Raw genomic sequence first — 55052 nt, 5'->3', positions numbered from 1 at the left:
CAGCGAGGCGACGGAGGCCGCGGCGGCTTCGACGCAGACCAGCGGCAATGTCCAGGCGGTCGCCGCCGGGGCCGAGGAACTCGCGGCATCGGTGAGCGAGATCAGCCGGCAGGTCACCCATTCCCGGGAGATCTCGATGCAGGCGGTGGAGCAGGCAGCGAAGACGAACGATATCGTCGCCGGCCTCTCGGTCGCCGCCCAGCGTATCGGCGACGTGGTGCAGCTCATCAACAACATCGCCGCCCAGACCAATCTCCTGGCGCTCAACGCCACCATCGAGGCGGCGCGGGCGGGCGAGGCCGGCAAGGGTTTCGCGGTGGTCGCTTCCGAAGTGAAGAGCCTCGCAAACCAGACCTCGAAGGCAACCGAGGAGATCAGCGCGCAGATCACATCGGTGCAGTCGTCGACCGAGGGCGCGGTCAACGCCATCGGCGACATATCCTCGACGATCTCCACAATCAGCGAGATCGCCACGGCCATCGCCACGGCTGTCGAGGAGCAGAGCGCGGTGACCGCCGAGATGTCGTCCAACATGCGTGTCGCGGCCGAAGGCGTCACCGCCATCTCGCAGTCGATGAGCGCGATTGCCCGATCGACCAGCGACATCGACGTCGCCGCGCAGAAGGTGCGCGAGGCGTCGCGGTCGATCGCCTAACGGGGGGCTGACCCGCACCATGGACGAATTGCCTGCCGACAATGTCGCCCCGTTCCCCTGGCGGGAACGGAGCGACCTCCAGGCCTCCTCCCATGATCCTGTTCTCCGCGCATTCGACAGGACGATCGGGCAGATCAATGCGCTGTCCGTGATGATCCTCGAGGCCGGGCTGGCAGGCGATGACAGGAACCAGGCCATGGCCTATCTCTCCACCGCCGCGACGCGGATGCTGCAGGCCAATCTCCTCTATGTCGAAAAGTGCATTCTGCCGGAATCCGCCGGCGCCGTCATCGTTGCGGCGAGGTCGACGTCTCCGGAGGTCGAGGAATTCAAACCGCCAGACGCCTGATCAACTGGTTTGTCGCCAGTAATCCCGTTCGCATGAATTGCGATTCTGCTGAATTTGACGCTGACTATGATCTGTGAACCAATCACACTAGGTGATTCCCCCGATCATTGATATCATGTCGCAAATTCTCGTCCGATCCCTCAATCAGGATACGCTCGGGCCGCTGGAGCGGACCGTTTCGGCGGCATGGTCCGGACTGGTGGTCCAGTCGAGCCGCCGCGCGTCCGACTACAGCATCAGCTACAAGAGCCGTGCGACGCAGCACTATCTCGCGCTCCATCACTTCCAGCGCCGCGAGGGCGAGACGCATATCGAGGGGATTGCGCCCTCCACGCTGACGGACCTGCGTGGCAAGCTCACCCAGATTCCCGCCGGATATTCGGCCGAGGCCTGGACGGTGGAACCTTCGAACAGCGGCCATGTGACCATGCTGTTCTTCGAGCCGGAGAAGCTGTCCGAGGATCTCGGCAAGCTCTACACGGCGACGGCGCCGCGACCGCGCCTCTTTTTCGAGGATGGGGACCTCGCCGACGCGCTGGCGAAGCTCGACCGTCTGCTGACCAGCGATGGTGACCTGAACGACCTCTATGCGGAATCGCTCGGGCTCTTCATCAGCGCCCGCATGCTGGAGCTGTCGCGCGCCGACATGGCGCGTGCGCGCCCGGCCCTCAGCTCGCGTTCACGGATGGCGGTGCTTGAGGACTACCTGCGGTCCAATATCGGCAAGCCGGTGTCCATCGAGGAACTGGCCCGCCTCGCCGGCCTCTCCCGGTTCCACCTGATCCGGTCCTTCCGCGACGTCTTCGGCCTGACACCCTATCAGTATTTCCTGCGGCTGCGGATGGACGAGGCGCGACGCCTGCTGCAATCGACGAACCTGCAGGTCTCCGAGATCGGGGCGCGTGTCGGCTTCTCCAGCAGCACCCAGTTCGTCAAGATGTTCCGCGCCATCGAAGGCGTCACTCCGGGGAGCCTGCGCCAGCGCTGAGCGGCGGCCGGCAGGCGCTTCCGCATCAGCCCGCAGGCGGTTCGGTGTCCTTCGTCCCGGGCTTCGGGAACATGCCCGATCCCGGTGTCTTCTCCTCATCGATGAGGCCGGGTCGCGCGTGCGGACCCTCGGGCGGAACGCCCCTCGGCGCCGCCTTCGGCTGGCTCTTGGGAGGGATCTGTGGCGTCGGTCCGGTCTTGGTCATGACCGAACAACGCGTGAGCGGGCCCGTGGTTCCCGCATCAGCCCGCCGCCTTGGCCGACTGTCCGCCGTCACCGAGCGCGCGCAGCGCGTTGAGGATCACGGCGACGTCGATGACCTCCTGCAGCAGCGCGCCCTGGACAGGGGAGATCAGTCCGAAGGCGGCAGCGATCATGCCGGCCACCGACAGCCCGATGCCCACCGCCACGCTCTGGACAGCGATGTCGCGCGACCGCACGGCGATGGCCAGCGCCTCCTGCACGCGCCCGAGATGATCGACGAGCAGCACCACATCCGCCGTCTCCGAGGCGGCGGAGGAGCCCGTGGCGCCCATGGCGACGCCGACATCGGCGGCGGCGAGGGCCGGGGCGTCGTTGACGCCGTCGCCGACCATCATCACCGGGCCCCTCTCGCGCTCGGCCAGAACCACGGCGACCTTGTCCTGCGGGGCGAGTTCGGAGTGGATCGCGTCGACGGGCAGGTCGGCCGCCATGGCTTCGGCGACGCCGCGCCGGTCGCCGGTCGCCAGCACGATGCGCTCGATCCCCTGCGCGCGCAGGCCCGCGAGAATCTGCGGCGCGCCCTTGCGCAGTTCATCAACCATGAGCAGGCCACCGGCCAGCCGGCCGTCGATGGCCACCGCCACGACGACGCCGCTTCCGGTCTTGAGGCTGCGCAGCCTCGCGGCGTCCTCGTCCGACGACAGGGCGGTGACGTAGCCGACGCCGCCCACCGAGACGGTGCGGCCGTCGAGGCGGCCGGTCACGCCCTCGCCGGGAACCTCCTTGGCATCCTGCGGAACGGTGAGGACGAGGCCCCGCTCGGCGGCCTCTGCGACGAGCGTGCGGGCGAGGACGTGCTTGGAGACCTGGTCGACGGATGCGGCGAGGCGCAGGAGTTCGTTCGGCGTCATGCCGTCGAACACCACTTCCGAGACGATGCGCGCCTGTCCATGGGTCAGGGTCCCGGTCTTGTCGAGGATCAGCACCCTGACGCGCGCCAGCGCCTCCAGCGCCTTGCCGCCCTTGATGAGGATGCCGCGCGCGGCCGCGCGCGACAGCCCCGCCACGATCGCCACCGGAACGGCGAGGATGAGCGGGCAGGGGGTCGCCACCACCAGCACGGCGACGGCGCGCACCGGATCGCCGCTGGCGAGCCAGGCCGCTGCGGCGATCACCACGGCGACGACGAGAAAGACGATGGCGTAGCGGTCGGCAAGGCGTGACATCGGCGCCTTCGACCGCTGCGCCTGTTCGACCATGCGGATGATGCCGGCGAAGGTGCTCTCCTTCGCGACACGCTCGGCACGCATGTCGAAGGGACCGCCGACGTTGAGCGATCCGGAGATGAGGGGCTCGCCGGCCTGCCGCTGGACCGGCAAGGATTCGCCGGTGATGGCGGATTCATCGATGACGGCGACCGTGCCGCTGACAGAGCCGTCGACCGGGACGACATCGCCCTGCCGGACGAGCAGCCGGTCGCCGACAGCCACGGCGTCGAGCGGAACCTCCTGCAGGCCGCCGGCGAGGTAGCGCATGGCCGTGCGCGGCGCGCGCGCGAGCAGGGCCGACATTTCCCTCTGCGCCCGCCGTTCGGCGAAGGATTCGAGGTTCTGCCCGCCCGCATACATGAGCGCGACCACCGCGGCCGCCAGCGTCTCGCCGACCGCGAGCGCTGCCGTCATCGACAGCAGCGCGACGATGTCGAGGCCGACCTCGCCGCGGCGCAGGCTGGTGACGATCTCGGCCGCGAGGGCGAGGATGACCACCGCGGTCGCCGCGGTCCAGACCGGATCGGCCCATTCGGGCTGCCCGAGCCAGCGGGCGAGGAGACCCGCCACGAGGCCCGTCGCCGGAATGACGACGAGATAGGATTTCAGCCGGGTCAGCAGCATGGCACGGTCCATCGCGCCGGGGCTTCGGGGAACATCGGCATCTCCTGCAACGGCCGACCGTCAGCCCACCGCTACAGGACCCTGTAGCAGAGTAGAATGATTCAAAACAAATCGTCGTGCGGCAGGGCGAAGCCGTCCGGGCCCGGTTCTCAGGCCCCGGCGCGGGCCGCCGCCAGATAGCCGTCGCGCAGGTGGCGCTTCACCAGCTTGCCGGTCGGGGTGCGCGGCAATTCCGCCAGGAAGTCGATGGTCCGCGGGCATTTGAGGGCGGAGAGCCGCGACCGGCAGAAGGCGATGAGTTCGGCGGCGAGATCCGGTCCTGCCAGCGCCATGTCGCGCGGCTGGACGACGGCCTTCACCTCCTCGCCCATCTCGGCATTGGGAATGCCGAAGACCGCGACGTCGGCGACGGCCGGGTGCAGGATCAGGGCGTCCTCGGTCTCCTGCGGGTAGATGTTCACCCCGCCGGAGATGATCATGTAGGCCTTGCGGTCGGTGAGGTAGAGGTAGCCGTCGGCATCGAGGTAGCCGATATCGCCGAGCGTCGACCAACCGCGGTCGTTGTAGGCTCCTGCCGTCTTCGCCGGGTCGTTGTGGTAGGCGAAGGCCGGGCCATCGGCGAAATAGACGGCGCCGATCTCGCCCACGGGCAGTTCCTCGCCATCCTCGCCGAGGATTTTCACCTTGCCGACCAGCGGACGCCCGACCGTGCCGCGATGGGTGAGCCAGTCGGCGGAATTCACCACCGTCACCCCGTTGGCCTCGGTGCCGGCGTAGTATTCCATCAGGATTGGGCCCCACCAGTCGATCATCGCCGCCTTGACCTCGACTGGGCAGGGGGCAGCGGCATGGACGGCCGCGTTCAGCGACGACAGGTCGTAGGCGTGGCGGACCGCATCGGGCAGCTTCAGCATGCGCACGAACATGGTCGGCACAAGCTGCGAATGGGTTACGCGATGCCGCTCGACGAGGCGCAGGAACGCCTCCGCGTCGAACTTCTCCATGATGACGGAGGTGCCGCCGAGGGAGGCGACCATCATGTTGTAGCGCAGCGGAGCCGCGTGATAGAGCGGCGCCGGCGAGAGGTAGATGCTTCCCTCGCCCATGCCGCACATGTCCTGGCAGAGCAGTCTGAGCAGCGGCGAGAGCTGGCCGACGGGCTGGTGTTCGAACGGCTTCTTGACCCCCTTGGGCCGCCCTGTCGTTCCCGACGAATAGAGCATGTCGAAACCCCCGGTCTCGTCGGCAATAGGGGACTCCGGCATGGCGTCGCGCTCGTCGTTCCATGAACGGAAGCCGTCCCGCCGGCCGCCTGCGATGAACAGGGCGAGGCCCGGGTCGCCGCGCACGGCGTCGACCTGACCCGCCGTCTGCGGCGTCACGACGAGCACCTTCGCCCCGCAATCCCTGACGATGTAGGCGATCTCCTCGGCGGTCAGGTAGCGGCTGATGGCCGTGTAGTAGATGCCCGAGCGCTGGCACGCCCAGCACAGCTCCATGAAGGCGAGCGAGTTCTCCATGATGAAGGCGATGTGGTCGCCTGCCCTGAGGCCGAGCCGGCGCAGGAGATGCGCGCCCTGGTTCGAGCGGCGGTCGAGTTCGCCGTAGGTCAGCGCCTCGCCGGAACCGGCCATCAGATAGGCGATCCTGTCGGGCGCCACGGCCGCGTGGCCGGACGGATGGGTGGCGGTCGCGGTCATGGTGTTCTCCTCCCGGGACGACGGCTTCGGGCCGCTCTTGCTCGGTATCCAGAAACGACGAAGCCGCCCGTGGGCGGCTTCGTGAAGGTCAGGCTCAGAGCGCCTCGACGATGGTGACGTTGGCGATGCCGCCGCCCTCGCACATGGTCTGCAGGCCGTAGCGCTTGCCGCGGGCCCTGAGCGCGTGGACGAGGGTCGCCATCAGCTTGGTGCCCGAGGCTCCCAGTGGATGGCCGAGCGCGATGGCGCCGCCATTGACGTTGAGCTTTGCGGGATCGGCGCCGGTGTGCCTCAGCCAGGCGAGCGGCACCGGTGCGAAGGCTTCGTTGACCTCGTAGAGATCGATGTCGCCGATGGTCATGCCGGCCCGCTTCAGCGCTCGGTCGGTCGCTGGCAGCGGCTCCTCCAGCATGATGACCGGGTCGCCGGCCGTCACCGTGAGATTATGGATGCGGGCGATCGGCTTCAGGCCATGCGCCTTCACCGCCCTCTCGTTGGCGACGATGACGCCGGAGGCGCCGTCGCAGATCTGGCTGGCATTGGCGGCGGTGATGACGCCGCCCTCGACCAGGGTCTTCACCGAGCCGATGCTCTCCATTGTGGCGTCGTAACGGATGCCCTCGTCACGCAGATGCATTTCGCCGTCGACATCCACGCCGACGATTTCTAGTCTGAAGGCGCCCGCCTCCGTGGCGGCGGCGGCCCGGCGGTGGCTCTCCAGCGCGAAGGCGTCGAGTTCATCGCGGCTGAAGCCGTATTTCTTCGCGATCATCTCGGCGCCGGTGAACTGGCTGAAGCCCTGGACGCCGAAGCGCTTCTGGATGCGCTGGGAGAAAGGCCCTTCGCCCACACCGGCCTTGGCGTAGAGCGCGACGTTCGAGCCCATCGGCACCCGCGTCATGCTCTCGACGCCCGCCGCGATCACGATGTCCTGCGTGCCGGACATCACCGCCTGCGCCGCGAACTGCATCGCCTGCTGCGAGGAGCCGCACTGGCGGTCGATGGTCACCGCCGGAACGCTCTCGGGTAGCTTCGAGGCCAGCACGATGTTGCGGCCGACGTGGAAAGCCTGCTCGCCGCCCTGCGTGACGCAGCCGACGATGACGTCCTCCACGGCGGCGGGGTCGATGCCCGAGCGGTCGACCAGCGCGTTCAGCACCTCGGCGCCGAGATCGGCCGGATGCCAGCCGGCGAGCTTGCCGGCCCTGCGGCCACCGGCCGTGCGCACTGCTTCGACGATATAGGCCTCGGCCATGGCTGCTTCTCCCTTGTCCGGGCGGCCCTTGGTCAGGCGCCCCGTTTCATTCGTTCACAGCGCGTGGTCGTGCTTCCAGTCGCGCTTGATCTTCTTGGCCAGCGACCATTTGTGCACCTCGGTCGGGCCGTCATAGATGCGGAAGGCACGGACCTCGCGGAACACCTGCTCGACGATCGTGTCGCCGGAGACGCCCATGCCGCCCATGACCTGGACGCAGCGGTCGGCGATGCGCATCAGCGCTTCCGACACGGCGACCTTCGCCATGGAACTCTCGGTGGTGCCGAGCGAGCCTGAATCGAGCACGCCGGCGCACCAGTCGATCATCAGCTCGGCCTGCTTCAGGTCGATGAGGTTCTCGGCCAGCATGAAGCCGACGCCCTCGTGGTCGACCAGCAGCTTGCCGAAGGCCTCGCGGCGGCAGGCATAGTCGGTGGCGATCTCGTGCGCGCGCCGGCACGCGCCGAGCCAGCGCATGCAGTGCGACAGGCGCGCGGGCGAGAGCCGCACCTGGGCATATTTGAAGCCCTCGCCGCTCGCCCCCAGCATCTGGTCGGCGGGGACGCGCAGGTTGTCGATGGTGATGACGGCATGGCCGCCCGGCATGGAGCTGTCGATGGTGTCGAGGACGCGATCGATGCGGATGGCCGGATCGGGAAGGTCGACGAGGAACATGCAGGCGCCGTCGTCGGATTTCGCCATGACGATGCCGACCTTGGCGCCCTCGGCCCCGGTGATGAAGGTCTTGCGGCCGTTGATGACCCAGTGATTGCCGTCGAGGCGGCAGGTGGTCGTCATCATCGAGGGATCGGAGCCGGCGCCACCATCCGGCTCGGTCATGAAGAAGGCCGAGCGCGAGCGGCCTTCCACAAGCTGCTTCAGGAAGCGCTCCTTCTGAGGCTCGGAACCGACCTTGCCGAGGAGGTACATGTTGCCCTCGTCGGGGGCGGCGGTGTTGACCGCCACAGGCCCGAGCGGCGACAGGCCGCTGCGGATCAGCACGTAGGCCGTCTCGACCTGACTCAGATGGTCGCCCTCGCCGAGGATGTGCGGTGTGAGGACGCCTGCGGCGCGCGCCTTCTCCCGCAGTTCGAGGACGAGGTCCTCGGAGGGGCCGTGGGGACCGAGGCGCGGGTCGCGCTCGTAGGGCACGACGACCTCGCGCACGAAAGCCTCGACCTTGTCGGCGATGGCCTTGGCGCGCGGCGTCGCGCCCGCCGCTTCGGGCGCGGCGGCGGCGCTCATTTCGGCGACATACGGATGGCGCCGTCGAGGCGGATGGTCTCGCCGTTCAGCATGGGGTTGGCGACGATGGCCTCGACCATCATCGCGTACTCGTCGGGGTGGCCGAGGCGCGAGGGGAAGGGCACCTGGGCGCCGAGCGAGTCCTGCGCCTCCTTCGGCAGCGAGCCCATGAGGGGGGTGAGAAACAGGCCGGGGGCGATGGTGACGACGCGGATGCCGAAACGGGCGAGTTCGCGCGCGATGGGCAGCGTCATGCCGACGATGCCGCCCTTGGAGGCGGCATAGGCCGGCTGGCCGATCTGGCCGTCGAAGGCGGCGACCGAGGCCGTGTTGACGATGACGCCGCGCTCCTCGCCGATCGGGTCGGCGGTGTGCAGGCGGGCGGCGAACTTCGACAGCACGTTGAAGGTGCCGATGAGGTTGACCTGGATGATCTTGTTGAAGTCGGCGAGGGGCAGGGGCGAGCCGTCGCGGGCGATGACCTTGGCCGGCGGGCCGATGCCGGCGCAGTTGACGCAGATGCGGGCCTTGCCGTGCAGGCCTTCGGCCTCGGCGAGGGCCGCGTCGACGGCCGCCTCGTCCACCACGTTGACCTTGACGAAATGGCCGCCGATCTCGGCGGCGTGCTTGCGGCCGAGATCCTCGTTCAGGTCGAAGATCGTGACCTTCGCGCCGGCCTTCGCCAGCCGCGCGGCCGTGGCCCCGCCGAGCCCGGAGGCTCCGCCCGTGACGATTGCTGCCGTGCCCCGTGCATCCATGATCCGTCGCCTCCTGCGTCCGGCCATCGGTTTGCCCGACGGCTGCGCTGTTTCGCTGGGTTGATGGCCAGCACCTTTGTCGGGGGACGGCGGATGGTCAATCGGTCGAGCGGGGGATGGAAGGCGGCGTGGTGCTGTCTGCTGCTGTCATGATCGTGAGACGGGCAGGCGTAACATCCCGGTGATGCTTGGCGCTTCGTCTTGTTGCGCCTGACAAATGGCCATACATACCCACCCTGACATTTTTCATCACGATTGCCGCCTGCCGTTCCCCCGAGGGCGTTGTGCAGGATCGAGGACATCATGCGCACCGTTCGTCTTCTCGTCCTATCGGCGCTGCTCGCCGGCCTTGCCGCCTGCAATGACAGTGGCGGCGGGGCACCGCAGCAGGCGGCGGCTCCCCCGCCGGCTCCTGTCGGCATCGTCGAGGTGAAGGCCGAGCCGGTTCCCATCGTCAGCGAGCTGCCGGGACGCATCGCGCCGACGCGCATCGCGCAGGTGCGCCCGCGCGTGTCGGGCATCGTCATCGCCCGCGTCTTCCAGCAGGGCAGCCTGGTGAAGGAGGGCGACGTCCTCTACCGCATCGATCCGGAGCCGTTCCGGGTCGAGGTCGAGCGGTCGAAGGCCACGATGCAGCGCGCCCAGGCGACGCGCCTGCTCGCCCAGCAGCAGAGCGACCGCGTCGAGCAGTTGCGCGAACGCAATGTGGCGAGCCCGCAGCAGCTCGACAGCGCCGTGGCGACCCTCGCCCAGGCCGACGCCGACGTCGCCAGCGCGCGCGCCGGTCTCGCCGCCGCCGAGCTCAACCTGAAATATGCCGACATCACCGCGCCGATCAGCGGCCGCATCGGCCGTGCGCTGATCACCGAGGGAGCGCTGGTGGCCGCCAACGGCGCCGAGGCGCTGGCCACCATCCAGCAGCTCGACCCGATCTATGCCGACTTCACCCAGTCGGCGACGGACCTCATCCGCCTGCGCCGCGCCATGCAGGCCGGTGCGGTCACGCCCGACAAGACCGACGAGGCTGCCGTCAAGCTGCTGATGGACGACGGCAGCGCCTATCCGCATATGGGTCGCCTGCTTTTCTCCGAGGCGACCGTCGATGCCGGCACCGGCCAGGTGACGCTGCGCGGCGAATTCCCCAATCCGAGCGGCGATCTTCTGCCGGGCATGTATGTCCGCGTGCTCATCGAGCAGGGCATCCAGCCGGGCGCCATCACCGTGCCGCAGCAGGCGATCCAGCGCGACACGGCCGGCCGCGCCCAGCTCTACGTGGTCAAGGCCGACGACACGGTCGAGGTCAGGGTGGTTCGCACCTCGCGGGTCGTCGGCACCAATGCCGTGATCGATGAGGGCCTCGCCGCGGGCGACCGCGTGGTGGTGGACGGGTTCCAGCGCCTGCGCCCCGGCGCCAAGGTGGCGCCGCGCCCGTGGACCCCCGGTCCGCAGGCCGCCGCCGCGACGCCCGCCCGATAAGGACGCCAGCACCATGCCCCAGTTCTTCATCGGCAGGCCGATCTTCGCCTGGGTGATCGCCATTCTCATCATGCTGGCCGGGCTGATCGCCCTGCCGCAGCTGCCGATCGCCCAGTATCCGGAGGTCGCCCCTCCGCAGATCACCATCAACACCTTCTATCCCGGCGCCTCGCCGGAGGACGCCTATCAGGCGGTGACCCGGCCCATCGAGGAGGAGCTCAACGGCATCCAGGGGCTGCTCTATTTCGAGTCCGTGGCCGATACGACGGGTTCCATCACGATCACAGCCACGTTCCAGCCTGGGACCAGCGGCGCTTCCGCCGCCGTCGAGGTGCAGAACCGCGTCAGGCGCGTCGAGCCGCGGCTGCCGCGCGCCGTCACCCAGCAGGGCGTGCAGGTCGACCAGGCCCGCTCCAACTTCCTGCTCGTGGTGACGCTGACCTCGACCGACGGCATGCTCGACGCCATCGGCCTCGGCGACTACATGAGCCGCAACATCATCGGCGAGATCCGCCGCGTGCCGGGCGTCGGCCGCGCCCAGCTCTTCGCCTCCGAGCGCGCCATGCGCATCTGGCTCGACCCCGACAAGATGGTCGGTCTCAACCTGACTGCCAGCGACGTCACCGCCGCCGTCACGGCGCAGAACGCGCAGGTTGCCGCCGGCTCGATCGGCTCGCTGCCCAACCCGATCAACCAGCAGGTCACGGCAACCGTCATGGTCCGGGGCCAGCTCACCTCGCCCGACGAGTTCGGCTCCATCGTGCTGCGCGCCAACCGTGACGGGTCGCTGGTCCGGCTGCGCGACGTCGCCCGCATCGAGGTCGGGGCGCAGGCCTACTCCACCTCGGCCCGCCTCAACGGCAAGCCGGCCGCCGCCATTGCTGTGCAGCTCTCCCCCACCGGCAACGCCATGGCGACCGCGGATGCGGTCAGGAAGCGCATGACGGAGCTCTCGGCGTTCTTCCCGCCCGGCGTTGAGTACGCGATCCCCTACGACACCTCGCCCTTCGTGAAGGTCTCGATCGAGAAGGTCATCCACACGCTGCTCGAGGCGATGGTGCTGGTCTTCCTGGTGATGTTCCTGTTCCTGCAGAACCTGCGCTACACGCTGATCCCGGCCATCGTCGTGCCGGTGGCCCTGCTCGGCACCTGTGCGGTGATGTATGTCACCGGCTTCTCCATCAACGTGCTGACCATGTTCGCCATGGTGCTGGCCATCGGCATCCTCGTCGACGACGCGATCGTCGTCGTCGAGAACGTCGAGCGCATCATGTCGGAAGAGGGACTTCCGCCGAAGGAGGCCACCCGCAAGGCGATGGGGCAGATCACCGGCGCGGTCATCGGCATCACCACCGTACTCGTCTCGGTGTTCATTCCGCTCGCCTTCTTCCCCGGCGCCGTCGGCATCATCTACAAGCAGTTCAGCCTGACCATGGTGGTGTCGATCCTGTTCTCGGCCTTCCTGGCTCTCAGCCTGACGCCGGCGCTCGCCGCCACCTTCCTGAAGCCGGTCGCCGCCGGCCACCATCATGCCAAGCGCGGCTTCTTCGGCTGGTTCAACCGCGGCTTCGACCGCACCTCGCGCGGCTACAGCAACGTCGTGTCGCATCTGGTGCGGCGCGGCGGGCGCTATATGGTCATCTACCTCGCCCTGCTCGCCGGCCTCGGCTACCTCTACATGAGGCTCCCGACCTCGTTCCTGCCGAACGAGGACCAGGGCTATGTGATCGTCAACTTCCAGGCTCCGTCGGACGCCACCGTGAACCGCACGATGGTCGCCATCGAGGCGGCCGAGAAGCAGTTCGCCTCCGAGCCTGCGGTCGCCCGTATCGTCACGGTGCGCGGCTTCTCGTTCTTCGGCCAGGGCCAGAACGCGGCGCTTGCTTTCGTCACCCTCAAGGACTGGAGCGAGCGCGGCGCCAACGACGCGGCGGCCGCCATAGCCCTGCGTGGCACCATCGCCCTGTCCCAGCTTCGGGACGCCATCGTCTTCGGCCTGTCGCCGCCGCCGATCCAGGGTCTCGGCAACTCCAACGGCTTCTCGTTCCGCCTGCAGGCGCGCGGCGGCCAGACCCAGCAGCAGCTCGCCGCGGCGCGTGACCAGCTTCTGGGGGCGGCAATGCGCAGCCCGGTGCTGGGGCAGGTCTTCGTCGAGGGTCTGCCGGACGCCGCCCAGGTGTCGCTGATCATCGACCGCGAGAAGGCCAACACCTTCGGCGTCACCTTCGCCGACATCAACGCCACCATCTCCACCCAGCTCGGCTCGAGCTACGTCAACGACTTCCCCAATGCCGGGCGCCTGCAGCGCGTGCTGGTGCAGGGGGTCGAAGCGAGCCGCATGCAGACCTCTGATCTCGTCAACATCAACGTGCGCAACTCCAACGGCGGCATGGTGCCGCTCTCGGCCTTCGCGCGCATCGAGTGGCAGCGCGGCCCCTCGCAGATCATCGGCTACAACGGCTATCCCGCCATCCGAATCTCCGGCGCGACCAAACCCGGCTTCTCCTCCGGCGACGGCATTGCCGAGATGCAGCGCCTCGCCGCCGAACTGCCGCCCGGCTTCGGCTACGAATGGACGGGCCAGTCGCTGCAGGAGATCCAGTCGGGGTCGCAGGTGCCGCTGCTGCTGGCGCTGTCCTGCATCCTCATCTTCCTCTGCCTCGCGGCGCTCTATGAGAGCTGGTCGATCCCCATCGCCGTGATGCTGGTCGTGCCGCTCGGCATCATCGGCTCGGTGATGGCCGTAACGCTGCGCGGCATGCCCAACGACGTCTATTTCAAGGTCGGCCTCATCGCGATCATCGGCCTGTCGGCCAAGAACGCCATCCTCATCATCGAGTTCGCCAAGGACCTGAGGGCGGAGGGCAAGGGTCTGCTGGAGGCGACGATCGAGGCGGCGCATCTGCGCTTCCGGCCGATCCTCATGACCTCTCTCGCCTTCGCGCTCGGCGTGCTGCCGCTCGCCATCGCGTCGGGCGCCAGCGCCGCCAGCCAGCAGGCGATCGGCACCGGCGTTCTCGGCGGCATGATCTCGGCGACGGTGCTGGCGGTTTTCTTCGTGCCGGTCTTCTTCGTGGTGGTGAGCCGCGTCATGGGTTGGCGGGACAAGCCGGCGCCGGCAGCCGGGGTGGCCGTTCCACCGGGTGGAGCGGCGTCCACAGAGGTCCGGACAGACGAGCCGGCAAAGCATCCGTAGGAAATGGTCCTGGGACGGGGCAACCTCTCCCATTCCTCCAACGATCAGGGCGGCGTCACGATGACCATGACGCCGCCCTGTTCTTGTCGTCGATCAGCGTCTTGCGCCGCCGCGATCACGCGAGGTCGAAGCGATCCGCGTTCATCACCTTGGTCCAGGCGGCGACGAAGTCCTTCACGAACTTCTCCCTGTTGTCGTCCTGGGCATAGACCTCGGCATAGGCGCGCAGGATGGAGTTCGAGCCGAACACCAGGTCCAACCGCGTCGCCGTCCACTTCACCGCGCCGGTCTGGCGGTCGCGGATCTCGTAGTGGCCGCCGGCGTTTGACCACGTGTAGGCCATGTCGGTCAGGTTGACGAAGAAGTCGGTCGTCAGCGCACCCGGACGGTCGGTGAGCACACCGTGCTGCGTGCCGCCGTGGTTGGTGGCCATGGCGCGCATGCCGCCAACCAGCACCACCATTTCAGGCGCGGTCAGGCCCATCAACTGGGTGCGGTCGAGCAGCATCTCCTCGGGGCTGACGGCATAGTCCTTCTTCACCCAGTTGCGGTAGCCGTCGGCCAGCGGCTCGAGCGGCGCGAAGGAGTCCGCATCGGTCATCTCGGCGGTCGCGTCGCCGCGGCCGGGGCTGAAGGGCACCGTCACGTCGAAGCCGGCCGCCTTGGCCGCCTGCTCGACGCCGAGGTTGCCCGCCAGCACGATGACGTCCGCAAGGCTTGCGCCCGTCTGGGCGGCGATCGGCTCCAGCACCGACAGGACCCGCGCCAGACGGGCGGGCTCGTTGCCCTCCCAGTCCTTCTGCGGGGCGAGGCGGATGCGCGCGCCGTTGGCGCCGCCGCGATAGTCCGACTGGCGGAAGGTGCGGGCGCTGTCCCAGGCCGTCGCCACCATGTCTGCGACGGAGAGGCCCGAGGCGGCGATCTTCGCCTTGAGGGCGGAGACGTCGTAAGCGGTCGAGCCGGCGGGCACCGGATCCTGCCAGATCAGGTCCTCGGTCGGCGCATCCGGGCCGATGTAGCGCGCCTTCGGACCCATGTCGCGGTGGGTCAGCTTGAACCAGGCGCGGGCGAAGGTCTCCGAGAAATACGCGAAGTCGTTCATGAACTTCAGCGAGATCTCCCGATAGATCGGATCGACCTTCATCGCCATGTCGGCGTCGGTCATCATCGGGTTGTGGCGCTTCGTCGGGTCGCTGGCGTCGAGCGGCTTGTCCTCCTCGCGGATGGTCACCGGCTCCCACTGCCAGGCGCCGGCCGGGCTCTTGCGCAGTTCCCATTCGTGGCCAAACAGCATCTGGAAGAAGCCGTTGTCCCACTTCGTCGGGTGCGAGGTCCAGGCGCCCTCGAGGCCGGAGGTCACGGCATTGGCGGCCTTGCCGCCCATATTCGGGTTCGTCCAGCCCATGCCCTGCTCGGTGACGTCGGCCGACTCCGGCTCGGGGCCGAGAAGGGCGGCGTCGCCATTGCCGTGGGTCTTGCCGACGGTGTGGCCGCCGGCGGTCAGGGCCACGGTCTCCTCGTCGTTCATGGCCATGCGGGCGAAGGTCTCGCGCACCTGCGCCGCCGTCTTCAGCGGGTCCGGCTTGCCGTTGACGCCCTCGGGATTGACGTAGATGAGGCCCATCTGCACGGCGGCGAGCGGGTTCTCCATCGTGTCCGGCTTGCTGACGTCACCATAGCGCTCGTCGGACGGGGCCAGCCACTGCTTCTCCGAGCCCCAGTAGACGTCTTTCTCGGGATGCCAGATGTCCTCGCGGCCGAAGGCGAAGCCGTAGGTCTTCAGCCCCATGTTCTCATAGGCGATGGTGCCGGCGAGGATCATCAGGTCGGCCCAGGAGATGCTGTTGCCGTACTTCTTCTTGACCGGCCAGAGCAGGCGCCGGGCCTTGTCGAGGGAGACGTTGTCCGGCCAGGAGTTCAGCGGGGCGAATCGCTGGTTGCCGGTGCCGCCGCCGCCGCGACCGTCGGCGATGCGGTAGGAGCCGGCGGCGTGCCAGGCCATACGGATCATCAGGCCGCCGTAGTGACCCCAGTCGGCCGGCCACCAGCTCTGGCTCTCGGTCATCAGCGCATGGACGTCGCGCTTGATCGCGTCGAAGTCGAGCGACTTCACCGCCTCGCGGTAGCTGAAGCCGCCGCCCATCGGGTTGGTCTTGGTGTCGTGCTGATGCAGAATGTCGAGGTTCAGCGCATTGGGCCACCAGTCCATGACCGACCTGGTCATGGCGGTATTGCCTCCGTGCATCACCGGGCATTTGCCGGCCGCCGTCGTTCCGTCCATCTCTCTCTCCGATCGTGTCTCATCTCGCGAGGTCCGGTGGAACCTGGTTCCGACCGCATCCCACTGCAATTCCGGCTGGCGGCGGGGGAAGAGCCTCACCCGGTCGGACGGATTGCGCGGCCCTGCGCGCCACCACCGGCCCCGCCCTGCGGCGGCCGGCGGGCGTCGTAAAGCTCACGACGATCCCGCTCCGCCTCCCTTGTAGCGAAGGCTTGTGATTAGACTAAGTTGAATTTGCTGATTGCGACGATAAGTTCATCTGATGATCAACTTCACGTTCAAACAGCTCCGCTATTTCGACGCTCTGGCGCGCCATGGCCATTTCGGGCGCGCCGCCGACGCCTGCGCCATCTCGCAGCCGGCGCTTTCGATGCAGATCAAGGAGCTGGAGGAGTCGCTGGGAACGCCGCTTTTCGAGCGCAGCGCCCGGCAGGTGCGGCTGACCGCCTTCGGGGAGGCATTCTCGGTCCGGGCCCGCGACATCCTTCGAGCGGTGGACGAACTGGCCGATCTCGCCCGCGCCTCGGGCGAAGGGCTGGTCGGCCGGCTGCGCATCGGCATCATCCCGACGGTCGCCCCCTATCTCCTGCCGGCGATCATCGCCGACCTGACGCAGATCCACGCCGGGCTCGACATCCACGTGCGCGAGACGCAGACGCCGAAGCTGATCCAGGAGCTCAGCGAGGGACGGCTCGATACCGCCATCGTCGCCCTGCCTGTTTCGGAGCCGTCGATGACGGAGGTGGCGCTGTTCTCGGAGGATTTCGTCCTCGTCCGCCCCGGCGAGGACGAGGGCAAGGCGGTGCCGAGCGGCGACATGCTGCGCGAGATGCGGCTGCTGCTGCTGGAGGAGGGCCACTGCTTCCGCGACCAGGCGCTGTCCTTCTGCGGCATGACCTCGACCCGCCCGAAGGAACTGCTCGACGGCAGCTCGCTGTCGACCCTCGTCCAGATGGTTGGCGCCGGCATGGGCGTGACCCTCATCCCGGAGATGGCCGTGGCATTGGAAAGCCGTTCGGCGCCGGTGTCGATCGCCCGCTTCGACAGCCCGCGGCCGTCGCGCACGATCGGCATGATCTGGCGCAGGACGAGCCCGCTCTCCGCGCAGTTGTCGCAGATCGCCACCGTCGTGCGCCGTTCGGCCGAGGCGGTGCGCGGAACCGTGATGGCCTGAGGGCGCCGGCGACTCGTCCGGAACCGTCCGCGGGCGACAGCGTTGTTCCCCTGACAACGCAACCGAAGGAGACAGGTCATGGGTCTTGGACGTGGTGCTCTCTTGTGGATTCTCGGCATTCCCCTGCCGATCATCATCCTGCTCGCCATCTTCTGGAGCTGACCGGGCGGGCATAAATTCCGTATTGAAAGACATCAGGAGGCGGGACGCGGTTCCGCCTCCTTTTCGTTTGGGCGGAGGGACAGTCTCCGTCGACGTCCCGGCTCAGCGGACCAGTTGCTCGACCGGCGCCGACAGGGCGACGCGAAGCCCGTCCCCGGACCAGTCATAGCTCATGACGCCCTTGAGCTGGCGCTGGACGCTCATCTCGATGAGCTGGCTGCCGAAGCCGCGATGGGTCGGCGGATCGTCCGTGGTCGCGGCTGTTCTTTCGTGCCATTCCAGCGTGACGTCGGAGGGCGTGTACTCCCACGCGACCCGGAGTTCGCCGCTCTCGTCGGTGAGGGCACCGTACTTGGCGGCGTTGGTTGCCAGTTCGTGGAAGACGAGGGCGAGGCTGGTGGTGGCGTTGGGGCCGAGCATCAGGTCCGGACCGGAAATGACCAGCCGTTCGGGACGGTCGACATGCGGCGCCAGGATCCGCTTCAGCAGATCGGCAAGCTGGATCGTCTCCGCCATATCGGTCTCGCCGAGCACGGCCGATCGGATGAGATCATGGGCCGCCGACAGGGCGCTCAGGCGCCCACGAAGGGCATCCGCCATCTCGCGCGGCGTCGACGCGCCGCGCGCCGTCATGGAGATCAATCCGGAGACCACGGCGAAGATGTTCTTCACGCGGTGGTTCAGTTCGCGCAGCAGGATGGAGCGCGCCTCTTCCGATTCCTTCAGTTCGCTGATGTCGACGATGGCGCCGGGAAAACGCGCCGGCCGGCCCTCGTGGTCGTAGAGGCATTCGCCCCGCGCGATCACCCAGTGCCAGACGCCGTCATGACCAAGGAGGCGATACTCCTCCGAAGACTTGTCCTTGTCGGCAATCGCGCGGGCGAGAGAATCGCGCACCCGCTGGATGTCGTCCGGATGAACCGCCCCGAGGAAATCCTCGATGGGCATGCCCTGGTCCGCGCCGCGCGCCCGGCTGCCGAGCAGTTGCGCCAGACGCGCGTCGGGAAAGAAGAGGTCGGAGGCGATGTGCCAGTCGAAGGTGCCGATCATGCCGGCGGAGTTCAGCGCGAAGGCGAGCCGCTCGCGGCTGCGGATCAGCTCCTGCTCCGCGCGCACGCGCAGGGTGGTTTCGGTGACGATGCCGAGCACCGCGACCGGAAAGCCGTTGTCGTCCATGACCGGGCTGTAGTGCAGGTCGAACCAGACATCCTCCGGGCCGCCGTTGCGATAGAGCACGAAGGGCTGGTCCCGGTAAGACAGGGCCGCGCCGGCAAGGCACGAGCGCACCACATTGTCGTTGAAGTCGGCGGCCTCAGGCCAGGCCTCGCGCACGCCCTGGCCCAGAAGTCCAGGATGGCGCGATCCCGACATCCCGGCATAGGCGTCGTTGTAGATCAGAATGCCCGCCGGTCCGACGAGGAGGGCCTGGGGAACAGGGGAGCGGAGGATCGTCATGGTCACGGCCCGCAAGGCGATGGGCCATGTGCAGACGGGTCCAAGGGGGGTGGAGGCCCAGTCGAAGCTGGCGACGAGACGACCGCATTCGCCGCCATGGTTTGCGAGCAGGTCTTCCCAGTCGATCCTGGCGATCATTGCTTCTCTTGCCGTTGTCGATGTCATTGCCGCTTTCGGACAGCCACTGCAGGGTTTCCGGCTGAGGACAGCCATCGTGGAAGGCCGGGCGTCCCGCCGGGCGGCCTCTCATCGCCCGAAGGCGCTCCTTCACATGGTCAGGGAAATCCGGCACCTGTGAGGCGCCTTTCCGCGCGGACGCCAGTGTCGGCGCGCGGTAATGGTCGACTGCGCGAGGCCGTTACGCCAGCAACCCGCAGCGGCGGAAGCCGTGCGGGTTGCGGAGACGACCAGTCGGCAGGAAGAAGCCCTGCCGGCATCAGGCCCTGCGTATCAGGCCGGCGACGATCGAGACGACGAAGAGGACGATCGCCACCCAGAACAGCATCTGCGCGCCGCCCATGGCAGTCCCGGCGACGCCGCCGAAGCCGAGGAAGGCCGCGACGAGCGCGACGACGAGAAAAACGATGGCCCAGTGCAGAAGGGAACCCATGGCTTGCTCCTGATGTGGTTGTGACGGGACCCTTGCGATCCCGGCGACATGGAAATGTCTGCCGATCAACGTCGCATTCCGACCCGGGTTCCCTATGTCAGTCATGGAACTTCGCGCCGGCCGTGACGTTTGGCGTAACGCGGGCGCGTCCGGGACGGACGGTGTCCGGCGTGCATGGGGACGGAGAGACGCGACATCATGGTTGACCGCCCGCCCCTTGCCGACCTGCTTCTCCCCGCCACTGCCGACCGCATCATCCTGCGAGACCAGTCGATGCCGGGCAAGCTGATGCGTAGCCAGACGATTCATCACCATGAGTGACGGTCGCGCCGTGACGGAGGTGAGCGGGCAGGACCCGTCCCCGCAGATGCAGTTGCATGCTCCGGATGAAGGCGGCGAGCGCAGGCGCCTGCATGCATTGCGGGTGCGGCTGCTGCTTCTGGTCGCCGGCATCGCCATCCCGCTGCTGGCGCTGGCCCTCGGCGCCGTGTGGCAGGCCAACCGCAGCGAGCGGGCCCGGATGGAGACGCGCCTCGTCGAGCAGGCCCGGGCCATCGCCGCCAGCGTCGACGCCGATATAAAGCAGGCCGAGGTTTATCTGCGGGCGCTGGCCTCATCGCCCTCGCTCGCCAGCGGCGACTGGCTGTCCCTCTACCAGCAGGCGGCGAGGTCGACCCGGCGCGGCACCTACGTCGCCATTCTGGACGAGCAGGGACGACGGCTTCTCAACACCTATTTCCCCGTTGGCGCGGGCGGCATCAGCCTCACGCCGACCAGCGGCCTCGATATCGTGCGGCGGGCGATGGCGGGTGATCGCCTGGCGATCTCGGGAATTCTGACGGGCGACGCGATCGGCGAGCCGGCCGTCGTCGCGGCCGTGGGAGCCGCGACTCGGTCTGGCCAGCGAGTGGTGGTCGCTCTCATCATTCCTTCCGCGGTGCTGGCCGAAGCGCTGCAGGCCCAGAACCTTCCCGCCGACTGGATCTCGGCCATTCTCGATGCCGATGGCCGCGTGGCGGCACGGTCCCGCGACGGTGCGCGCTTTGTTGGGACACCGGCGGTGGCGGCGGTCCGCCAGGCCCTGGCTAACGAGGCGAGCGGGCTGATCCATGCCCGGACGGTGGAGAATCTGGCGGCGAGCCTGGCGGTTGCCCGTGCGCCGGAAAGCCGTTTCGCGGCGGTCATCGCGATCCCCGAAGCGGTGTTCGGACGCAGCTTCGCCTCGATGCTCGGACCGGTCGCGCTGATCGGCATCGGCCTCATCCTCGCGGCTATGGCCATCGCCGTGCTGGCCGCGAGCCGCATCCTCTCCGCCGTGCGCCGGGGTTATGCGGAAGAGCGCAGCCTGCGTGACGAGGTGACGGAGAACCTACGGGTGGTGGACGCCGAGCTGCAGCGCAGCGAGCGGCGTTTCCAGACGATTGCCGACGCCATGCCGCAGCTCGTCTGGTCGACGCTGCCCGACGGCTACCACGACTACTTCAACCAGCGCTGGTACGAGTTCACGGGCATGACGCCCGGATCGACTATGGGCGAAATCTGGAACGATCTCCTCCATCCCGACGACCGGGAGCGCGCCGCCAGGCGCTGGCAGCATTCGCTCGACACCGGCGAGCCCTACGAGATCGAGTACCGGTTCAAGTCGGGCGATGGCGCCTACCGCTGGTTCATCGGCCGCGCCGTGCCGATCCGCGACCGCGCGGGGCGGATCGAACGCTGGTTCGGGACCTGCACCGACATTCACGACAAGAAGCTGGTCGAAGAGGCGCTGGTCGCGGCGCAGGGCCAGCTCAAGGCGCGCGTGGCGGAGCTGGCACAGGAGAAGTCCCGTCTCGAGCGGCTGATGATCTCGGCGCCGAACCTCATCTTCATCAACGACCTGAAGCGCGGGCGGAACGCCTACATCAACCCGCAGGTTTTCGACACGCTGGGCTACGGGCCGGCCGAACTGACGGGTCGGCCGCTCAAGGCGCTCGGCGAACTGGTTCATCCAGAGGACCGACGGCGTGTCGCCGAATTCGCCGCGCAGATCCGCCGCGTGGCCGATGGCGAGGTGCGCGAGATCGAATACCGCTTGCGCCACGCCGACGGCTCCTATCGCTGGTTCCTGTTCCGCGAGACGCCGTTCCAGCGCGACGCGGTCGGGGCTGTGACGCAGGTCCTCGGCACGGCGCTCGACATCGGTGCGCGCAAGCAGGCCGACGAGCGCCAGCAGATGCTGATCCGCGAGCTGCATCACCGGGTGAAGAACATTCTCGCCACCGTGCAGGCGATCGCGTCGGCGACCGGGCGGTCGTCCCGCTCGTTCGAGGCGTTCCGCGAAGATTTCTCCGAAAGGCTCGTATCGCTGGGGCGCACCCATTCGCTGCTCACCCGCGAGGCCTGGGCCGGCGCCGGCCTGCGCGACATCCTGGAGAGCGAACTCGCCCCCTATCTCGATCCGGCGGACGGGCGGGTCGTCATCGACGGCCCGACCATGGTGATCCCGCGCGACATGACCGTGCCGGTCGGCATGGCGATCCACGAACTGACGACGAATGCGGTGAAGTACGGCGCGTTGTCGGTGCCGGAGGGCAGAGTCGACGTCATGATCGAGAGCGACGGGGCGGTGCCGGAGCCGCGCATGACGCTGGTCTGGCGCGAGAGCGGCGGGCCGCGGGTCGAGCCGCCGCAGCGCAAGGGCTTCGGCACGCTGCTGCTCAATCGGCTGCTCGCCTCGCAGCTCGGCGGCGAGGTCGCCATCGACTACCGTCCCGAGGGGGTCGTGGCGCGGATGGACGTGGTGCTCCGGAAGGACGACATGCGCTGAGGGCCGGCGCCTCCGAACCGCCGTGCGGCAGGTGGATCCGCCGCCTCTGCGAGCCCTGTCCAGGAAGCCGGCAGATCCCGGCATGAGGCCTTTGCGCCGGAACGATCGCTGCGGTCGCGCGTTGTTCCAGCACCACTCACCACGATGCAGGAGCACGTCATGCCCACTCCCTCAGGCCATACCCGCGCCATCGTCGCCTCGCGTGTCACCGGCACCAGCGTCTACAATTCGCAGGGCGAGAAGATCGGCCACGTCGAGGACATCGTGCTCGACAAGATGTCCGACAAGGTGATGTTCGCTGTCCTCGGCTTCGGCGGCTTCCTCGGCATCGGCGAGCGCTATCACGCCATGCCGTGGTCCATGCTCGACTACGACAAGGAGCGCGGCGGCTATGTCGTTTCCCTGTCGAAGGAGGTGCTGGAGAAGGCGCCGTCCTACGAGCTGAACGACCTCCTCAAGCAGGATGGCGCCGGCCAGAGCCCCTCCCTCGACTATTACGCGAAGTACAGCGTGCACTGACCCGCGGCGAGGGTGCGACGTCCCGTCCACCTTCGCCCTTCCGACATGGAGACGGCGGTCCGCAAGGCCGCCGTTTTCGTGCGTCTTGGCAGTTGGAGACATGCTCTCATGCAGGAATGGTCCAGGTCGCCTGGCGTTGATCCCGCGAGGATCGCGCGGCGCTCCCCTATTGCAAGGATTCATGGACGGTCTGTCGTTCCGTCTTTACCTGCCGGTTCTCGCGGCCCTTGCCGTCACCGCCCATGCCCTCCGCCCACGGTGACCGGCGAGTGGCGTCTTCGTGGGCGCAGGTGCATGATGGGCGTTGCATCATGGTCCGGATGAACGCCCGCCCCGCGATTCCCGCCACTCTGGCGCTTGTACTGGCTGTCTCCGGCGGGTTCGGCAGTGCTGCCCACGCCCAATCCTCGCCCTCACGCGCGCCATTGCCGCAGAGCCGGCCTCAGGCCGCCCCGCCTGCTGCCGCGGCGCCGCAGCCATCCCCGCCATCCGCTTCCCGTTCGACAGCCGGCACTCCGGCGGTTGCAGCATCGGCGTGCCAGGCAAGACTGGCCATCTCCGGTGTCCGCTTCTCGCCGGCCACGGCAACGGACGCGCGGGCGGACTGCGCGATCGCAGATCCGGTGCAACTGGAAGGCATGACGACCGATGACGGCGATGTCCGCTGGCCCGACAGGCCGGTGGTGAGCTGTTCCTTCGCGGGCACTCTCGCCGACTTCACTCGCGCTGCGGCCGAGCCGCTCGCCCGCGCCACGACAGGCCGGACGATGGTCGCCTTCGGCACGGGTCCGGGCTTTGCGTGCCGGCCGCGCAACCGGCTTGAGGGGGCGAAGATAAGCGCCCACGGCCGCGGGATTGCCATCGACATCGCCTGGTTCGATTTTGCCGGAGGACGCCGGGAGAGCGTCGAGGCGCCGGGGGACGAGAAGGTCGCGCGCTTCATCCAGGCGCTGCGCCGGTCCGCCTGCGGCTGGTTCACAACGGTTCTCGGGCCGGGATCGGATGCAGCCCATGCGGACCATCTCCACCTCGATGCAGAGCCGCGCGGGTCTCGCGGCGACAGCCGGCTCTGCCAGTGAAGCAGAAGATGCGCCATCCCAGTCGGCCGGACGTCGCCCCAGACGTCACTAAACAAGCGAAAGCCCCGCGCCGGGGGCGCGGGGCTGACTGTCTCGCTTGTCCGTGTGGCGTCAGGTGCGCGCGGGCGTGAACGCCGGCATGTCCTGCAGCTGCTTCTTCGTGCTCGTGACGAAGCCGACCAGCGTGCCGTCCGACATGCGCATGAACTTGATGTCGGTCAGCGGAAGCGCGACGGTCTTCTCGCCGATGCCGAGGAAGCCGCCCACGCCGAGAACGGCATGGGAAATGCGGCCGTCGGTGCCAATGACGAGATCGTCGATCTTGCCGATGGAGTCATGGCGGTCACGCATGGTGCGCCACTGTTCGTCGGTGACCGGCGTCAGCTGCATGTGCGTCGAGGACGGCGCGGCGGTGGAGCCGGTGGTCATCGGAGCGGTCGTCCCGGTCGAGGCCTGGTCAGGCTTCGGGGCATAGATCGACATGCCGACGATCTTGCTGGTGGTCAGCTGCTGGGCACCCATTTCGGTGGCCGCCGGCGTCATCGGACGCATGGGCTGGGCCTGAGTGGGGGCGGCCGGCTGCTGCGGCGCCGGGGTGGCCGTCTGGGCCAACGCGCCGGTGGCGAGAAGGGTCGCGACGGATGCCGTCAAAAGAGTGGTCCTGATCATGTCAGTTGCCTCCTGTGTGGAAAACCAGCGCGATGGATGCCGCCTGAGGCAAGTTCCGAAGCACCGCGCTGTTGCCATGACAACTGTCAGGAGGGCCTGTTGTTCCGATGATCCATGCCGATAGGGGATATAGAAAGTATCTACTTAGCCGGCATCGCGAATATCGTTGATGGCCTGCCAGTGCTGCCGGCGGTACTCGGCCGACTGCGGGAAGCGCTTGCCTTCCACCTCTTCGGTGATGACGGTGAAGCGGGCGAGCGTATGCGGACCAAACGAATTGACGAAGGGCACGTCCGCGGCATCTCGTCCCCGCGCCATGACGATGCGGCCGATCCGCGGCCGGTTGTGGCGCGCATCGAAGGCATACCATGTGCCGTCGAGATAGACTTCGAACCAGGCGCTGAAGTCCATGGGATTGGGGTCGACCGGCACACCGATATCACCGAGATAGCCGGTGCAATAGCGCGCCGGAATATTGAGGCACCGGCACAGGGTGACGGCGAGATGGGCGAAGTCCCGGCAGACGCCGACGCGCTCCTGCAGGGCCTCGGCGGCCGTGCGGGTATGGCGGGCCGCCAGGTAGTCGAAGCGGATGTGGCTGTGGACGAAGTCGCAGACGGCCTGCACCTGCTCCCACCCGGGGCGCACGCCGGAAAAATTGCTCCACGCGACCGCCATGAGGGTATCGGTCTCGCAATAGCGGCTGCCGAGCAGGAAGCTCAGCGTCTCGGGCGGAAGGGCGTCGGGGGACATCAGCGCGGCCCACGGCGCCACGGGATCGGGGAAGCCGGAATCGTGGATGGTGCCCTCGGCCGACAGGCGCACGCCGCCGGCCGGAACGGTGATGCGCCGGCAGATATTGCCGAAGCCGTCGATATAGATCTCGGTCGGGCAGGCCGCCCCTGTCGCAAGCGATGACGCGGCCAGCACGTCGGGCTCGGAGATGTCGCTGCGCCGGTCCGGATGGACGTCGAGCATCAGGATCGCCGGCAGGGTCTGGTCGCAGACGATGTCGATGTCGTAACCGTAGCGGATATGCATGGACGGGCTCCTTCGCAGGGATGCGGGCATGCGGCCGCATCCGCCGGGCGCGGCAGATGTGATGATGAGGGTGGAACGCCGTGATTGGCCAGCGGTTCCTTGCGCGCGGATCAGCTTTCCGCGCGATCAGAGGATGGGCCGTTGTGTCAGGTCGCGATCGTACTGGGCGGCGATCCGCTCGGTCAGGCGCGGATTCTCCATCGTCAGGCGACCGGCCGAGAAGCTGAAAAGTCCGGCCCGCCGCAGCTTGGCCCAGGTCTTGTTGGTGTGGACGAGCGACAGGCCGAGGGCGTCGGCGAGCTGCTGTTGCGACGGCGGAAAGACAAAGGAGCGATCCGTCACCAGACCGAGGACCTCGGCGCGCCGATAGAGCGAGATGATGAGGGAGGCGACGCGTTCCGTCGCGTTGCGCTGTCCGGTGGACAGGAGGTTCTCGTCGATGAGGCTCTCCTCGCGGGAGCCGAGCCAGGCCATTTCATAGGCAAGCTGCGGCATCCGGACGAACATGTCCCACAACTTGCGGCGGGGGAACACGCAGAGCTCCACGTCGGTCAGCGCCTCGATGCCGTGCTGGGCGACCGAGAGGAGCGACGCCTGCAGACCCATCAGGTCGCCCGGCAGCAGGAAGTTGAGGATCTGCCTGCGGCCGTCCGGCAGGACCTTGTAGCGGAAGGCCCAGCCCTCGAAGAGAGTGAACAGCTCGGCGTCGTCCTGTCCGGGAAAGATGATCTCCTGTCCGGCGGGCAGCCGCCGATGTTCCAGCTTCATCGCCGATATGAACTGGATGTCCTCCGCGGTCTTCGGCTGGAATGCCGGTTTGTGGCGCAGCGGACAGGCGTGACACCAGCGGTGGGTCGTGCGGTGCATTGACGTATTCGAGATCATGGGTCCCCTCGGCCTCCGCGCGCCAAAATGTCGTGCGGCGTGTCGATCCGCGCAGGGAACTCGCAGGCGTCGATTGCGTTCCTAACGTCGGCCCTTCCTGATGCATTCCGCCGCCGCAAGCGCGGGTCGTCAAGTCGGGCCTCCTCCAGCCGCGCGGAATCCTCACCATGTCCACCTCCGAAACCGACGTCGCGGACCGGCCGTACCGGTCGCGATCGCGATCATTCCTGCGCATGGCGACGGGCTTCTGGACGGGCTTTTCCGCCGTTCGCGCCTGGATGCTGACGACCGTGGTGCTCGCCTTCGCTTTCGCGCAGATCGCGGCGCAGGTCGGCATCAACAGCTGGAACCGCATGTTCTTCGACGCGCTCGAGAAGAAGGCGATCGGCGACGTCGTCACCGCCATCAGCCTGCTGCCATTGCTCGTCGGGGTGGCGGCGATCACCATGTCCGGGCTCGTCGTCTCGCGCATGCTGCTGCAGGTGCGCTGGCGCGAATGGGTGACCCATCGGTTGGCGGGGTGGTGGATCGCCGACCAGCGCTACTATCGCCTCGGCTTCCTCGCCACGGAGCACTCGGCGCCGGAGTTCCGCATCGCGGAGGATGTCCGCATCTCCACCGAACCGCTGGTGGAATTTGCCATCGGCCTGATTGCCGCCTTCGTCACGGCCGTCACTTTCGCGGCGATCCTCTGGACGGTCGCCGGCTCGATATCCTTCGAGATCGGCGGGCGCACCTTCCACATCCCGGCCTACATGGCGATCGCGGCCGTCCTCTATGCCGTCATCACGTCGACGGCGGCCTATTATGTGGGCCGGGCGCTGGTGGGGAAGATCGCGACCAAGAACGAGACGGAAGCCCTGTTCCGCGCGGAAATGACGCGGCTGCGCGAGAACGCCGAGAGCATCGCGCTGATCAAGGGTGACGCCGACGAACGCTCATCGGTCAAGGACACCTACACGAATGTCGTGAAGGCCTGGCTGGCGGTCGTTCGCCGCCAGGGTTTCATCGCGCTGGTCCTCAACACCAATGGCGCGCTGTTCCCGATCGTTCCGCTGTTGCTGGCGGCGCCGAAATACCTGTCTGGCGAACTGACGCTCGGCGCCGTCATGCAGGTCGCCGCCGCCTTCAGCGCCGTGCAGGCGGCGCTCATCTGGTTCGTCGACAATTTCGTGCGCCTCTCCGAATGGTACGCCTCGGTGGTGCGCGTCGATGAATTCGCCGAGACCCTGGAAGAGGTGGATATCGGCACGATCATGGAGGATGAGCAGCAGATCAACCTCGACGAGAGCGAGGACGACACCATCCACATCGACAATCTGTCGCTGGCCCACCGCAACGGCCGCGTCGTCATCGACGACGCCTCCATCCGTATCCAGCCTGGAGAAAAGATCCTCATCGCCGGGGAGAGCGGCACCGGCAAGAGCACGTTCATCCGCGCGCTCGCGGGGCTCTGGCCTTGGGGCTCGGGGCGCATCGCCTTCCCGCGCAACACGCCCTACGCCTTCGTGCCGCAGAAGCCCTACCTGCCCCGCGGCACACTGAAGGACATTCTGCTCTACCCCGAGGGCGAGGCGGCGGTGGAGGATGCGGTCATCCTGCAGGCCATGGAGCGCTGCGGGCTCGGCTATCTGGCGAAACGCCTCGATGAGGATGACGACTGGGATCGCGTCCTGTCCGGCGGCGAACGCCAGCGCGTCGCCTTCTGCCGCCTTCTGATCCACAAGCCGCCGATCATCATCATGGACGAGGCGACGGCCGCGCTCGACGAGGGCAGCCAGGACAGCCTGCTCTCCCTGTTCGAGAACGAACTTGCCGCCTCGACGCTGATCAGCGTCGGCCATCGACCGGGGCTCGAAAGGTTCCACGACCGCAAGATCACGCTGGTGCGGCGGCCCGCCGGCGCGCGCATGCAATCGACGCCGATCCGCAAGTCGCTCTGGCGGCTGCTCAGCGGGCGTGAGGCGGCCTGACGGGCAGGGGCTTTTCCCACCGGTAGCGACCGGAAAAATTCCGGGAACCAATATGCGGGAGGCGCGTTGATGAAGCGATCATCGCATGTCCCTTCCCGCGATGTAGACCTCACTGAAGCCGCCTCTGGCGGCTTCTTTTTTTCACAGTGTCCGGGTGCGAAGCTGTATCGAGGCGCGACCCGGGAGTTCGATCGCCACCATGGATCTGCACCTGCGTCACGTCACGACCTATCAGTATGCGGGGCCGGTGCAGTTCGGACCGCACCGGCTGATGCTGCGCCCGCGCGACAGCTTCGATCTGCGCATCCTCGATACGCAGCTCGACATCTTCCCGAACGCCGAACTGCACTGGTCGCACGACGTCTATGGCAACCCGATCTGCGTCGCGACCTTTGCCGGCATGGCCGACAGGCTGCAGATCACCTCGGGCCTCGTGCTGCGCCGCTATGCCTCCGCCTTTCCGCGGGCCCATACGACGGCGGGCGCAGCCTTCGTCCCCCACTATTCCGATGGCGAGCGGATCGTGCTGCAGCCCTTCCTGGTGCCGGCCAGCGGCGACGAGGGTGGAGTTCTCGCCGCCTGGATTGCGTCGGCCCTGGCCGGGGACGCCCAGGACCTCGACGCGCTGAGCCGCCTGTCGCGGGCCATCCATGCCGGTTTCGGCTACGCGGTCCGCTATGAGGAGGGCACCCAGACGCCGACGCAGACGCTGGACCTCAAGTCCGGCTCCTGCCGGGATCTCGCCTGGCTGTTCATCGAGGCCGTCAGGCGTCTCGGCTATGCGGCGCGCTTCGTGACGGGCTATCTGCATGACGGCCAGGCTGATCCGTGGCAGCGCTCGGCCGCCGGTCTGACCCATGCCTGGGCCGAGGTCTTCATTCCCGGTGACGGCTGGGTGGAGTTTGATCCGACCAACGCTCTCGTCGCCGACCCGCATCTGATCCGCGTCGCGGTGGCACGGGTGCCGTGGGACGCCTCGCCGGTCTCGGGCAGCTTCATCGGCCCGGTGGGCGCCCTGATCAGCCTGTCCGTCGGGGTGGATATCGCGCCGACCGAAAGCTACGCCAGCGTCGCCTGATCGGCCATCAGAGAGGCACGTGCCAGCGCCCGGCGCTGGCGCCGTCCGGTCCTGCCGTCTGCGTCGCGCCGATCTGGCGCAGCAAGCCGAGGGCAACCTTGGTGTTGACGGCACTGGTCCGACGGTGATCCGTCGTGACGTCGAGTGTCAGGGTGTCGCCAGCGCCGGTGCCGATCTGCACCGACACGCTGTCCGCCTCGTCCTCCTGCAGCGCATGCGTCGCCATCTCGACGACCAGCAGTCCGAGGGGAATGGCGCGATCGACCACCAGGGCCGTATCCTCCGGAGCGGTGGCGGTGATCCACGGCCGCGCCGGCTGGAGCAGGCCGTTGAGCATGGCCGTCACCTCGTCGAGGAAGGGCTTCAGCTCGACGGGCCGCATCTCGCCCTGGGCGAGGGCGTGGCGATAGGCGATCGACAGCACGTGGACCTTCGCCTCGACCGCCGCCAGCACCGGCCGGTGTTCTGCTGCGTGCTGGCGTCGCGCCAGGCTGAGATAGCTCTGGATCACCTGCAGGCTGTTCTTCACGCGGTGGTGCAGTTCGCGGACAAGGTGGCGATTGGCGCCGATCGTCTGGTTGAGCCGTTCGACGCGGTCGGCCTGGTCGACGACCAGCGTGTTGAAGGCCTCGGAGACGCGGCGGATATCGTGGGGCATGGCGGCATCGACCGGGGCGAGTGTCGCTTCCTGGGAGCTTCGGGCCACCGCCGCCGCCTCGATACCGCGGATCCACCGCACGATATTGGCGTCGATGGCCAGCGAGTAAACTGCGAAGAGCACCATCAGCGTCACCAGCGGGGTCAGAAGGAGCGCGATGAACTGGAGGAAAGCCGCCCGCTCCGCCTGCTGGTCGAAGCGCGCCAGCACGTAGAGGTCCGGCTCGGCGACCCGCTGCATGCCGTAGGTGGCCCTCTGCCCCGCACGGCTGACGGTCTCCCAGCGTTGCAACTCACTTGTGCTGCTCGCCTCGACAGGCAGCCAGGTCATGTCGGATTCGTCGGCGCCGCGGGCCGCCACGATGTCGGTGTTGCCGCGGACGATACCAACGATGACCCCGGGATTGACCACTCCCAGCGCGAAGGCGCGATTCATGATGACCGCATCGACGAGCAGCAGGGATTCGAGAATCTGGGTCTGCGGACCGGTGCTGCGGCGCGCATAGATAACCATGAAGCGGCGCTGCCCGACCTGTGCCACCCCGTAGCTGGATTCGGCGAGGTCACTGCCGATCCACGTGCTGCTGCGGCTGCGCGTCCGGTAACTCTCGACGATGCCGCCGATGACGGCCGCGGAAAGGTCCGCGGTCTGGCCGGCGGTGCATCCCGGGCGCTCGCCCGCACTGAGTGCGACCGCGCTGATGCCGATATTGTCGCCGACAATGCGGTTGGCGATGGCGCGGCACTGCTCGGCCGAGGCATCGGTGGCTGCGACGCTTGCCGTGGCGGCCAGGAGCGTCCGGAGCGATTCCCGGAACCAGACGCGGGTCCGCACCGCGAAGTTGCCGACCGTCTGCAACTGCGAGGCCTCGATCGAGGAGAGGACCGAGCGGTAGGTCGCAGTCGCGGTCACCGCCGTGATCACGGCGATGGGCAGGATCACGAGAACCATCAAGGCGAGAAGGCGACCCCGGACGGTGCGGAATGCCGTGACGTTCATGTCGATGAGGTGCGCGCCATGTCGGCCGGGGACTGCCGGATGACGGCCGTTGTGCGGCGATCCGGCCCGATATCGTCGACGCCTGTAATGCCGAGGAGATCGGCGAGCTTGGCGCGGGCGCGGTTGACGCGGCTCTTGATCGTGCCGACTGCGACACCGCAGATCTCTGCCGCCTCCTCGTAGGACAGGCCGCTGGCGCCGACCATGATCAGCACCTCGCGATGCTCCTCGGAGAGCTTGGCGAGCGCCTTGCGGAAATCGGCGAGATCGAGCGCGCTTTCCTGTTCGCCCGACACGGTCAGGCGCTGGGCATAGGTGCCGTCGCTGTCCTGCACCTCGCGGCCGCGTTTGCGGTAGAGCGAATAGTAGGTGTTGCGCAGGATGGTGAAGAGCCAGGCGCGCAGGCTCGTTCCCGGCTGGAACTTCTCGCAATTGCCCCAGGCCTTCAGCATGGTTTCCTGCACAAGGTCGTCGGCCTGCGTGACCGAGCCGCACAGCGAGACGCCGAAGGCGCGCAGGTTCGGCAGTTCGGCGATGAGGCCTTCACGGAACTCGTCACGGGCCATTGCGACGCTCCTTGGCTTCGAGCTCGGCGAGCAGAACGAGGAAGCGATCGGGCATCGGCGCCTTGATGAGGTCGTCGTAATGGGCCTTCAGCGACTTGCCGATGGCCTCCTGAATGCGCGGGTCGAGGACGATGTCCCTGTCGTCGTCCTTCCGGTCCTTGTCGTTGTCGTCCTGAATCGCGCCCATCGGCCTCTCCTCGCGCACCCGCCGGGCACGCACCTGATCCAACCCAGAACGTTCGCTGCCGGCAATGGTTCCCGCAAAACGAAAAAATAAAAAGCTTGCCAAACCAAGGGGTTCCGCGCTGCTCTGGGACCCATTCGACAGGAGTCCAGAATGACCATTGCTGCGGAAATTGCCCCGCATCTGCCCTACCTGCGCCGCTTCGCCCGTGCCCTTGACGGCACGCAGGCCGGCGGCGATTCCTATGTGCTGGCGACGCTCGAGGCTCTGGTGGCCGATCCCGCGTCCTTCCCGAGGGACGTGTCGGCCCGCATCGCACTATACCGGATCTTCCTCAAGCTCTGGTCGTCCATGCCGGTGAACATGGCGCCACCGACCGCGACGCTGGCTCGCGCGGGCGCCGTGGAGCGCAACCTCGAGGCGCTGACCCCGCTGTCCCGCCAGGCCTTCCTGCTGAGGACCGTCGAGGGCTTCGCACTGGAAGAGGTCGCCGCCGTCCTCGACGTCGATCTCGAACGGGCGGGCGCCCTCATCCAGCAGGCCGGCCGGGAGATCGCCGAGCAGGTGGCTACCGACGTCCTCATCATCGAGGACGAACCGATCATCGCGCTCGACATCGAGACGCTGGTCCAGGAACTCGGCCACTCGGTCACCGGCATCGCCCGGACCCACAAGGAGGCCGTCGCCCTTGTCGCGAAGAAGCGCCCCGGGCTCGTCCTCGCCGACATTCAGCTGGCCGATGGTTCCTCGGGGCTGGAGGCGGTCGCGGAGATCCTGCAGAGCATCGACCTGCCGGTCATCTTCATCACCGCCTATCCCGAGCGCCTCCTCACCGGCGAGCGGCCCGAGCCGGCCTTCCTGATCACCAAGCCGTTCCAGCCGGAAGCGGTGAAGGCGGCGATCAGCCAGGCGCTGTTCTTCGACCGACGGTCGGAGCGGAAGGTGGCCTGAGCGGGTCGGGTGACGCGGCGGAGATTTTTCCCCGGCCTTGGGGAACCCTCGCTGCGGATGCCGGTTATCCGGTTCAGGAATGCGGTTCGAAACCGCTGCTTGCCGGAGGTCGCCATGGGGATCATGCCCTCGACAGTGACAATTCTGGTGGCCGGCGCCGTCCTGTTTGGCGGCGTGGTCAGCCTGACACCGGTCATCGTGGACGTGAGCCTGCTCGCGCTCGCGCTTGCGGGGTCGCATCTTGCCGTCGGCTTCGCCGATGGCGCCGCATGAACCCGGCCGGGACGCGACCGGAAAGTACCAATCCTAACACTCCCGTGCCGGGCGGTTGAACGCCGTCCGGTCGCTGGGATGCGATATTAATGGTATGTTCGCGTAGAGTTGGTTCTCTACAGGGGTGAGTTCTGGAGCGACGAGGGTTCGCTCGCATAGGCAAGTCAAGGGTATGGGCAAGCAACGCATTCTCATCGTCGAAGACGACCCGTTCATCGCCATGGATATCGAGGCCGCAGTCCTCGAGGATCTGGGGCCGCGGACGGAGGTCATCGTCGTGGACAGCCTGCGCGAGGCGCAGGCGTTCGCCGACGATGTGGTGCATTGCGCCCTGCTCGATGTCGACGTGGTCGGCGGCAAGACCTTCGAGGTCGCGCTGAAGCTGCGCGAGCGCGGCACGCCCTTCGCCTTCGTCTCGGGCTCGCTGCCATCCGATCTGCCCGCCGAACTGACGGGCGCCACCTTCGTGCGCAAGCCGTTCCATTCCCGCGACATTCTCGGTTTCATCACGGCTGCGATGGCAGGGCGTCAAGCATCTGATCCGGCCGCGCCGATGCAGGTCCCGTCCCCCGAAGCCGCGGGGGGACCCTCTTCGGGCTCCTGAGAACCGAGGTCAGGAGTGCTGGCGAGGGCCGTACACCGAACAACCCGCGGTCGGTGCCCTTGCACCTCGTCCTAGAAGCGTTCGGGACGTATCACCTCGACATCGGTGAGCCAGACGCGAAGGCTGTGCGTCTCCAGGAGAGGCGTCAGCGCCTCGACGATCTCCTCCGCCTTGGGCGCGGTGGTGATGGTGAAGACGAGCATCTTGGCCGAGGCTCCCGCCACCTGGTCGTCGCTCCATATGCCGCGATAGCCGCCCCCCTCCGCCACCGGCAGAACGGTGTGACCTGTCACGCCGCTGCGTTCGATAATCTCCACTATCCGCCGGACCAGGGGCCTGTCGGCGAGAATATCGACCTTCTTGCGTCGTTCTGTCGGGGTCATGGCGACAACCATCGTGCAAGGTACGAGATGGCGGGGATGCCGATCGCGATGTTGAAGGGAAATGTCACGGCCAGCGACATCGCCAGGGAGAGGCCCGCATCCGCCTGCGGAAGGGCGAGGCGCATGGCCGCCGGAACAGCGATGTAGGAGGCGCTGGCGGCAAGGATTCCGAGGCCGGCGGCCGAGCCGGCGTCGAGCCCTATGAAGTGCCCCAGCAGCGTCCCGAGCGCGCCGTTGATCACCGGCAGGACGATGCCGAGCGATGCGAGGCGCAGCGTCAGGGAGCGCGTCTCGCGCAGCCTGCGGATGGCGACGAGGCCCATGTCGAGGAGAAACAGGCAGAGAACGCCGCGAAATCCGGAGTCAAAGACCGGGGCCACGGTGGCGAAGCCCTTCTTGCCGACGACGAGGCCGATGACGAAGCTGCCGAGCAGCAGCACGACAGTCCCGTTCAGCAGGGTCTCGCGCAGGAGTTCGTGGCGCTCATGTGCGTCCCCGGCGCGCACACCCCTTGCGAGAAGAAGTCCGACGATGATGGCCGGCGTCTCCATCAGGGCGAGCACGGCCACCATGAAGCCGGCCGGCGCCATGCCGGCCGCCGCGAGCATCTCGCTGCCGGCGACGAAGGTGACGACACTGACCGAGCCGTAGTGGGCCGCCACCGCCGCAGCATCCAGCCGCGGCAGTCGGCCGAGGCTCCTCAGCAGGGCGAAGGCGCCGACGGGGATCAGGCAGCTCAGCGCAAGACCTGCGACCGCCGCGGACGCCATGAGCGGCGAGAAGCCGCTCGCCGAAACCTCGACGCCGCCCTTCAGGCCGATGGCGGCCATGAGATAGAGCGCCATCCCCTTGGCGATCGGCTCGGGGATGGCGAGGTCTGACCTGGCCGCGGCGGCCAGGACGCCCAGCACGAAAAAGAGGATGACGGGAGAAAGCAGGACCTCCATGGCCGGGCGATCCTACGCCGCCCGTGCCGCTGCGCGCTCCTGCCTTCGGGTTTTCCACAGGCTGTAGATTACGCCGCCGGCGAGAAGGCCGAGAGTGACCGTCAGCGACAGGACCGGCGGCACTTTGTCGATGCCCATGAGGTCCGCGGCGAAGACCTTGCCGCCGATGAAGACAAGAACGAGGGCGAGCGCCGTCTTCAGATAATGGAAACGATGGATCATGGCCGCGAGCGCGAAATAGAGAGCGCGGAGGCCGAGGATCGCAAAGATATTCGAGGTGTAGACGATGAAGGGGTCCGTGGTGATGGCGAAGATCGCCGGCACCGAATCGACCGCGAAGATCACGTCGGCGATCTCGATGAGGACGAGCGCCATGAACAGCGGCGTGATGAACCAGATCCGGTGCCCGCTTTCCGGCGCTTTCGGATCCGGCAATTTCACGAAGAACTTCTCGTCGTGGTGCTCCTGCGTGACGTTGAAGCGCCGGCGCATGAAGGCGAGGACCGGGTTGGTCGAGATGTCGGTCTTGCCCTCCTTGAACACCAGCATCTTGACGCCGGTGGCGACGAGGAAGGCGGCGAAGATGTAGAGGACCCAGGAGAACTGGGAGACCACCGCCGCGCCGACGCCGATCATGATGGCGCGCAGCACGATGACGCCGAGGATGCCCCAGAACAGCACGCGGTGCTGGTATTTCCGCGGCACCGCGAAGAACGAGAAGATCATCGCGATGACGAAGACATTGTCCATCGCCAGCGCCTTCTCGACCGCGAAGCCGGTAAGGTAGTTCATGCCGGATTCGGCCCCCAGCGCCCACCAGACCCAGGCGCCGAAGGCGACGCCGAGCGAGATGTAGAAGGCGGAGAGCATGAGGCTCTCGCGCGTCTCAATCTCCCGGTGACCCCTGTGGAGCACGCCGAGGTCGAGGGCGAGCAGCGTGATGACGATGGCGAAGAAGGTGAGCCACATCCAGACCGGCTTGGTCAGCCAGACGGAGAACACGAAGGTGCTGAGAAGTTCCATGACCGGACCTATTCTCTCGAGGTTGACGAGATCATCCGACATCATGGCGGGACGCCATCAGAGGGGCCCGGAACGCGGTGAAAGATGCCGCAGGACTGTGGCGAAAATCGGGCAGGCGCGGGCCGGCTCCGGTGCGTCAAACGGCTTCAGGGCGTTCCGGCGCAGCGAGAATCAGCCACCCTCGCCGCCCGAATCTCCTCCTGAGGTGTAGGTGTCGCGGGGCGCCGGCGGCCGCCCGTCGTCGCCCGAGACCATCTCCTGCGACGCGCCGGCCTCCTGGTTGCGGCCATACATCCAGTAGAGGCCGCCGGCGAGGCCGCCGCCGAGCGCCATGCCGACGATGATCCAGGTCATCCGACGATCTCCTGCCCACTATTCCAATACCATCAGTCAGACGTCTCGCGACGACGACGTCAAGAGCCGGATCACCCGCAGTTGCGCGAGCGCGGCGGTGCCGCGGCGGCAACCGCTCTTGCATCGGCGCGGCTCTCGCAGAAGGATGGCGGCCCCATCGCGCAGGAGGCGTCGTGCCCGCAACTCGTCTGGACCCCGTCGACGTCGTTGTTGTCGGTTCGGGACTGGGGGCCTCGGCCTTCGTCCGTCATCTCGTCGACGCGGCACCCGGCCTCAGGATCGTCGTCCTCGAGCGCGGCGGCTGGGTGGACCGCTCCACGCTTCCGGCGCTGAAGGCCGACTTCCAGCGCGACGTGCTGGGTGGATATGCGACCTCGCCGAATGTCCGGCTGGCCGCGGGAGGCCATGCGCCCTCGGCCGACTACGCGATCGACGACAGCGGATCGGATTTCAAGCCGCTGATGTGGAGTGGCGTCGGCGGCTCGACGATCAACTGGGCGGCGCATTTTCCGCGCTTCCACCCGTCCGATTTCCGAACCCGGAGCCTCGACGGCGTCGGCGACGACTGGCCCTTCTCCTATGCCGATCTCGAACCCTTCTACGATCTGAACGATGCCCGTTTCGGCATTGCCGGCCTCGCCGGAGACCCGGCCTATCCGCCGAAGCCCGAGCGACCCATGCCGCCCATCGGGCTGGGAAAGCTCGGGATGACGGCGGCGCGCGGCTTCGACAGGCTCGGTTGGCACTGGTGGCCGGTCGATTCCGCCATCAACAGCCGCGACCACCTGGGCCGCCCGGCGTGCAACCATTGCGGCCCCTGCCAGCAGGGCTGCGTGACCGGGGCGAAGGCCTCCACCGACATGACCCACTGGCCCTATGTGCTGGCGCGCGGCGTGGAAATGCGCACCGGCGCCGTCGTGCTGCAGGTCGAGATCGAGGCCGGCCGGGTGAGGGGCGTGACCTATCGCACGGTCGATGGTGACGTCTTCCAGCCGGCACAGACGGTGGTGGTGGCTGGCAACGGGGTCGGTACGACGCGGCTGCTGCTGGCCTCGGGCATCGCCTCCCCGGCGCTCGGCAAGAACCTGATGTTCCACGGCGCCGGCTATGTGCGCGGCTTCTTCGCCGAGGAGCTCGACGGGCCGGTGGGGCCGACAGGCTGCGCCATCTACAGCCACGAGTTCTATGAGACCGACCGGGCGCGCGGCTTCGTCCGCGGCGTCCACCTGCAGGTGACGCGGGAGAACCCGCTGGCGGTGCAGGCGGCGCGTCTCGCCGAGCCCTGGGGCGTCGACGCCCATCGCGCGCTGATGCGTGAGTTCCGCCGGTCCATGGCCATCCTGGTGGTCAACGAGGACTTCCCCGAAGCGGAGAACCATGTCGCCCTGACCGGCGAGACGGGGCCGGATGGACTGCCGGGGGTGAAGGTCGTCTATCGCATCTCGGAGCACACGCGCCGCGCCCTCGATTTCGGTCTCGATCGTGCCGAGGAGATGCTGCGCGCGGCCGGCGCCATCGAGACGGTGCGCGTGCCGCTCGCCCCCTTCACCGGCTGGCATCTGCTGGGGACGGCGCGCATGGGGACTGATCCCGCGACGTCGGTCACCGATGGGCGGGGCCGCGTTCATGGCGTGCAGGGGCTCATCGTCGCGGACGGCAGCCTGTTCACCACCTCGGCGGCGGTCAATCCCGGTTCGACGATCGGTGCGGTCGCCACCAAGGTGGCCGATGATTTCGCGCGGGAGGCCGCATGAGCACGCCCTTTGCACAGGCGCTGGCCGATACGCTGTTCCCCGGGGAGGGACCCATCCCCTCGGCCGCGGGGGCCGGTCTCTCGCTGGTCGGGATTGAGGATCGCCATCGACCGTTGATGAACGCAATTGCCGGCGAGGCTGGTGGCGAGGCCGCCTTCGTGGCCGCCGGTGCGCAGGCGCGCGCAGAACTTCTACGCATCATTGCGGCGAGGGAGCCGCAGGCGTTCCTGGCTTTGGTTCTGGCAGTGTCGGCGCTCTATCACTCGAGCGCCGCGGTGCTGGAGGCCTATGGCTGGCCAGCGCGAGCGCCGCAGCCCGCGGGCTTTGCCGTCGGCACGCCCGCCGACGAGACGGAGACGGCCGACATGCTGGTGCGCGTGCGGTCGCGTCCGCCTGTGTGGCGCAGGGCCTGACAGGCGGACGTGTGGCCTCTAGGCCGTCAGGAGGCGCGTGCGACGACGCGGCGGGCGCGGGGCTTCGGCGGTGCCGCCGCCGCTGCTGCGCGGGCAATCGCGTCCTGCTGTTCCCGGGCCAGCCGGAGCTGGCGCAGCTTGTTCATGTTGTCGGTCCGCGCCGTGTTCGAATCCGCGATGTCCGACATGATACGGTCACGCGTCATCGACTGCTTCTGGACCTTGAGGAAGGCGGCGTTGGCCTTCTGGTGGGAGGGTGATAGCTGGCTCATGGAGAGACCTCCGAAGTGGTGTTGGCGGCTTGCCGCTTCACGTAGAAAAAAGGCCAGGCGTGAGCCCGGCCTTTCCTATCAGATCGCCTCGTCGTCGATCCCAGTACATCCGTGGTAACCGGACAGAGGCGAAGTGCAATCAAGCAGCCTGAAGCTGTTCGGCCGCCATCTTGCCCGACTTGTTGTCGCGCATGACTTCGTAACCGAGCTTCTGGCCCTCGACGATGTCGCGCATTCCGGCGCGCTCGACGGCAGAGATGTGGACGAAAACGTCGGCGCCGCCGTCATCCGGCTGAATGAAGCCGAAACCCTTGGTGGCGTTGAACCATTTCACTGTGCCGGTGGTCATGAAGAACCCTCCCTTTTGGCAAAAGTAGACCTCCGCGCGAATGCGCGTCGGGGTAGAACGATTTTCGAAGGGGAAGTTCGTCAGAAGCGCGCCGAAGCGGCAATAAAACAAAGTTCAGCCGAGCAAACATCGATGCAGTCTTATGCACCGGAAAGGAAAAACAAGCAAGGAAAATCGTCATATCACTTTCCTGGCTGGCGGCGGGTTTGCGTTCAACGCAATGATATCGTTCGACAATAGCGGGAACATTTTATCGACGTGACGAGCATGCGCGAGGGCAATTCCGGTGTCCGGGGATGACCGGCCCGGACTGTCCCGGGATCCCAAACCGCCAGCGCGGCGGGGAATGTTGCGTTGACCGCCGCCGCCCTGTCCCGGCCTGTGACCCGTTCGACCGTCCGGTACGTAAACGACGTCGATGGCATCCAGTGCCGTGGGGGATGTGTCGATGCGGGCAGACGAGACGGGTGACGATGTTCAGGCCATGCCGGCGGTACCGCTGTGGCTGGGCCTCGGCGGGCTCGCGCCCTTCCTGGCGCTGGCGGGCGCGCTGGTGCTCGGCCAGTCGCTTCCCTTGATCGGCGGCGCCGATGACATCCGCCAGGCGCTGATGATCTATGCCGTCGCCATCCTGTCGTTCCTCGGGGGCGTGCGCTGGGGCATCGCCATGGGCTATGCGAACGGCAAGGTCGCCGTGCGCGACTTCCTCATTTCGGTCATCCCCGCCATCCTTGGCTGGGTGGCGGCGCTTCTGCCGCTCGGACCCGGCCTCTGGCTGATAACCGGCGCCTTCATCCTTCTCGGGCTCTACGACTACGGCCTCGCCTGCCGGACCGTGGCGCCCGAATGGTATGGGCGCCTGCGCCTCGCCCTCACCGCCGCGGTCTCGGCGATGCTCGCCATGGCCGCCCTGTCCTGAGGGGGGTCAGGCGCGGTCCGTCGGCGGCGTCTGGTCGCCTGCGCCGAGGGGCCGCTGCATGAGCACGCAGTCGACCCAGCGGTTCAGCTTCCAGCCGATGGAGGGGAGCACGCCGGCCACGGTGAATCCGGCGGCGCGGTGCAGGGCGATGGAGCCGTGGTTCCCGAGATTGCCGATGACGGCGATCATCTGCCGGTAGCCGAGCGCCGTGCAGTCATCGATGAGACGTGCCAGCAGCGCCTTGCCGACGCCCTTGCCCTGCACCGAAGGCGCCACATAGACCGAGTTCTCGCAGGCGAAGCGATAGCCGGGGCGCGAGCGGTAGGCGCTGGCATAGGCATAGCCGGCGACGGCGCCGTCGATCTCCGCGACGAGATAGGGATAGCCGGCGGAGAGGATCGCCGCCTGGCGCGTGGCCATCTCCGTTTCGTCCGGCACCTCGTATTCAAACGAAGCGATGCCGTCCCGGACGTTCGGGCCATAGATGGCGGTGATGGCGGGAATATCGGCGGGGGTGGCCGGGCGGAGCGTCAGGGCGGACACGGTGAGCCTGCTGAACTGAGCGACAGGCTCTATTGTCTGCTAACGGGGGCCAGCACAAGCCCCTTCCGCCGTTTTCAGCCATCGATAATTGGTGGAACAGTCCGCCCGCTCAGCTCACGCGCACGAAGCGGCGGATGCGGCTGCGGGGCTTGGGCGTGCGGCGCGTCACGGTGACGCCGCGGGTCGCAACCTCGATGCGGCGGTCCTGCGAGGGCACGAAGAAGCGCGCCGTCTCGGAGGCGCCGTCCACTTTCAGGAAGTCGGCATCGAGAGCGCGCATGAGCGACTTCACCGAACCAAATGTCACGGCAGGCTCCCTCGTCACGCACGACGACGACTTGAGAAAATTGGAGCGGGAGAAGGGATTCGAACCCTCGACCCCAACCTTGGCAAGGTTGTGCTCTACCCCTGAGCTACTCCCGCATCCGGGTACCCTCCAGCGCCAGGGCGCCGGGGGAGGGCGGTTCTATGCCAAAGGACGCCGACGATTGCAATGGCCCGCCCGCACTTTTTTCCGGGCGTGCGGGACGGCATCGGCCGCAGCGGCTTTGACGGTGCGGGAGCGCCCGGCTATCCCCTTGGACGAGCGCATGACCGGCGGCGTTGCGGCAGCCGGGCGAAGCCGCGATCGACGCGGCGGTGGAGAGGTGCATGGGGTTCGGCTTTCTCGCCCTTCCGGACGCGGCAGACTATGTCCTTGCCGATGCCACTTTGCCGGCCAGTCTCGTCGATGGCGAGGCGCCCGGGCCAGTGGGCGACGGTCTCCTGCGCGCCGACATCGTCGTCAGCGGCGGCGTCATCCAGACGGTGACCGCGCCCGGCGCCGTCCGCTCGCCGGAGCGCGCAATTGTGCCGCTCGACGGGGCCATGGTCTTTCCCTGTTTCGTCGACGCCCATACCCATCTCGACAAGGGGCACATCTGGGCGCGCGCCTCGAACCCGGACGGCACCTTCCTCGGGGCGCTGGCCGCGGTCGGCGCCGACCGCGAGTGCAACTGGTCGGCCGACGACGTGCGCGCCCGGATGACCTTCGCGCTGAAAGCTGCACACGCCTATGGCACGGCGGCCATCCGCACCCATCTCGATTCCATCCCCGCCCAGATCGGTATTTCCTGGCCGCTCTTCGTCGAGATCCGCGAGGAATGGCGCGGCCGCATCGACCTGCAGGCCTCCTCGCTCTGCGGTATCGATATTGCTGTCGAGCCCGGCTATCTCGACCGCATGGCCTCGGTCGCGAGGGCGACCGGCGGCGGTCTCGGCTGCGTCACTTACATGTCGCCGAACCTGCCGGGGGGGCTCGACTCCATCTTCCGCACGGCGCTCGATGCCGGCCTGCCGCTCGACTTCCATGTCGACGAGACGCTGGACCCGACGGCGGATTCACTCAGGCTCATCGCCGAGGCCGCGATCCGCCACGGCTGGCGCGCGAACGGCAATGGCACCATCGTGGTCGGACACTGCTGCTCGCTGTCGATGCAGGCGGACGACGTGGTGTCGGTGACCCTCGACCGCATCGCGGAGGCGGGCCTCGCCGTCGTCTCTCTGCCCATGTGCAACATGTACCTGCAGGATCGACTGGCCGGCCGCACGCCGCGCCGCCGCGGCGTCACCCTTCTGCACGAGATGAAGGCGCGTGGCGTCGCCGTCATGGTAGCGAGCGACAACACCCGCGACCCGTTCTATGCCTATGGCGACCTCGACATGCTGGAAACCTATCGCGAGGCGACGCGCATCCTGCATTTCGACCATCCGGTGGGGGACTGGCCGCGCGCCGCGACGGCGACGCCAGCCAAGGTCTGCGGCTTTGCCGGGCGGGGCGTCATCGGCGCGGGCCTTGCCGCCGACCTCGTCGTGTTCCGCGGACGGAGCTGGACCGAGCTGCTGGCCCGGCCGCAATCGGATCGCACGGTGATCCGGGCGGGCCGCGCCATCGACACGACCCTGCCCGACTATCGCGACCTCGACAGGCTGTGGAGCTGATCCCATGACGACAGGCGAGACGACCGCCGGCGACAGCCGCCCGCGCTACGACATCGACGGGCTGAAGGCGAAGCTCGCCGGCATCAAGACCGAGGACAACGCCAATCTCGTCCGCCAGAAGAGTCGCGACTTCTACTGGTACTCGCCGACGCTGAAGCGTCAGCTCGACCATGTCGTCGGCGACATCATCGTCTCACCGGTGAGCGAGCAGGAGGTGGTGCGCGTGCTGGCGGCCGCCCATGAGGTCGGCATCCCGGTGACGCCGCGCGGCACGGGCACCGGCAACTACGGCCAGGCCATGCCGCTGTCCGGCGGCATCGTCCTCGACCTCTCGGGCATGAACACGGTGCTCACCGTCCAGCCGGGCCGCTTCGTGGCGGAGGCCGGCGCCATCATCGCTGACATCGACAAGGTCGCCCGGCCGCAGGCGCAGGAGGTGCGCATGCATCCCTCGACCTATGCGACGGCCTCGGTCGGCGGCTTCATCGCCGGCGGCTCGGGTGGCGTCGGATCGATCACATGGGGCGGACTGCGCGATGCCGGCAACGTCATCAGCCTCAAGGTCGTCACCATGGAGGCGAGCCCGCGCGTGCTGCAGCTTTGCGGCGACGACCTCGCCAAGGTTGCCCATGCCTATGGTACCAACGGCGTCATCACCGAGGTGGAGATGCCGCTCGGACCGGCCTATCCGTGGGTCGACGTCTTCCTCGGCTTCGATACCTTCGAGCGGGCGGCCGCCTTCGCCAACATGCTGGGAGAGCAGGACGGCATCGCCAAGAAGAACATCTCGGTGATCGCCGCGCCGGCGCCGCAGACCTACTTCCTTCGCCACCAGGACTACATGCCCCCCGGCAAGCACGTGGTCGTGGCGGTGATCGCCGACTTTGCCGTGGATGCGGCGCTGAACCTCGCCGCCAAGGCGCAGGCCGAACTGCTGCTGCGCTCCGACAAGCTCTCGGACGAGGAGCGGCGCAAGCTGCCGCCCGGCTTCGAGCTGACCTGGAACCACACCACGCTCCGGGCGCTGAGGGTCGATCCGGCGATCACCTATCTGCAGGTGCTCTATCCTTTCCCGAACCAGATCGCCCTGTCCGCCGCCCTGGAGGCGCGTTTCGGCGACGAGATGATCAGCCATCTCGAGTTCGTCCGCTTCGACGGCAAGGTGACCTGCTTCGGCCTGCCCATGGTGCGCTTCACCACCGAGGAGCGGCTCGAGGAAATCATGAAGATCCACGAGGACATGGGGGCGCCGATCTTCAACCCGCACCGCTACACGCTGGAGGAAGGCGGCATGAAGCAGACCGACGCGGTGCAACTCGCCTTCAAGAAGGAAGCCGATCCGCAAGGCCTGCTCAATCCCGGCAAGATGATCGCCTGGGAGGATCCGAGCTACGATTACAAGGCGGGCGGCACCTTCCTGTTCAAGGGGCTGGCGGCGGAAGGGAACAAGGTGTGAAGGCGGGAGACGTCTTGAGCCGGAGCCGTCGCTGATGCGCGTCCTCGTCCTCTACTGCCACCCCAATCCCGAGAGCTTCGGCGCGGCCCTGCACCGCACGGTGGTGGACAACCTCATCGCGGCGGGCCACGAGGTCGACGACTGCGATCTCTATGCCGAGGATTTCCAGCCGGTCCTGACGCGCGCGGAACGCGTCGGCTACCACGACCTTTCCAGCAACACCCGGCCGGTCCAGAGCCATGTCGATAGGCTCCGTGCCGCGCAGTCGCTGGTCCTGGTCTTTCCGGTGTGGAACTTCGGCTTTCCGGCGCTGCTGAAGGGCTATCTCGACCGCGTCTTCCTGCCGGGCGTGTCCTTCGGATTGGTCGATGGCCGCACGCAGGGCATGCTGTCGCATATCGGCCGGATCGGCGTCGTGACCAGCTACGGCGCCACCTGGCTGAAGGCGATGCTTGTGGGCAATCCGCCGCGCAAGTTCTGCACCCGGACCCTCCGCGCGGTGACCGGCTTTTCCGCATCGGTGTCCTATCTCGCCCACTACGACATGAACCGCTCGACGCCGGCGACACGCGAGGCTTTTCTTGCCCGCGTGGCGACCACCTACAGTCGATGGTGAGCCGGCTCGGCGCGGTCATGGTCCTGTCACCATTGTCGGCGAATGATGCGCCGGCTGCGCAGTCGCGGTCGCCGGGACCGTGAGTCCCGCGAGGGGGGACAGCATGACTCGGCAGAGGGATACCGAAAAGGGCTCGCGCGAGCCCTACCGCAAGACCATCGGCGCCCATATCCAGCACGCGGCGCGGCTGCATCGCGCCCTCGTGGCGCGCAAGCTGACGATACTCGGCCTCTATCCCGGTCAGGAGCAGGTGCTCAAGATCCTCGCCGAAGGCGGCGACATGACCATGGGCGAACTGGCGACCGCCCTCAGGGTGCGCCCGCCGACGGCCTCGAAGACGGTGGGGCGGCTCGCCGCCCAGGGGCTGATAGAGCGGCGCAACGGCGGCTCGTCCGACGGCCGTCTCGTCCAGGTGGGGCTGACGGAGGCGGGCATCGCGAAGTCCTCGGCGATCGACGACCTCTGGTTCGCGGCGGAAGACGAGATGCTCGCCGACATGGACGGCAAGGACGTCAAGCGCCTGAGGAAGCTGCTGCGCCGCATGGAGAAGACGCTGCGTCCGCATGCCGAGGAACATCCCGACGACGAGGACGATGTGGAAGAAGCCTGACGGGCGTCAGTCCTTCGGGCCCAGGGCCCGATAGGCCTCGATCACCAGCGCATCGTCAGCCTTGCCGAGCCCCATGCCGGAGGCGGCAAGGAAGAGCTGGTGCGCGGCGGCGGCGAGGAACAGCGGTGCCTTCGTCTGGTGGCCGGCATCCAGCACGATGCCGAGGTCCTTGACGAAGATGTCGACGGCCGAGGTGACGGGCGGATCGTCCATCAGCATGCGCGGACCGCGATTGTTGAGCATCCAGCTTCCCGCCGCGCTGGAGCCGTAGATCTCCAGCAGCACCTTCGGGTCGAGGCCGGCGCGTTCGCCGAGCGCCAGCGCCTCGGCGGCGGCGGCGATGTGCACGCCGCACAGAAGCTGGTTGATGGTCTTGACCATGGCGCCGTCGCCGGCCTTTTCGCCGACGCGGAACAGGCGCGAGCCCATCACCTTCAGGACCGGCTCTGCCGCGTCGAGAACGGCGGCCGGGCCGGAGGCCATGATTGTCAGTGAGCCGGCTTCGGCGCCCACCACACCGCCGGACACCGGCGCGTCGACGAAGCGGCGCCGGGTCGCCTCCACCCTGGCGCCGATGGCGGCGGCGCGCGCCGGGGCGCAGGTGGCGCAGAGCACGACGATGGCGTCGGGAGCGAGCGCATCGAGCGCGCCGGCCTCGAACAGCACGGCCTCGGCCTGGTCGGCGTTCACGACCATCAGCACGAGCATCTCCGCGCCGGTCGCGGCCTCCTTCGCATCGGGGAAGGCTTCGCCGCCGTTGGCCTTCAGCCAGTCGAGGGCGGCCGGGTTGAGGTCGGTGCCGCGGACGGCGTGGCCGGCCTTCACGAGATTGGCGGCCATGGGCCGGCCCATGGCCCCGAGGCCGGCAAAGCAGATGGTTGTCATGGGCAAGGGTCCCGAAACACCGGTGGATCTTATCGCCTGAGCGTCATGCCCGGCGCGGGGCCGGGCATCCACGACTTTTTCGTGCGCGAGCCTTGACGCGCTGCATGGCAGGGGTGAGCCGCCGGGTCGGCCCGCCTATTCCTTCACGGCGCCGGTCATGGCCGAGACATAGTGCTCGACAAAGAAGGCGTAGAGGATGACCAGCGGCAGCGAGCCGACCAGCGCACCCGCCATCAGCGAGCCCCAGCGGAACACGTCGCCGTCGACGAACTCCGAGATGATCGCGACCGGAACCGTCTTGTTGTGGTTCGACGAGATGAAGGTCAGCGCGTAGACGAACTCGTTCCAGCACAGCGTGAATGCGAAGATGAAGGCCGAGATCAGTCCCGGCACCGCCAGCGGCAGGACGATCTTGGTCAGGATCTGCCAGCGGCTGGCGCCGTCCACCAGCGCGCATTCTTCCAGCTCGTAGGGGATGGTCTTGAAGTAGCCCATCAGCAGCCAGGTGCAGAACGGGATCAGGATGGTCGGATAGGTCAGGATCAGCGCGAAGGGTGTGTCGAACAGGCCGTAGGCGTGGATGATGGTCGACAGCGGAATGAACAGGATCGAGGGCGGCACGAGATAGGCGAGGAAGATCAGCCCGCCCACGGTCTGCGCGCCCTTGTAGCGCAGGCGGACGATCGCATAGGCCGCCAGCACGGAGGCGAAGATCGACAGGAAGGTGGCGCAGACGGCCACCAGCATCGTGTTCCACAGCCAGGTCGGATAGTTGGAATCGAACAGCAGCTTGTGGACGTGGCGCAGCGTCGGTTCCGTCACCCAGAGCGGGTTGCTGCTGTGCAGGTCGAGCAACTGCGCGTCCGGTTTGATGGAGGTGATGACCATCCAGTAGAAGGGGAACAGCAGCACGATCATGATGATGGCGAGCGGCAGATAGACCGTCACCAGCTTGCGCGGCAGGTTCTCCAGATAGCTCATGCCCTCCGAGGCGTCGTCTCGGGCGGCGGTCGGGGCGGTTCGCGTTTCGGCGGTCGAGGCTGTCATGTCGGGTTCCCGCTCAGTCCGTGTTCTCGCCGGCCTGCCATTTGCGACGCTGCAGCCCGAACCAGGACAGCATGATCGTCGCGAGCAGGAATGGGATCATGGCGGTGGCGATGGCCGCGCCCTCGCCGAGGCTGCCGCCGAGAATGCCGCGCTGGTAGGACAGCGTCGCCATCAGCTGCGTGGCATTCACCGGGCCGCCGCGGGTCATGGCCCAGATCAGCTGGAAGTCGGTGAAGGTGAACAGCACCGAGAAGGTCATCACCACCGCGATGATGGGAGTGAGCAGCGGATAGGTGATGTGCCGGAAGATCTGCCACTTCGAGGCTCCGTCCAGCGTCGCCGCCTCGTAGAGCGAGGGCGAGACCGTCTGCAGGCCGGCGAGCAGGGTGATCGCCACGAAGGGAATGCCGCGCCAGATATTGGCGAAGATCACGGCGCACTGCGCCAGGAGGGGATCGCCCAGCCAGTTGATGACGCCGCCCTTCGGCAGAAGGCCGACCTTCACCAGTCCCCAGGTGATGACCGAGAACTGGGTGTCGAAGATCCACCAGAAGGCGACGGCGGACAGCACGGTCGGCACGATGAAGGGGATCAGCACGATCGAGCGGACCAGCGCTTTGAACGGCAGGTTGTTGTTGAGCAGCAGCGCCAGGTAGAGGCCGATGGCGAACTTGATGGCCGAGGCGATGATGGTGAAGGCCAGGGTGAAGATCAGGGCGCGGATGAAGTCCGTGTCGCCGGCCAGCCACTCGTAGTTCTCGAGGCCGATGAACCGTCCGGCACGCCCGATCTTGGCATCGGTGAAGCTGATCCAGATTCCCTTGCCGAGCGGATAGAGCAGGAACAGCACGAGGAAGGCGATGGCCGGCACCATGAACCAGAAGCCGAGCCAGTTGCGGTCGCGCTTCAACTGGTCCCAGGCGGAGAACTCGCGCATCGGCGCCTTCTGGATCGGTTCGGCGACGGCAGCATCGGCCATGGTTGGCTCCGGCAGGTGGCGGGGAAGGCGGTCCTGGCAGGACCGCCTTCCCCGGGATGGCAGGGCAGGGCGCGGCGAGGGCCGCGCCCCTGTCTCAGCGGTAGATGCGGCGCAACTGGCGTTCCGCGAGGTTGATCGCGCCCTGCTCCGATTCCTTGCCGGTGCAGAAATTGGCGAACAGATCGACGACGATGAAGTCGGCCATGGCGGTCGCCGCCTTCTCGTTCAGCGGACCCCGGGCGCCGGCCACGAAGCTGCGCTTGGCGGCGTCGCGGAACACGGTGTGCTTGGGGTCGGAGGTCCAGACCGGATTGGCGTCGTAGGCGTTCAGCATGTGCGTCAGGTAGCCGCCCGCCGCCTCCAGCCAGGGGTTGAACTGCTCGGCTTCGAGGATGAACGCCATGAAGGCTTTGCAGGCGTTCGGGAAGCGCGTGTAGTTCATCGCCAGCATCGGAACGGCGAGCTGGATCTCCGCCGGCTTGCCCGACGGGCCGACCGGCCAGTAGGCATGGTCCATGTCCGCGGCGATCTCGCGCTGCTTGGCGTCGGCCGAAATCTTCGCCGCGCCGTAGATCGAGATGCCGTTGGCGGTCAGATGCAGTTCGCCGGACAGGAAGCCGCGGTTGTTGCTCGCGTCGTTCCAGGCGGCGGTGCCGGGCATGAAGGTGTCGTAGAGCTGCTTGGCATAGCGCAGAGCGGCCACGGTCTCCGGCGAGTTGATGGTGATCTTCTCGTTCTCGTCGACCTGATAGGCTCCGTGCGACCACAGCAGCCAATGGGCATAGGCGTTGCCGTCACCGGTGGCGCGCCCGAGCGGGAAGCCGGCCGGGGTCCCCTTCGCCTTCAGCGCCTTGCACAGCTCGAGGAAGCCTGCGGTATCCTTCGGAATCTCCGAGAAGCCGGCGGCCTTGATCGACGAGGTGCGGTAGTTGATGTAGCCGCCATTGACCGCGACGGGGATCGAGATCCACTTGTTGCCGAGCTTGCCGTAGGCTTCGGCGAGCGGCACCCAGCCGCCGTACTTCTTGCCGAGGTAGTCGGCGACATCCGTCACCTCGATGCACTTCTGCGGGAACAGGTGGGGCAGCGAGTAGAGGCCCCAGAAGATGTCGGGTCCGGCGCCGGTATTGGCGGCCACGGAGGCCTTCGGCTGCAGGTCGTCGAAGCTCTCGCTCGACAGCGTGACGCGCACGCCGGTGGCCTGGGTGAAGGCCGCGACCATCTTGTTGAACTGGGCGTCCTCGGCCTCGACGAAGCGGCGCCAGCGCAGCACGTTGAGCGCGGCGTTCGGCTCCGGCCGGAACGGCGATGCCTGGGCCCAGGCCTTGGCCCATTCGGTGGTGCCTGATCCGGTGAGCGCGCCGACGGCGGCAGCGCCCCCGACGAGCGAACGGCGTGTGATCTTGGTCATGGTCGTTGATCCTCCCGAGGATTTCCGGAACCCGTCTTGGACGCGGGCCTTGCCGGTTTTTTTCCGCGGGTTTGCCCCGCGTCTGCAGCGTTCTGCCGTCGCTCAATGTGACGAGAGATTCCGGCCCGACTGGGCGTCGAAGAGATGGGTCACGCGGCGGTCCGTGCCGAGACGGATGCGGTCGCCGGGCTTGAAGTCGTGGCGCTCGCGGAAGACGACGATCACCTCCTGGCCGTCGAGCCGAGCCACCACCTGGATCTCGGATCCGGTCGGTTCGACCACGACGACCTCCGCTTCCGCTCCGGCCTCGTTGTCGATGAGGAAATGCTCGGGACGGATGCCGTAGATGGCCGGCTTGTCGGCAGAGGCGGCCGGGGCGTTGCCGAGCGGCAGGCGTGCGCCGCCCTCCAGCACGAAGCTCTGCCCATCGACCTTGCCGCGCAGGAAGTTCATCGCGGGCGAGCCGATGAAGCCGGCAACGAACATGTTGACCGGGTTGTCGTAGAGGTCGAGCGGCGCACCCATCTGCTCGACGATGCCGTCATGCATGACGACGATCTTGTCGGCCATGGTCATGGCCTCGATCTGGTCGTGGGTGACATAGACGGTGGTCGTCTTCAGCCGCTGGTGCAGTTCCTTGATCTCGGTGCGCATGGCGACGCGCAGCTTGGCGTCGAGGTTCGACAGGGGCTCGTCGAACAGGAAGACCTGCGGATCGCGGACGATGGCGCGGCCCATGGCGACGCGCTGGCGCTGGCCTCCCGAAAGCTGGCGCGGAAAGCGTTCGAGAAGCGCGCCGAGGTTCAGGATCTCGGCGGCGCGCTTCACCTTGGTATCGATTTCGGCCTGCGGCGCATTCCTGAGCTTCAGCGAGAAGCCCATGTTGTCGGCCACCGTCATGTGCGGATAGAGCGCATAGTTCTGGAACACCATGGCGATGTCGCGCTCCTTGGGGGGCACGTTGTTCACCACGCGATCGCCGATGGCGATCTCGCCGCCGGTGATGTTCTCGAGCCCCGCGATCATGCGCAGCAGCGTCGACTTGCCGCAGCCCGAGGGACCGACCAGCACGACGAACTCGCCGTCCTCTATCGGCACCGAGACGCCATGGATGATCGCGGTCGAGCCGAAAGACTTGCGCACGTCGCGGATGTCGACGGATGCCATTCACATTCCTCCCATGGGTCCCACGACCCTGCCTTGCACCGGCCCTTGACCTGGGCTCTGCGATCCGGTCCCGTGGGCGGATGCGGCGTCTGGCTGTTTTTCGGCGGCCAGTGTGGCACGCGAAAATCGGAAATCAAGTGTGATCACGGCTTGGCACAACTAAATTTCAATCGGTTGAAACTGCGTGGAAATGCGTCAGTCTCCCGCCGATCCATCCGAGCCGAGACCTCCAGGGAGACGACCCATGACCAAGCCCGACCTGCTCATGACCGGGCCCATGATGCAGATGATCCAGGACCAGTTGGCGCAGCGGTTCACCGTTCACAAGCTATGGCTGGCCGATGACAAGGAGGCGCTGCTGCGCAAGCTCGCGCCCAGCCTCGTCGCCATCGCCTCGGGCAGCCATGTCGCCTGCGACCCGGCGCTGATGGGCCGCTTTCCGGGACTGAAGATCGTCTCCTCGTTCGGCGTCGGCTACGACCATATCGACGCGACCTGGGCAGGCCAGAACGGCATCGTCGTCACCAATACGCCCGACGTGCTGAACGAGGAGGTCGCCGACACGGCGCTCGGCCTGCTGCTCTGCACCGTGCGCGAGCTGCCGCAGACCGACCGCTATCTGCGTGCCGGCAAGTGGCTTGAGAAGCCCTACCCGCTGTCCGGCACGCTGCGCGACCGCAAGGTCGGCATCCTTGGCCTCGGCCGCATCGGCAAAGCCATCGCCCGGCGCCTCGACGCCTTCAACGTCCCGGTCGTCTATCATGGCCGCAGCGAGCAGAAGGACGTGCCTTACCGCTACTACGCCTCGCTGGTGGACATGGCGAAGGACGTCAACGTCCTGCTCATCGTCGCGCCTGGCGGTGCCTCCACCAACAAGATCGTCAACCGCGAGGTGCTCGAGGCCCTCGGCCCCGAGGGAATCCTCATCAACGTCGGCCGCGGCTCGGTGGTCGATGAGGCGGCGCTGGTCCAGGCGCTGAAGGCGAAGACCATCCGCACCGCCGGGCTCGACGTCTTCGAGGACGAACCGAGGGTGCCGGCGGAGCTGATCGCGATGGACCACGTCGTGCTCTTCCCGCACGTCGGATCGGCATCGGTCCACACCCGCAACGCCATGGCGCAGCTCGTCGTGGACAATCTCGTCTCCTGGGCGGACGGCAAGGGGCCGCTGACGCCTGTCGACGAGACGCCCTGGCCGCCGAAGCTCTGAGCGGCGGGCGGTTCCGTCAGGCGTCGAGGCCGGGCGCCTCGTCTCTGCGTCCAACGAGGAAGATGCGCGGGTCCCGGCGTCCGGACCCGTGCCGGTCGCGCTCCCGAACGGTAAAGCCGGCTGCCGCGATTTCATCTTCCAGCGCCGCCGCCTTGAAGAACGACACATGAGGCGCCTTGCCGATCAGTTGCATGAGCGGCACGGCGAGCCGGATCAGCGGGTTCATCTCGGCGAGGCAGGGTGTCTTGGAGATGAACAATCCCCCCGGCTTCAGGAGACGTCGAACGCGCTCGAGCGCCGCCCGACGGTCGGCGACGAGGTGCAGCAGGTTGAAGGCCAGCACGGCGTCGCAGGAGCCGTCCGGTGCGACCGCATCTTCAGCGGCGCCCACGACGAACGAGGCATTGGCGCAGTTCTGGGCGGCCGCCTTTTGCGTCGCGATCGCGACCATCTCGCCGGACAGGTCGCTGCCGACGATCCGCGCCACCGAGGGAGCGAGCAGCAGCGCGCTGGTGCCCGTGCCGCAGCCGAGTTCCAGAACGGTGTGCGAGGCGGAAAGCCAGTGACGGGTGCGGGCGATGGTCCGCTCGTAGCCGGCCATGTCCTTGATCGGATCAGCGGCATATTTGCGCGCGATCCGGTCCCAGAATCGTGCGTCAGCGGACGTGTTGGACATGGGGTGCTCCTTCGGCCGGATGGCCTAGCACATGCGCATACGTTCAGAATTGGCGAGAATCGCACGAGCGATATACGATTGCGTATGAGCGCAATCGACTGGAACCTGGCACGCGCCTTCTGCGCCACGGCGGATGCAGGCTCGATGTCTGCAGCGGCACGCAGGCTGGGGCTGACCCAGCCAACCCTGTCGCGACAGGTTGCGGCCCTCGAGGCGGGGCTCGGCGTCACACTGTTCGAGCGTATCGGCAAGCGGCTGGTCCTGACGACGGTCGGCCTCGGGCTGCTCGACCACGCGCGCGCCATGTCTGCTGCTGCCGACTCTTTCGCCCTGGCCGCGGCCGGACAGTCGCAGGACCTGACGGGCGGCGTCTCGATTTCCGCCACCGATGCCGTCTCCGTCCATATCCTGCCCAATGTCGTTGCCCGCCTTCGACACCAGGCGCCTTGTCTCGCCATCACCGTGGTTGCGACCGACGCGCTCAGCGATCTCAGGCGGCGTGAGGCCGACATCGCCATCCGCCACCTGCGGCCAACGGAGCCGGAACTGATAGGGCGGCTCATCGGCGACATGAAGGCCCATCTCTATGCGGCCGAGAGCTGGACCGCCTGCCACGGGGCGCCGCAGTCGGCTGCCGATCTCGTCGACGCCGATTTCCTGGCCTTCGACCCGGTCGACCGCTTCCGCACCCATCTCGGCGACTGGGGTGTGCCCATCACAACCGGCCAATGCCGGATCATCTCGGACAATGCCGTGGTACTCTGGGAAATGCTGAGGCGCGGGCTCGGTGTCGGCATGATGCTGGAAGAGGTCGCCTCGCGCATGCCGGATCTCGTGCGACTCCTGCCGGACCGGCCAGCCGTTCCGGTGCCCGTCTGGCTCGTCACGCATCGCGAGCTTCACACGAGTTCGCGCATCCGCCTCGTCTTCGACATCGTCGCGGAGGAACTCCGGCGCATTGTCACCGGCGCGGCGAAATCCGTCGATCGCGACCAGGGGGCATTGCCTTCCTGAGGGAGCCAACTGCACCCGACCCGCGACAATGCCATGCGGCGCGTGCGATGCTGTCCCAGATGCCCGCCGGGGCATCGGGCATGGTAGAGGCAGGGGGCACGGATCATGGGCTGGTCATTCACGATAGGCCGCATCTTCGGGACGCAGGTCCGAATCCACGTCACCTTCCTGCTCCTCGTCGGCTGGTTCGCCCTGTCAGCGGGTTTGCGCGAGGGACAGGCCGGGGCGCTGCAGGCGGCGACCTTCGTGCTCGCGGTCTTCGCCTGCGTCCTCGCGCATGAGTTCGGCCACGTCCTGATGGCCCGCCGTTTCGGCATCGCCACTCCTGACGTGACCCTGCTGCCGATCGGCGGCGTCGCCAGCATGGAGCGGATGCCGGAGGATCCCGGGCAGGAATTGTGGATCGCGCTCGCCGGTCCCGCCGTCAATGTCGTCATCGTGCTGGTGCTGGTCGGCGTCGTCGGGGTGCGCTTCGATCCCGCGCAGACGACGGCGGCCGTCACCGGCAGTTCGGCGGATTTCGTGACCCGGCTGGCGGCGGTGAACATCGTCCTCGTCGTGTTCAACATGCTGCCGGCCTTTCCAATGGACGGCGGCCGCGTGTTCCGCGCCATCCTGTCCTGGTGGATCGGCCGGCCCCAGGCGACGCGCATTGCAGCCAGCGTCGGTCAGGCGCTGGCCTTCGTGCTGGGTTTTCTCGGCCTCTTCGGCAATCCGCTGCTCATCTTCATCGCCCTCTTCGTCTTCCTCGCGGCGAGCCAGGAGGCCTACGCGGTGGAACTCGGCGATGCCACGAGCCGGGCCGGCATCTCACGCGCCACCATCACGTCGTTCTCGACGCTCGATACCGGGGCCCGTGTCCGCGATGGGGTCGATCTGCTGCTCTCGACCTCGCAGCGTGAGTTCCCCGTCACCGACGGGGCCGGACGGCTTCGAGGGGTTCTCACCCGCGACGGCATGATCCAGGCCCTTGCCGCTTCCGGTCCGGACACACCGGTCCTCGAGGTGATGGAACGGGAGGTGGCGACCGTGAACCACCGCGCCCCGCTGTCACAGGCGGTGGCGGCGCTGGAGAAATCCGGCCGCCCGCTGGTCGGGGTGGTGGATGATCAGGAGCGCGTCGTCGGCGTCGTCACGATGGAGAATCTTGCGGAATACATGATGGTGGAGAGGGCGAACCGCGACAGGCCGAGGGCCTAGGTGTTTGATCCCAGGTTTTGATGGTGCATTCTCATCGACAGAATCGAGGGAAGCGCTATGGGCCAGATTCTACACGGGAGCGCCACAACGACAGAGGCGGTCCGTCGAGCGATACAGCATAGTCAAGAGAGCCTGAGGGCGCTGGCGAAGCGCTAT

The 55052-nt window shown here is 67.4% G+C and carries 53 protein-coding genes, 1 tRNA gene and 1 pseudogene (1 of these 55 running past the window's edge); 26 read left to right on the top strand and 29 right to left on the bottom strand.

Annotated features, from left to right (window positions below; all coding sequences use genetic code 11):
* The 3 genes from ACJ4V0_RS07765 to ACJ4V0_RS07755 form a co-directional block, all read left to right on the top strand.
* A protein-coding gene (locus tag ACJ4V0_RS07765) for a methyl-accepting chemotaxis protein (RefSeq protein ID WP_448299002.1) crosses the window boundary here: on the top strand, positions 1–655 show its 3' end. 827 nt of this gene lie to the left of the window's left edge; 655 of the gene's 1482 nt are visible here — the last part of the coding sequence; its start codon lies beyond the left edge, outside the window; its stop codon occupies positions 653–655.
* Positions 656–674: 19 nt separating this feature from the next.
* Positions 675–1004 (top strand): hypothetical protein, encoded by a 330-nt coding sequence (locus ACJ4V0_RS07760; protein ID WP_448299001.1) that lies wholly within the window; start codon positions 675–677, stop codon positions 1002–1004.
* A 115-nt stretch (positions 1005–1119) separates the two neighbouring features.
* Positions 1120–1992 (top strand): helix-turn-helix domain-containing protein, encoded by an 873-nt coding sequence (locus ACJ4V0_RS07755; RefSeq protein ID WP_448299000.1) that lies wholly within the window; start codon positions 1120–1122, stop codon positions 1990–1992.
* 242 nt (positions 1993–2234) lie between these two features.
* Here the strand turns inward: ACJ4V0_RS07755 and ACJ4V0_RS07750 are convergent, their stop codons facing one another.
* The 5 genes from ACJ4V0_RS07750 to ACJ4V0_RS07730 all read right to left on the bottom strand — a co-directional run bounded on the left by ACJ4V0_RS07750 (position 2235) and on the right by ACJ4V0_RS07730 (position 9046).
* Positions 2235–4088 carry a heavy metal translocating P-type ATPase gene (locus ACJ4V0_RS07750; RefSeq protein WP_448298999.1) on the bottom strand — a complete coding sequence of 618 codons (1854 nt, stop codon included), beginning with the start codon at positions 4086–4088 and terminating at the stop codon, positions 2235–2237.
* Between the two features lie 149 nt (positions 4089–4237).
* Positions 4238–5788, bottom strand: coding sequence for an acyl-CoA synthetase (locus tag ACJ4V0_RS07745; RefSeq protein ID WP_448298998.1), 1551 nt, complete (start codon positions 5786–5788; stop codon positions 4238–4240).
* 94 nt (positions 5789–5882) lie between these two features.
* Positions 5883–7043, bottom strand: coding sequence for an acetyl-CoA C-acetyltransferase (locus ACJ4V0_RS07740; RefSeq protein ID WP_448298997.1), 1161 nt, complete (start codon positions 7041–7043; stop codon positions 5883–5885).
* Positions 7044–7097: 54 nt separating this feature from the next.
* Positions 7098–8288, bottom strand: coding sequence for an acyl-CoA dehydrogenase family protein (locus ACJ4V0_RS07735; protein ID WP_448298996.1), 1191 nt, complete (start codon positions 8286–8288; stop codon positions 7098–7100).
* Entirely contained in the window at positions 8285–9046 is a 762-nt protein-coding gene (locus tag ACJ4V0_RS07730) for an SDR family NAD(P)-dependent oxidoreductase (protein WP_448298995.1), read from the bottom strand. The genes ACJ4V0_RS07735 and ACJ4V0_RS07730 overlap by 4 nt, the downstream gene beginning before the upstream one ends.
* Before the next feature lie 303 nt (positions 9047–9349).
* Between ACJ4V0_RS07730 and ACJ4V0_RS07725 the strand changes: the two genes are divergently transcribed.
* Both ACJ4V0_RS07725 and ACJ4V0_RS07720 read left to right on the top strand, forming a co-directional pair.
* Positions 9350–10522, top strand: coding sequence for an efflux RND transporter periplasmic adaptor subunit (locus ACJ4V0_RS07725; protein WP_448298994.1), 1173 nt, complete (start codon positions 9350–9352; stop codon positions 10520–10522).
* A 13-nt stretch (positions 10523–10535) separates the two neighbouring features.
* Positions 10536–13718: a multidrug efflux RND transporter permease subunit gene (locus ACJ4V0_RS07720; RefSeq protein WP_448298993.1), complete on the top strand. Its 3183-nt coding sequence runs from the start codon at positions 10536–10538 to the stop codon at positions 13716–13718.
* A 115-nt stretch (positions 13719–13833) separates the two neighbouring features.
* Here the strand turns inward: ACJ4V0_RS07720 and katG are convergent, their stop codons facing one another.
* Positions 13834–15999: a catalase/peroxidase HPI gene (katG, locus tag ACJ4V0_RS07715; RefSeq protein WP_448298992.1), complete on the bottom strand. Its 2166-nt coding sequence runs from the start codon at positions 15997–15999 to the stop codon at positions 13834–13836.
* Between the two features lie 262 nt (positions 16000–16261).
* Here katG and ACJ4V0_RS07710 point away from each other — a divergent pair, with 262 nt between their 5' ends.
* The gene (locus ACJ4V0_RS07710) at positions 16262–17173 is read left to right on the top strand and encodes a LysR substrate-binding domain-containing protein (RefSeq protein ID WP_448298991.1); all 912 of its coding nucleotides are present in this window, start codon (positions 16262–16264) and stop codon (positions 17171–17173) included.
* Between the two features lie 264 nt (positions 17174–17437).
* On the opposite strand, the gene ACJ4V0_RS07705 is transcribed toward ACJ4V0_RS07710, so the two are convergent.
* Both ACJ4V0_RS07705 and ACJ4V0_RS07700 read right to left on the bottom strand, forming a co-directional pair.
* Positions 17438–18928 carry a sensor histidine kinase gene (locus ACJ4V0_RS07705; RefSeq protein WP_448298990.1) on the bottom strand — a complete coding sequence of 497 codons (1491 nt, stop codon included), beginning with the start codon at positions 18926–18928 and terminating at the stop codon, positions 17438–17440.
* Between the two features lie 298 nt (positions 18929–19226).
* The gene (locus ACJ4V0_RS07700; RefSeq protein ID WP_448298989.1) at positions 19227–19400 is read right to left on the bottom strand and encodes a DUF1328 domain-containing protein; all 174 of its coding nucleotides are present in this window, start codon (positions 19398–19400) and stop codon (positions 19227–19229) included.
* A gap of 198 nt (positions 19401–19598) precedes the next feature.
* On the opposite strand from ACJ4V0_RS07700, the gene ACJ4V0_RS07695 reads away from it, so the two are divergent.
* The 4 genes from ACJ4V0_RS07695 (at position 19599) to ACJ4V0_RS07680 (ending at position 23807) form a co-directional block, all read left to right on the top strand.
* Positions 19599–19721, top strand: a complete 123-nt coding sequence (locus ACJ4V0_RS07695; RefSeq protein WP_448298988.1) for a hypothetical protein — start codon at positions 19599–19601, stop codon at positions 19719–19721.
* Complete coding sequence (locus ACJ4V0_RS07690) at positions 19714–22209, top strand: PAS domain-containing protein (protein WP_448298987.1); 2496 nt, start codon at positions 19714–19716, stop codon at positions 22207–22209. The genes ACJ4V0_RS07695 and ACJ4V0_RS07690 overlap by 8 nt, the downstream gene beginning before the upstream one ends.
* Positions 22210–22368: 159 nt before the next feature.
* Positions 22369–22728, top strand: coding sequence for a PRC-barrel domain-containing protein (locus ACJ4V0_RS07685; protein ID WP_448298986.1), 360 nt, complete (start codon positions 22369–22371; stop codon positions 22726–22728).
* 242 nt (positions 22729–22970) lie between these two features.
* Positions 22971–23807, top strand: a complete 837-nt coding sequence (locus ACJ4V0_RS07680; protein ID WP_448298985.1) for an extensin family protein — start codon at positions 22971–22973, stop codon at positions 23805–23807.
* Between the two features lie 111 nt (positions 23808–23918).
* On the opposite strand, the gene ACJ4V0_RS07675 is transcribed toward ACJ4V0_RS07680, so the two are convergent.
* The 3 genes from ACJ4V0_RS07675 to ACJ4V0_RS07665 form a co-directional block, all read right to left on the bottom strand.
* Positions 23919–24476 (bottom strand): PRC-barrel domain-containing protein, encoded by a 558-nt coding sequence (locus ACJ4V0_RS07675; RefSeq protein ID WP_448298984.1) that lies wholly within the window; start codon positions 24474–24476, stop codon positions 23919–23921.
* 144 nt (positions 24477–24620) lie between these two features.
* Positions 24621–25517, bottom strand: coding sequence for a transglutaminase-like domain-containing protein (locus ACJ4V0_RS07670; RefSeq protein WP_448298983.1), 897 nt, complete (start codon positions 25515–25517; stop codon positions 24621–24623).
* A 126-nt stretch (positions 25518–25643) separates the two neighbouring features.
* Positions 25644–26384, bottom strand: coding sequence for a Crp/Fnr family transcriptional regulator (locus tag ACJ4V0_RS07665; RefSeq protein ID WP_448298982.1), 741 nt, complete (start codon positions 26382–26384; stop codon positions 25644–25646).
* Positions 26385–26569: 185 nt separating this feature from the next.
* On the opposite strand from ACJ4V0_RS07665, the gene ACJ4V0_RS07660 reads away from it, so the two are divergent.
* Together ACJ4V0_RS07660 and ACJ4V0_RS07655 are read left to right on the top strand one after the other, a co-directional pair.
* Positions 26570–28375, top strand: coding sequence for an ABC transporter ATP-binding protein/permease (locus ACJ4V0_RS07660; protein ID WP_448298981.1), 1806 nt, complete (start codon positions 26570–26572; stop codon positions 28373–28375).
* 199 nt (positions 28376–28574) lie between these two features.
* Positions 28575–29453 (top strand): transglutaminase family protein, encoded by an 879-nt coding sequence (locus tag ACJ4V0_RS07655; protein ID WP_448298980.1) that lies wholly within the window; start codon positions 28575–28577, stop codon positions 29451–29453.
* Between the two features lie 7 nt (positions 29454–29460).
* On the opposite strand, the gene ACJ4V0_RS07650 is transcribed toward ACJ4V0_RS07655, so the two are convergent.
* Genes ACJ4V0_RS07650 through ACJ4V0_RS07640 form a run of 3 tightly spaced genes read right to left on the bottom strand, consistent with a single transcriptional unit; the run spans position 29461 to position 31863 of the window.
* The gene (locus ACJ4V0_RS07650) at positions 29461–31110 is read right to left on the bottom strand and encodes a sensor histidine kinase (protein WP_448298979.1); all 1650 of its coding nucleotides are present in this window, start codon (positions 31108–31110) and stop codon (positions 29461–29463) included.
* Positions 31107–31676, bottom strand: coding sequence for a sigma-70 family RNA polymerase sigma factor (locus ACJ4V0_RS07645; RefSeq protein WP_448298978.1), 570 nt, complete (start codon positions 31674–31676; stop codon positions 31107–31109). The genes ACJ4V0_RS07650 and ACJ4V0_RS07645 overlap by 4 nt, the downstream gene beginning before the upstream one ends.
* Positions 31666–31863: a NepR family anti-sigma factor gene (locus tag ACJ4V0_RS07640; RefSeq protein ID WP_448298977.1), complete on the bottom strand. Its 198-nt coding sequence runs from the start codon at positions 31861–31863 to the stop codon at positions 31666–31668. The genes ACJ4V0_RS07645 and ACJ4V0_RS07640 overlap by 11 nt, the downstream gene beginning before the upstream one ends.
* 150 nt (positions 31864–32013) lie before the next feature.
* On the opposite strand from ACJ4V0_RS07640, the gene ACJ4V0_RS07635 reads away from it, so the two are divergent.
* From ACJ4V0_RS07635 to ACJ4V0_RS07625, 3 genes are all read left to right on the top strand, one after another.
* A complete protein-coding gene (locus tag ACJ4V0_RS07635; RefSeq protein WP_448298976.1) occupies positions 32014–32811 on the top strand; it encodes a response regulator in 798 nt (265 codons plus the stop codon).
* Between the two features lie 114 nt (positions 32812–32925).
* Positions 32926–33084, top strand: a complete 159-nt coding sequence (locus tag ACJ4V0_RS07630) for a hypothetical protein (protein ID WP_448298975.1) — start codon at positions 32926–32928, stop codon at positions 33082–33084.
* Positions 33085–33256: 172 nt separating this feature from the next.
* Entirely contained in the window at positions 33257–33688 is a 432-nt protein-coding gene (locus ACJ4V0_RS07625; RefSeq protein ID WP_448298974.1) for a response regulator, read from the top strand.
* Positions 33689–33759: 71 nt separating this feature from the next.
* Here the strand turns inward: ACJ4V0_RS07625 and ACJ4V0_RS07620 are convergent, their stop codons facing one another.
* The 4 genes from ACJ4V0_RS07620 to ACJ4V0_RS07605 all read right to left on the bottom strand — a co-directional run bounded on the left by ACJ4V0_RS07620 (position 33760) and on the right by ACJ4V0_RS07605 (position 36395).
* A complete protein-coding gene (locus ACJ4V0_RS07620) occupies positions 33760–34071 on the bottom strand; it encodes a DUF190 domain-containing protein (RefSeq protein ID WP_448298973.1) in 312 nt (103 codons plus the stop codon).
* Positions 34068–35018, bottom strand: coding sequence for a sodium-dependent bicarbonate transport family permease (locus tag ACJ4V0_RS07615; protein ID WP_448298972.1), 951 nt, complete (start codon positions 35016–35018; stop codon positions 34068–34070). The genes ACJ4V0_RS07620 and ACJ4V0_RS07615 overlap by 4 nt, the downstream gene beginning before the upstream one ends.
* Before the next feature lie 12 nt (positions 35019–35030).
* Entirely contained in the window at positions 35031–36041 is a 1011-nt protein-coding gene (locus ACJ4V0_RS07610; RefSeq protein ID WP_448298971.1) for a TerC family protein, read from the bottom strand.
* A gap of 171 nt (positions 36042–36212) precedes the next feature.
* A complete protein-coding gene (locus ACJ4V0_RS07605) occupies positions 36213–36395 on the bottom strand; it encodes a hypothetical protein (RefSeq protein ID WP_448298970.1) in 183 nt (60 codons plus the stop codon).
* A gap of 173 nt (positions 36396–36568) precedes the next feature.
* On the opposite strand from ACJ4V0_RS07605, the gene ACJ4V0_RS07600 reads away from it, so the two are divergent.
* Together ACJ4V0_RS07600 and ACJ4V0_RS07595 are read left to right on the top strand one after the other, a co-directional pair.
* Positions 36569–38149, top strand: coding sequence for a GMC family oxidoreductase (locus tag ACJ4V0_RS07600; protein ID WP_448298969.1), 1581 nt, complete (start codon positions 36569–36571; stop codon positions 38147–38149).
* Positions 38146–38562 carry a hypothetical protein gene (locus ACJ4V0_RS07595; protein WP_448298968.1) on the top strand — a complete coding sequence of 139 codons (417 nt, stop codon included), beginning with the start codon at positions 38146–38148 and terminating at the stop codon, positions 38560–38562. The genes ACJ4V0_RS07600 and ACJ4V0_RS07595 overlap by 4 nt, the downstream gene beginning before the upstream one ends.
* Positions 38563–38588: 26 nt before the next feature.
* Here ACJ4V0_RS07595 and ACJ4V0_RS07590 read toward each other — a convergent pair whose 3' ends face one another.
* Together ACJ4V0_RS07590 and ACJ4V0_RS07585 are read right to left on the bottom strand one after the other, a co-directional pair.
* Complete coding sequence (locus ACJ4V0_RS07590) at positions 38589–38834, bottom strand: hypothetical protein (RefSeq protein ID WP_448298967.1); 246 nt, start codon at positions 38832–38834, stop codon at positions 38589–38591.
* A gap of 139 nt (positions 38835–38973) precedes the next feature.
* The gene (locus ACJ4V0_RS07585) at positions 38974–39183 is read right to left on the bottom strand and encodes a cold-shock protein (RefSeq protein ID WP_296575429.1); all 210 of its coding nucleotides are present in this window, start codon (positions 39181–39183) and stop codon (positions 38974–38976) included.
* 448 nt (positions 39184–39631) lie between these two features.
* On the opposite strand from ACJ4V0_RS07585, the gene ACJ4V0_RS07580 reads away from it, so the two are divergent.
* Positions 39632–40102 (top strand): DUF3429 domain-containing protein, encoded by a 471-nt coding sequence (locus ACJ4V0_RS07580; protein WP_448298966.1) that lies wholly within the window; start codon positions 39632–39634, stop codon positions 40100–40102.
* Between the two features lie 6 nt (positions 40103–40108).
* Here ACJ4V0_RS07580 and ACJ4V0_RS07575 read toward each other — a convergent pair whose 3' ends face one another.
* From ACJ4V0_RS07575 to ACJ4V0_RS07565, 3 genes are all read right to left on the bottom strand, one after another.
* Positions 40109–40645, bottom strand: coding sequence for a GNAT family N-acetyltransferase (locus ACJ4V0_RS07575; RefSeq protein ID WP_448298965.1), 537 nt, complete (start codon positions 40643–40645; stop codon positions 40109–40111).
* Between the two features lie 109 nt (positions 40646–40754).
* Complete coding sequence (locus ACJ4V0_RS07570) at positions 40755–40952, bottom strand: hypothetical protein (RefSeq protein ID WP_448298964.1); 198 nt, start codon at positions 40950–40952, stop codon at positions 40755–40757.
* Between the two features lie 41 nt (positions 40953–40993).
* Positions 40994–41068: transfer RNA gene (locus ACJ4V0_RS07565), tRNA-Gly, on the bottom strand.
* 228 nt (positions 41069–41296) lie between these two features.
* Here ACJ4V0_RS07565 and ACJ4V0_RS07560 point away from each other — a divergent pair.
* From ACJ4V0_RS07560 to ACJ4V0_RS07545, 4 genes are all read left to right on the top strand, one after another.
* Positions 41297–42625 (top strand): cytosine deaminase, encoded by a 1329-nt coding sequence (locus ACJ4V0_RS07560; protein ID WP_448298963.1) that lies wholly within the window; start codon positions 41297–41299, stop codon positions 42623–42625.
* Between the two features lie 4 nt (positions 42626–42629).
* Positions 42630–44081 (top strand): FAD-binding oxidoreductase, encoded by a 1452-nt coding sequence (locus ACJ4V0_RS07555; RefSeq protein WP_448298962.1) that lies wholly within the window; start codon positions 42630–42632, stop codon positions 44079–44081.
* Between the two features lie 34 nt (positions 44082–44115).
* Positions 44116–44697, top strand: coding sequence for an NAD(P)H-dependent oxidoreductase (locus tag ACJ4V0_RS07550; RefSeq protein WP_448298961.1), 582 nt, complete (start codon positions 44116–44118; stop codon positions 44695–44697).
* A gap of 103 nt (positions 44698–44800) precedes the next feature.
* On the top strand, positions 44801–45307 hold the full coding sequence (locus ACJ4V0_RS07545) for a MarR family winged helix-turn-helix transcriptional regulator (RefSeq protein WP_448298960.1): 507 nt from the start codon (positions 44801–44803) through the stop codon (positions 45305–45307).
* A 6-nt stretch (positions 45308–45313) separates the two neighbouring features.
* Here ACJ4V0_RS07545 and ACJ4V0_RS07540 read toward each other — a convergent pair whose 3' ends face one another.
* The 5 genes from ACJ4V0_RS07540 to ACJ4V0_RS07520 all read right to left on the bottom strand — a co-directional run bounded on the left by ACJ4V0_RS07540 (position 45314) and on the right by ACJ4V0_RS07520 (position 50796).
* Complete coding sequence (locus ACJ4V0_RS07540; protein WP_448298959.1) at positions 45314–46192, bottom strand: NAD(P)-dependent oxidoreductase; 879 nt, start codon at positions 46190–46192, stop codon at positions 45314–45316.
* Between the two features lie 135 nt (positions 46193–46327).
* The gene (locus tag ACJ4V0_RS07535; protein ID WP_448298958.1) at positions 46328–47239 is read right to left on the bottom strand and encodes a carbohydrate ABC transporter permease; all 912 of its coding nucleotides are present in this window, start codon (positions 47237–47239) and stop codon (positions 46328–46330) included.
* Positions 47240–47252: 13 nt separating this feature from the next.
* Entirely contained in the window at positions 47253–48218 is a 966-nt protein-coding gene (locus ACJ4V0_RS07530; RefSeq protein ID WP_448298957.1) for a carbohydrate ABC transporter permease, read from the bottom strand.
* 94 nt (positions 48219–48312) lie between these two features.
* Complete coding sequence (locus ACJ4V0_RS07525) at positions 48313–49629, bottom strand: ABC transporter substrate-binding protein (protein ID WP_448298956.1); 1317 nt, start codon at positions 49627–49629, stop codon at positions 48313–48315.
* 102 nt (positions 49630–49731) lie between these two features.
* Positions 49732–50796: an ABC transporter ATP-binding protein gene (locus tag ACJ4V0_RS07520; RefSeq protein ID WP_448298955.1), complete on the bottom strand. Its 1065-nt coding sequence runs from the start codon at positions 50794–50796 to the stop codon at positions 49732–49734.
* Positions 50797–51040: 244 nt separating this feature from the next.
* Between ACJ4V0_RS07520 and ACJ4V0_RS07515 the strand changes: the two genes are divergently transcribed.
* Positions 51041–52006: a 2-hydroxyacid dehydrogenase gene (locus ACJ4V0_RS07515; protein ID WP_448298954.1), complete on the top strand. Its 966-nt coding sequence runs from the start codon at positions 51041–51043 to the stop codon at positions 52004–52006.
* Positions 52007–52022: 16 nt separating this feature from the next.
* Here ACJ4V0_RS07515 and ACJ4V0_RS07510 read toward each other — a convergent pair whose 3' ends face one another.
* Positions 52023–52682 (bottom strand): class I SAM-dependent methyltransferase, encoded by a 660-nt coding sequence (locus ACJ4V0_RS07510; protein ID WP_448298953.1) that lies wholly within the window; start codon positions 52680–52682, stop codon positions 52023–52025.
* An 84-nt stretch (positions 52683–52766) separates the two neighbouring features.
* On the opposite strand from ACJ4V0_RS07510, the gene ACJ4V0_RS07505 reads away from it, so the two are divergent.
* From ACJ4V0_RS07505 to ACJ4V0_RS07495, 3 genes and pseudogenes are all read left to right on the top strand, one after another.
* Entirely contained in the window at positions 52767–53696 is a 930-nt protein-coding gene (locus ACJ4V0_RS07505) for a LysR family transcriptional regulator (protein WP_448298952.1), read from the top strand.
* A gap of 105 nt (positions 53697–53801) precedes the next feature.
* On the top strand, positions 53802–54896 hold the full coding sequence (locus tag ACJ4V0_RS07500; protein ID WP_448298951.1) for a site-2 protease family protein: 1095 nt from the start codon (positions 53802–53804) through the stop codon (positions 54894–54896).
* Between the two features lie 57 nt (positions 54897–54953).
* Positions 54954–55052: pseudogene (locus tag ACJ4V0_RS07495) on the top strand (IS481 family transposase); the annotation flags it as partial.

Source organism: Phreatobacter aquiterrae (assembly GCF_053471285.1).
Note: the sequence above shows the minus strand (reverse complement) of the source record. Positions and strands in the feature narration are given on the sequence as shown.

Excerpts from the sequence above, each read along its gene's own strand:
- ACJ4V0_RS07645 (WP_448298978.1), bottom strand. The coding sequence starts at position 31,676 with ATGGCCCGTGACGAGTTCCGTGAAGGCCTCATCGCCGAACTGCCGAAC.
- ACJ4V0_RS07520 (WP_448298955.1), bottom strand. The coding sequence starts at position 50,796 with ATGGCATCCGTCGACATCCGCGACGTGCGCAAGTCTTTCGGCTCGACC.
- ACJ4V0_RS07705 (WP_448298990.1), bottom strand. The coding sequence starts at position 18,928 with ATGATCGCCAGGATCGACTGGGAAGACCTGCTCGCAAACCATGGCGGC.
- ACJ4V0_RS07740 (WP_448298997.1), bottom strand. The coding sequence starts at position 7,043 with ATGGCCGAGGCCTATATCGTCGAAGCAGTGCGCACGGCCGGTGGCCGC.
- ACJ4V0_RS07610 (WP_448298971.1), bottom strand. The coding sequence starts at position 36,041 with ATGGAACTTCTCAGCACCTTCGTGTTCTCCGTCTGGCTGACCAAGCCG.
- katG (WP_448298992.1), bottom strand. The coding sequence starts at position 15,999 with ATGGACGGAACGACGGCGGCCGGCAAATGCCCGGTGATGCACGGAGGC.
- ACJ4V0_RS07555 (WP_448298962.1), top strand. The coding sequence starts at position 42,630 with ATGACGACAGGCGAGACGACCGCCGGCGACAGCCGCCCGCGCTACGAC.
- ACJ4V0_RS07640 (WP_448298977.1), bottom strand. The coding sequence starts at position 31,863 with ATGGGCGCGATTCAGGACGACAACGACAAGGACCGGAAGGACGACGAC.
- ACJ4V0_RS07730 (WP_448298995.1), bottom strand. The coding sequence starts at position 9,046 with ATGGATGCACGGGGCACGGCAGCAATCGTCACGGGCGGAGCCTCCGGG.
- ACJ4V0_RS07515 (WP_448298954.1), top strand. The coding sequence starts at position 51,041 with ATGACCAAGCCCGACCTGCTCATGACCGGGCCCATGATGCAGATGATC.
- ACJ4V0_RS07680 (WP_448298985.1), top strand. The coding sequence starts at position 22,971 with ATGCCCTCCGCCCACGGTGACCGGCGAGTGGCGTCTTCGTGGGCGCAG.
- ACJ4V0_RS07560 (WP_448298963.1), top strand. The coding sequence starts at position 41,297 with ATGGGGTTCGGCTTTCTCGCCCTTCCGGACGCGGCAGACTATGTCCTT.
- ACJ4V0_RS07750 (WP_448298999.1), bottom strand. The coding sequence starts at position 4,088 with ATGCTGCTGACCCGGCTGAAATCCTATCTCGTCGTCATTCCGGCGACG.
- ACJ4V0_RS07735 (WP_448298996.1), bottom strand. The coding sequence starts at position 8,288 with ATGAGCGCCGCCGCCGCGCCCGAAGCGGCGGGCGCGACGCCGCGCGCC.
- ACJ4V0_RS07530 (WP_448298957.1), bottom strand. The coding sequence starts at position 48,218 with ATGGCCGATGCTGCCGTCGCCGAACCGATCCAGAAGGCGCCGATGCGC.
- ACJ4V0_RS07505 (WP_448298952.1), top strand. The coding sequence starts at position 52,767 with ATGAGCGCAATCGACTGGAACCTGGCACGCGCCTTCTGCGCCACGGCG.
- ACJ4V0_RS07540 (WP_448298959.1), bottom strand. The coding sequence starts at position 46,192 with ATGACAACCATCTGCTTTGCCGGCCTCGGGGCCATGGGCCGGCCCATG.
- ACJ4V0_RS07545 (WP_448298960.1), top strand. The coding sequence starts at position 44,801 with ATGACTCGGCAGAGGGATACCGAAAAGGGCTCGCGCGAGCCCTACCGC.
- ACJ4V0_RS07590 (WP_448298967.1), bottom strand. The coding sequence starts at position 38,834 with ATGAGCCAGCTATCACCCTCCCACCAGAAGGCCAACGCCGCCTTCCTC.
- ACJ4V0_RS07690 (WP_448298987.1), top strand. The coding sequence starts at position 19,714 with ATGAGTGACGGTCGCGCCGTGACGGAGGTGAGCGGGCAGGACCCGTCC.
- ACJ4V0_RS07660 (WP_448298981.1), top strand. The coding sequence starts at position 26,570 with ATGTCCACCTCCGAAACCGACGTCGCGGACCGGCCGTACCGGTCGCGA.
- ACJ4V0_RS07755 (WP_448299000.1), top strand. The coding sequence starts at position 1,120 with ATGTCGCAAATTCTCGTCCGATCCCTCAATCAGGATACGCTCGGGCCG.
- ACJ4V0_RS07720 (WP_448298993.1), top strand. The coding sequence starts at position 10,536 with ATGCCCCAGTTCTTCATCGGCAGGCCGATCTTCGCCTGGGTGATCGCC.
- ACJ4V0_RS07710 (WP_448298991.1), top strand. The coding sequence starts at position 16,262 with ATGATCAACTTCACGTTCAAACAGCTCCGCTATTTCGACGCTCTGGCG.
- ACJ4V0_RS07620 (WP_448298973.1), bottom strand. The coding sequence starts at position 34,071 with ATGACCCCGACAGAACGACGCAAGAAGGTCGATATTCTCGCCGACAGG.
- ACJ4V0_RS07665 (WP_448298982.1), bottom strand. The coding sequence starts at position 26,384 with ATGCACCGCACGACCCACCGCTGGTGTCACGCCTGTCCGCTGCGCCAC.
- ACJ4V0_RS07525 (WP_448298956.1), bottom strand. The coding sequence starts at position 49,629 with ATGACCAAGATCACACGCCGTTCGCTCGTCGGGGGCGCTGCCGCCGTC.
- ACJ4V0_RS07655 (WP_448298980.1), top strand. The coding sequence starts at position 28,575 with ATGGATCTGCACCTGCGTCACGTCACGACCTATCAGTATGCGGGGCCG.
- ACJ4V0_RS07695 (WP_448298988.1), top strand. The coding sequence starts at position 19,599 with ATGGTTGACCGCCCGCCCCTTGCCGACCTGCTTCTCCCCGCCACTGCC.
- ACJ4V0_RS07760 (WP_448299001.1), top strand. The coding sequence starts at position 675 with ATGGACGAATTGCCTGCCGACAATGTCGCCCCGTTCCCCTGGCGGGAA.
- ACJ4V0_RS07650 (WP_448298979.1), bottom strand. The coding sequence starts at position 31,110 with ATGAACGTCACGGCATTCCGCACCGTCCGGGGTCGCCTTCTCGCCTTG.
- ACJ4V0_RS07630 (WP_448298975.1), top strand. The coding sequence starts at position 32,926 with ATGGGGATCATGCCCTCGACAGTGACAATTCTGGTGGCCGGCGCCGTC.
- ACJ4V0_RS07725 (WP_448298994.1), top strand. The coding sequence starts at position 9,350 with ATGCGCACCGTTCGTCTTCTCGTCCTATCGGCGCTGCTCGCCGGCCTT.
- ACJ4V0_RS07635 (WP_448298976.1), top strand. The coding sequence starts at position 32,014 with ATGACCATTGCTGCGGAAATTGCCCCGCATCTGCCCTACCTGCGCCGC.
- ACJ4V0_RS07595 (WP_448298968.1), top strand. The coding sequence starts at position 38,146 with ATGAGCACGCCCTTTGCACAGGCGCTGGCCGATACGCTGTTCCCCGGG.
- ACJ4V0_RS07585 (WP_296575429.1), bottom strand. The coding sequence starts at position 39,183 with ATGACCACCGGCACAGTGAAATGGTTCAACGCCACCAAGGGTTTCGGC.
- ACJ4V0_RS07675 (WP_448298984.1), bottom strand. The coding sequence starts at position 24,476 with ATGATCAGGACCACTCTTTTGACGGCATCCGTCGCGACCCTTCTCGCC.
- ACJ4V0_RS07615 (WP_448298972.1), bottom strand. The coding sequence starts at position 35,018 with ATGGAGGTCCTGCTTTCTCCCGTCATCCTCTTTTTCGTGCTGGGCGTC.
- ACJ4V0_RS07745 (WP_448298998.1), bottom strand. The coding sequence starts at position 5,788 with ATGACCGCGACCGCCACCCATCCGTCCGGCCACGCGGCCGTGGCGCCC.
- ACJ4V0_RS07670 (WP_448298983.1), bottom strand. The coding sequence starts at position 25,517 with ATGCATATCCGCTACGGTTACGACATCGACATCGTCTGCGACCAGACC.
- ACJ4V0_RS07510 (WP_448298953.1), bottom strand. The coding sequence starts at position 52,682 with ATGTCCAACACGTCCGCTGACGCACGATTCTGGGACCGGATCGCGCGC.
- ACJ4V0_RS07605 (WP_448298970.1), bottom strand. The coding sequence starts at position 36,395 with ATGACCTGGATCATCGTCGGCATGGCGCTCGGCGGCGGCCTCGCCGGC.
- ACJ4V0_RS07535 (WP_448298958.1), bottom strand. The coding sequence starts at position 47,239 with ATGACAGCCTCGACCGCCGAAACGCGAACCGCCCCGACCGCCGCCCGA.
- ACJ4V0_RS07550 (WP_448298961.1), top strand. The coding sequence starts at position 44,116 with ATGCGCGTCCTCGTCCTCTACTGCCACCCCAATCCCGAGAGCTTCGGC.
- ACJ4V0_RS07500 (WP_448298951.1), top strand. The coding sequence starts at position 53,802 with ATGGGCTGGTCATTCACGATAGGCCGCATCTTCGGGACGCAGGTCCGA.
- ACJ4V0_RS07700 (WP_448298989.1), bottom strand. The coding sequence starts at position 19,400 with ATGGGTTCCCTTCTGCACTGGGCCATCGTTTTTCTCGTCGTCGCGCTC.
- ACJ4V0_RS07685 (WP_448298986.1), top strand. The coding sequence starts at position 22,369 with ATGCCCACTCCCTCAGGCCATACCCGCGCCATCGTCGCCTCGCGTGTC.
- ACJ4V0_RS07580 (WP_448298966.1), top strand. The coding sequence starts at position 39,632 with ATGCGGGCAGACGAGACGGGTGACGATGTTCAGGCCATGCCGGCGGTA.
- ACJ4V0_RS07625 (WP_448298974.1), top strand. The coding sequence starts at position 33,257 with ATGGGCAAGCAACGCATTCTCATCGTCGAAGACGACCCGTTCATCGCC.